This window comes from uncultured Endozoicomonas sp. (assembly GCF_947495845.1).
Classification (GTDB): domain Bacteria; phylum Pseudomonadota; class Gammaproteobacteria; order Pseudomonadales; family Endozoicomonadaceae; genus Endozoicomonas.
This window is the reverse complement of sequence record NZ_CANMAO010000015.1, coordinates 1-57,671: the sequence shown is the minus strand read 5'-3', so window position 1 is coordinate 57,671 and position 57,671 is coordinate 1. Positions and strand designations below refer to the sequence as shown.

Annotated in this window: 45 protein-coding genes; 29 read left to right on the top strand and 16 right to left on the bottom strand. The window is 48.0% G+C overall.

The annotated features are described in order from the left end of the window. The first annotated feature begins 89 nt into the window (after positions 1-89). The 4 genes from Q1B11_RS11520 to Q1B11_RS11505 all read left to right on the top strand — a co-directional run bounded on the left by Q1B11_RS11520 (position 90) and on the right by Q1B11_RS11505 (position 6,704). Positions 90-977 (top strand): homeobox domain-containing protein, encoded by an 888-nt coding sequence (locus Q1B11_RS11520; protein WP_299732514.1) that lies wholly within the window; start codon positions 90-92, stop codon positions 975-977. 43 nt (positions 978-1,020) lie between these two features. Beyond that, positions 1,021-3,384: a DNA polymerase II gene (locus tag Q1B11_RS11515; protein WP_299732511.1), complete on the top strand. Its 2,364-nt coding sequence runs from the start codon at positions 1,021-1,023 to the stop codon at positions 3,382-3,384. A 57-nt stretch (positions 3,385-3,441) separates the two neighbouring features. After that, complete coding sequence (locus Q1B11_RS11510; RefSeq protein WP_299732508.1) at positions 3,442-4,338, top strand: lysine exporter LysO family protein; 897 nt, start codon at positions 3,442-3,444, stop codon at positions 4,336-4,338. Positions 4,339-4,505: 167 nt separating this feature from the next. Beyond that, the gene (locus Q1B11_RS11505) at positions 4,506-6,704 is read left to right on the top strand and encodes a YgiQ family radical SAM protein (RefSeq protein ID WP_299732505.1); all 2,199 of its coding nucleotides are present in this window, start codon (positions 4,506-4,508) and stop codon (positions 6,702-6,704) included. Positions 6,705-6,807: 103 nt separating this feature from the next. Here Q1B11_RS11505 and Q1B11_RS11500 read toward each other — a convergent pair whose 3' ends face one another. Continuing rightward, positions 6,808-9,192 (bottom strand): ATP-dependent helicase, encoded by a 2,385-nt coding sequence (locus Q1B11_RS11500; protein ID WP_299732502.1) that lies wholly within the window; start codon positions 9,190-9,192, stop codon positions 6,808-6,810. 140 nt (positions 9,193-9,332) lie between these two features. Between Q1B11_RS11500 and Q1B11_RS11495 the strand changes: the two genes are divergently transcribed. Continuing rightward, complete coding sequence (locus Q1B11_RS11495) at positions 9,333-12,551, top strand: hypothetical protein (protein WP_299732499.1); 3,219 nt, start codon at positions 9,333-9,335, stop codon at positions 12,549-12,551. 27 nt (positions 12,552-12,578) lie between these two features. Further along, the gene (locus tag Q1B11_RS11490) at positions 12,579-13,220 is read left to right on the top strand and encodes a thymidine kinase (RefSeq protein WP_366139455.1); all 642 of its coding nucleotides are present in this window, start codon (positions 12,579-12,581) and stop codon (positions 13,218-13,220) included. Here the strand turns inward: Q1B11_RS11490 and Q1B11_RS11485 are convergent. After that, positions 13,217-13,822 (bottom strand): MarC family protein, encoded by a 606-nt coding sequence (locus Q1B11_RS11485; RefSeq protein ID WP_299732496.1) that lies wholly within the window; start codon positions 13,820-13,822, stop codon positions 13,217-13,219. The two genes, Q1B11_RS11490 and Q1B11_RS11485, sit on opposite strands and share 4 nt — an antisense overlap. A 178-nt stretch (positions 13,823-14,000) precedes the next feature. Here Q1B11_RS11485 and Q1B11_RS11480 point away from each other — a divergent pair, with 178 nt between their 5' ends. The 4 genes from Q1B11_RS11480 to Q1B11_RS11465 all read left to right on the top strand — a co-directional run bounded on the left by Q1B11_RS11480 (position 14,001) and on the right by Q1B11_RS11465 (position 17,768). Then, complete coding sequence (locus Q1B11_RS11480) at positions 14,001-14,720, top strand: sulfite exporter TauE/SafE family protein (RefSeq protein WP_157673704.1); 720 nt, start codon at positions 14,001-14,003, stop codon at positions 14,718-14,720. Between the two features lie 306 nt (positions 14,721-15,026). Continuing rightward, positions 15,027-16,058 carry a methionine ABC transporter ATP-binding protein gene (locus Q1B11_RS11475; RefSeq protein ID WP_299732489.1) on the top strand — a complete coding sequence of 344 codons (1,032 nt, stop codon included), beginning with the start codon at positions 15,027-15,029 and terminating at the stop codon, positions 16,056-16,058. Next, a complete protein-coding gene (locus Q1B11_RS11470; RefSeq protein WP_299732486.1) occupies positions 16,048-16,704 on the top strand; it encodes a methionine ABC transporter permease in 657 nt (218 codons plus the stop codon). Before Q1B11_RS11475 ends, Q1B11_RS11470 begins: the two co-directional genes overlap by 11 nt. 245 nt (positions 16,705-16,949) lie before the next feature. Further along, positions 16,950-17,768: a MetQ/NlpA family ABC transporter substrate-binding protein gene (locus Q1B11_RS11465; protein WP_299732483.1), complete on the top strand. Its 819-nt coding sequence runs from the start codon at positions 16,950-16,952 to the stop codon at positions 17,766-17,768. Positions 17,769-17,821: 53 nt separating this feature from the next. Here the strand turns inward: Q1B11_RS11465 and Q1B11_RS11460 are convergent, their stop codons facing one another. Together Q1B11_RS11460 and Q1B11_RS11455 are read right to left on the bottom strand one after the other, a co-directional pair. Next, entirely contained in the window at positions 17,822-19,222 is a 1,401-nt protein-coding gene (locus Q1B11_RS11460; protein ID WP_299732480.1) for a pyridoxal-dependent decarboxylase, read from the bottom strand. A 132-nt stretch (positions 19,223-19,354) separates the two neighbouring features. Further along, positions 19,355-20,062 carry a hypothetical protein gene (locus Q1B11_RS11455; RefSeq protein ID WP_299732477.1) on the bottom strand — a complete coding sequence of 236 codons (708 nt, stop codon included), beginning with the start codon at positions 20,060-20,062 and terminating at the stop codon, positions 19,355-19,357. A gap of 202 nt (positions 20,063-20,264) precedes the next feature. Here Q1B11_RS11455 and Q1B11_RS11450 point away from each other — a divergent pair, with 202 nt between their 5' ends. Both Q1B11_RS11450 and Q1B11_RS11445 read left to right on the top strand, forming a co-directional pair. Beyond that, entirely contained in the window at positions 20,265-21,014 is a 750-nt protein-coding gene (locus Q1B11_RS11450) for an SDR family NAD(P)-dependent oxidoreductase (protein ID WP_299732474.1), read from the top strand. A 48-nt stretch (positions 21,015-21,062) separates the two neighbouring features. Continuing rightward, positions 21,063-22,493: a deoxyribodipyrimidine photo-lyase gene (locus Q1B11_RS11445; protein ID WP_299732471.1), complete on the top strand. Its 1,431-nt coding sequence runs from the start codon at positions 21,063-21,065 to the stop codon at positions 22,491-22,493. A gap of 20 nt (positions 22,494-22,513) precedes the next feature. Here the strand turns inward: Q1B11_RS11445 and Q1B11_RS11440 are convergent, their stop codons facing one another. Continuing rightward, a complete protein-coding gene (locus Q1B11_RS11440) occupies positions 22,514-22,798 on the bottom strand; it encodes a hypothetical protein (RefSeq protein ID WP_299732468.1) in 285 nt (94 codons plus the stop codon). A 205-nt stretch (positions 22,799-23,003) separates the two neighbouring features. Here Q1B11_RS11440 and tnpA point away from each other — a divergent pair, with 205 nt between their 5' ends. Next, entirely contained in the window at positions 23,004-23,432 is a 429-nt protein-coding gene (tnpA, locus tag Q1B11_RS11435; protein WP_299732465.1) for an IS200/IS605 family transposase, read from the top strand. Here the strand turns inward: tnpA and Q1B11_RS11430 are convergent. After that, positions 23,416-23,724: a hypothetical protein gene (locus Q1B11_RS11430; RefSeq protein ID WP_299732462.1), complete on the bottom strand. Its 309-nt coding sequence runs from the start codon at positions 23,722-23,724 to the stop codon at positions 23,416-23,418. The genes tnpA and Q1B11_RS11430 overlap by 17 nt on opposite strands. 406 nt (positions 23,725-24,130) lie before the next feature. Further along, positions 24,131-25,477, bottom strand: coding sequence for a hypothetical protein (locus Q1B11_RS11425; protein WP_299732459.1), 1,347 nt, complete (start codon positions 25,475-25,477; stop codon positions 24,131-24,133). A gap of 272 nt (positions 25,478-25,749) precedes the next feature. Here Q1B11_RS11425 and Q1B11_RS11420 point away from each other — a divergent pair, with 272 nt between their 5' ends. Then, positions 25,750-26,466 (top strand): hypothetical protein, encoded by a 717-nt coding sequence (locus tag Q1B11_RS11420; protein ID WP_366139454.1) that lies wholly within the window; start codon positions 25,750-25,752, stop codon positions 26,464-26,466. Between the two features lie 133 nt (positions 26,467-26,599). Here the strand turns inward: Q1B11_RS11420 and Q1B11_RS11415 are convergent, their stop codons facing one another. Beyond that, complete coding sequence (locus Q1B11_RS11415; protein ID WP_299732456.1) at positions 26,600-26,770, bottom strand: hypothetical protein; 171 nt, start codon at positions 26,768-26,770, stop codon at positions 26,600-26,602. A gap of 44 nt (positions 26,771-26,814) precedes the next feature. After that, positions 26,815-27,879: a hypothetical protein gene (locus tag Q1B11_RS11410; protein ID WP_299732453.1), complete on the bottom strand. Its 1,065-nt coding sequence runs from the start codon at positions 27,877-27,879 to the stop codon at positions 26,815-26,817. A gap of 293 nt (positions 27,880-28,172) precedes the next feature. Between Q1B11_RS11410 and pdxB the strand changes: the two genes are divergently transcribed. After that, positions 28,173-29,339: a 4-phosphoerythronate dehydrogenase PdxB gene (pdxB, locus tag Q1B11_RS11405; protein ID WP_299732450.1), complete on the top strand. Its 1,167-nt coding sequence runs from the start codon at positions 28,173-28,175 to the stop codon at positions 29,337-29,339. On the opposite strand, the gene Q1B11_RS11400 is transcribed toward pdxB, so the two are convergent. Further along, a complete protein-coding gene (locus Q1B11_RS11400; RefSeq protein WP_299732447.1) occupies positions 29,336-29,758 on the bottom strand; it encodes a YacL family protein in 423 nt (140 codons plus the stop codon). The genes pdxB and Q1B11_RS11400 overlap by 4 nt on opposite strands. Before the next feature lie 173 nt (positions 29,759-29,931). Here Q1B11_RS11400 and nirB point away from each other — a divergent pair, with 173 nt between their 5' ends. From nirB to Q1B11_RS11380, 4 genes are read left to right on the top strand one after another with little or no spacing between them, the layout of a single operon-like run. After that, on the top strand, positions 29,932-32,469 hold the full coding sequence (gene nirB / locus Q1B11_RS11395; RefSeq protein WP_299732444.1) for a nitrite reductase large subunit NirB: 2,538 nt from the start codon (positions 29,932-29,934) through the stop codon (positions 32,467-32,469). Beyond that, positions 32,469-32,813 carry a nitrite reductase small subunit NirD gene (gene nirD / locus Q1B11_RS11390; protein ID WP_067586848.1) on the top strand — a complete coding sequence of 115 codons (345 nt, stop codon included), beginning with the start codon at positions 32,469-32,471 and terminating at the stop codon, positions 32,811-32,813. Before nirB ends, nirD begins: the two co-directional genes overlap by 1 nt. A gap of 2 nt (positions 32,814-32,815) precedes the next feature. Next, positions 32,816-34,045, top strand: a complete 1,230-nt coding sequence (locus Q1B11_RS11385) for an FAD-dependent oxidoreductase (RefSeq protein ID WP_299732434.1) — start codon at positions 32,816-32,818, stop codon at positions 34,043-34,045. 12 nt (positions 34,046-34,057) lie between these two features. Continuing rightward, complete coding sequence (locus Q1B11_RS11380; RefSeq protein WP_299732431.1) at positions 34,058-36,739, top strand: nitrate reductase; 2,682 nt, start codon at positions 34,058-34,060, stop codon at positions 36,737-36,739. Between the two features lie 198 nt (positions 36,740-36,937). Here the strand turns inward: Q1B11_RS11380 and Q1B11_RS11375 are convergent, their stop codons facing one another. The 4 genes from Q1B11_RS11375 to gltA form a co-directional block, all read right to left on the bottom strand. After that, complete coding sequence (locus Q1B11_RS11375) at positions 36,938-37,858, bottom strand: cation transporter (protein WP_299732428.1); 921 nt, start codon at positions 37,856-37,858, stop codon at positions 36,938-36,940. Positions 37,859-37,883: 25 nt separating this feature from the next. Further along, positions 37,884-38,456 carry a D-alanyl-D-alanine dipeptidase gene (gene ddpX / locus Q1B11_RS11370; RefSeq protein WP_299732425.1) on the bottom strand — a complete coding sequence of 191 codons (573 nt, stop codon included), beginning with the start codon at positions 38,454-38,456 and terminating at the stop codon, positions 37,884-37,886. Positions 38,457-38,608: 152 nt separating this feature from the next. Beyond that, positions 38,609-39,751, bottom strand: a complete 1,143-nt coding sequence (locus Q1B11_RS11365) for an efflux RND transporter permease subunit (RefSeq protein ID WP_299732422.1) — start codon at positions 39,749-39,751, stop codon at positions 38,609-38,611. A 309-nt stretch (positions 39,752-40,060) separates the two neighbouring features. Continuing rightward, positions 40,061-41,353 carry a citrate synthase gene (gene gltA, locus Q1B11_RS11360; protein ID WP_299732419.1) on the bottom strand — a complete coding sequence of 431 codons (1,293 nt, stop codon included), beginning with the start codon at positions 41,351-41,353 and terminating at the stop codon, positions 40,061-40,063. A gap of 485 nt (positions 41,354-41,838) precedes the next feature. Between gltA and sdhC the strand changes: the two genes are divergently transcribed. From sdhC to sucD, 9 genes are all read left to right on the top strand, one after another. Next, positions 41,839-42,213 (top strand): succinate dehydrogenase, cytochrome b556 subunit, encoded by a 375-nt coding sequence (sdhC, locus tag Q1B11_RS11355; RefSeq protein WP_299732661.1) that lies wholly within the window; start codon positions 41,839-41,841, stop codon positions 42,211-42,213. After that, a complete protein-coding gene (gene sdhD / locus Q1B11_RS11350) occupies positions 42,207-42,575 on the top strand; it encodes a succinate dehydrogenase, hydrophobic membrane anchor protein (RefSeq protein ID WP_299732416.1) in 369 nt (122 codons plus the stop codon). Before sdhC ends, sdhD begins: the two co-directional genes overlap by 7 nt. A gap of 3 nt (positions 42,576-42,578) precedes the next feature. Further along, positions 42,579-44,351 (top strand): succinate dehydrogenase flavoprotein subunit, encoded by a 1,773-nt coding sequence (gene sdhA / locus Q1B11_RS11345; protein ID WP_299732413.1) that lies wholly within the window; start codon positions 42,579-42,581, stop codon positions 44,349-44,351. 11 nt (positions 44,352-44,362) lie between these two features. Then, entirely contained in the window at positions 44,363-45,067 is a 705-nt protein-coding gene (locus Q1B11_RS11340; protein WP_299732410.1) for a succinate dehydrogenase iron-sulfur subunit, read from the top strand. A 428-nt stretch (positions 45,068-45,495) separates the two neighbouring features. Further along, entirely contained in the window at positions 45,496-48,336 is a 2,841-nt protein-coding gene (locus Q1B11_RS11335; RefSeq protein ID WP_299732407.1) for a 2-oxoglutarate dehydrogenase E1 component, read from the top strand. 150 nt (positions 48,337-48,486) lie between these two features. Next, positions 48,487-49,710: a 2-oxoglutarate dehydrogenase complex dihydrolipoyllysine-residue succinyltransferase gene (gene odhB / locus Q1B11_RS11330; protein WP_299732404.1), complete on the top strand. Its 1,224-nt coding sequence runs from the start codon at positions 48,487-48,489 to the stop codon at positions 49,708-49,710. A gap of 73 nt (positions 49,711-49,783) precedes the next feature. Continuing rightward, entirely contained in the window at positions 49,784-51,223 is a 1,440-nt protein-coding gene (lpdA, locus tag Q1B11_RS11325; RefSeq protein WP_299732401.1) for a dihydrolipoyl dehydrogenase, read from the top strand. Positions 51,224-51,361: 138 nt separating this feature from the next. Further along, a complete protein-coding gene (sucC, locus tag Q1B11_RS11320; protein ID WP_067521701.1) occupies positions 51,362-52,528 on the top strand; it encodes an ADP-forming succinate--CoA ligase subunit beta in 1,167 nt (388 codons plus the stop codon). Beyond that, positions 52,528-53,400, top strand: coding sequence for a succinate--CoA ligase subunit alpha (gene sucD / locus Q1B11_RS11315; protein ID WP_299732388.1), 873 nt, complete (start codon positions 52,528-52,530; stop codon positions 53,398-53,400). The genes sucC and sucD overlap by 1 nt, the downstream gene beginning before the upstream one ends. A 102-nt stretch (positions 53,401-53,502) precedes the next feature. On the opposite strand, the gene Q1B11_RS11310 is transcribed toward sucD, so the two are convergent. Continuing rightward, positions 53,503-54,663: an iron-containing alcohol dehydrogenase gene (locus Q1B11_RS11310; protein ID WP_299732385.1), complete on the bottom strand. Its 1,161-nt coding sequence runs from the start codon at positions 54,661-54,663 to the stop codon at positions 53,503-53,505. Between the two features lie 164 nt (positions 54,664-54,827). Here Q1B11_RS11310 and Q1B11_RS11305 point away from each other — a divergent pair, with 164 nt between their 5' ends. Then, positions 54,828-55,706 carry an AraC family transcriptional regulator gene (locus Q1B11_RS11305; RefSeq protein WP_299732382.1) on the top strand — a complete coding sequence of 293 codons (879 nt, stop codon included), beginning with the start codon at positions 54,828-54,830 and terminating at the stop codon, positions 55,704-55,706. 20 nt (positions 55,707-55,726) lie between these two features. Here Q1B11_RS11305 and Q1B11_RS11300 read toward each other — a convergent pair. Further along, positions 55,727-57,671 (bottom strand): hypothetical protein (locus tag Q1B11_RS11300; RefSeq protein ID WP_299732378.1); only part of this gene is annotated, 1,945 nt, incomplete at its 5' end.

Sequence of the window (57,671 nt, the reverse complement as noted above, 5' to 3'; positions counted from 1 at the left end):
TACTCTGGGTCAGGTGCATCACATTAATAGGTCTGTTTTTGAATAGTTGACTACGCTGAATAACATTATCAGAAATATAAGAGGTTTTTATGGATTCATATGCCCCCCTTAACTTGACTAGAGCTGCTGCCGAATCCTCTTACTCTCGGGGGAGTCATGCTCTTTCTGAGGAAAAGAAACGTCCAGAGCTCGAAAGTACTCGTGTTTTTGGCTCTCAAAGAGCTGTTTCACCCATTAGAGTGCAAAACACGTTAATGCCCTGGCTTCCTTTCTCAAATGAAGATGTTGCCACGTGGATGAAGATAACAAATTATATTAATCAAGTTAATTACTCGCTATCGAATCGCTCTTTGGCTGCAGTCTCAGCAGGTACCTTTTTCAATCCCCCCGAAGTTTCTATTGGCTCACAGCCTCTTTATAACTTATCTGGATTCTCGCCTGCTGTGAGGGATATCTGGCCAGCTAGCATACCTGATACCTTGGAAAAGAGACAACGGCAACCAAGAACCCAATTTACAAAAGATCAATTGAAGGGTCTGGAAGATAGCTTTAAAGAAAAAAAATACCCGTCTCTTGAAGATAAAGAGCTTTTGGCGAAAAGGTTGGGTTTGTCAGAACATCAGGTAAACAACTGGTTTGGGAATAAACGGGCGAAGTCTAAGCGTGCAGGCCATTCTTCAGAGCTTAAACTCAGGGGCAGCCCATCAGGAGAGTGCTCTAGGGTAAATCAATCATCAAATAGTCAGAGCAGTGACTTTAAAGCTGATTTTCATGGGGCGAAATTTTCGATTGATAAGAGGTCAAAAACAGTGTTTAGCCCTGTTAATCATTCAAGATGCTCAAGTATTTCGGAACCATCTAATTGTGCTGAGGAATCAGGCAAGGCTGATTATTCAGGTTTTCTTAGCGATAATGCCAGGTCTCAAACACCTAAACAGGCCATTGAAGAGTCTGACTCGTTATCTTCATCACCGTAAGAGGGTATAATTTTGTTACTTACCCAAATGATGACCATCGTGCATGGCAGAAGTGCAAAAAGGTTTCCTGTTAAGCAGGCAAAGTGGCGATCGACGAAATCGGCCTGAGGTTCAGATGTGGCTGGTAACGGATGATCAGCCAGTATGCCTTTATGTAGAAGATCAATCCCCGGTATTTTTTATTGAAACAGCCGCTTTATTTCAGGCTGAAAAATATCTTAATTCTGCTCAGATCTCTTTTACTTCACGTTCTGTCGCACTGGCTGCATTCAATCATAAGCCAGTCACTGCTATTTATTTCAAAACCATTGATAGCAGTGTCCGTGCCCAGAAAATTCTCAGTTCTGAAGCATTACCCATCTACGAAGCAGATATACGGCTGCACGACCGTTATCTGATGGAACGCTTTACCTATGGATCTCTGGCATTCATTGGTGAGCCGATTCAGAAACAGGGGTATATGGAGTACCGTAATGCCCGGGTAAGACCCGACGTTTTCAAGCCTGAATTTAAGGTGATGTCGTTGGATGTTGAATGCTCGGCCAAAGGTGAATTGTACTCTGTTGGCCTTCATGGTGATGAGCTGAATACTGTCATTATGGTGGGTGAGCAAGAGCAGGTGATCAGCGAAGGCATCAATATTGTCTGGGTTGACGATGAGCAGACATTGCTTGAGTCACTTATCCAGCAGGTGGCGGATTACGATCCGGATATTTTCATTGGCTGGAATGTGATCAACTTTGACTTCCGTCTTCTGGTAAAACGGGCAAGTCGCCACAAAATGCCATTGTCATTAGGGCGTGGTAGTCAATCATGCAGTTGGCGGGAACGTGCTAATGAGCCAGGGCAGGGTTTTGTGACTACCCCGGGTCGAGTCGTTATTGATGGTATTGATGCCTTGAAGTCCGCGACCTGGCACTTTGACAGTTTCAGTCTTGAATCCGTTGCAAGAGCGCTTCTGGGTAAAGGCAAAGCGGTTGATGATGTTGATAACCGAATGGACGCAATTACCCACGACTTCCTTCATGACAAGCAGAAGCTGGCAAGGTATAACCTGCAGGATTGTCGTCTGGTCAGTGAAATCTTTGAGAAAACCCGGCTGTTGGATTATTTGAGGCTGCGCAGTGAAATGACCGGTCTGGAACTGGATCGTATGGGAGGCTCAGTTAAGGCCTTCACTAACCTGTATCTGCCAAAGCTCCATCGTGCAGGCTATGTGTCGCCTAACTTGCCAGAAGGGGGTGGGCTTGCCTCTCCGGGAGGCTATGTAATGGATTCCATCCCCGGGCTATACAACAATGTACTGGTGCTGGATTTTAAAAGTCTATATCCATCCATTATTCGTACGTTCAAGGTTGACCCGCTGGGGCTGATTGAGGGGTTGAAAGCACCGGAGGCAGCCATTCCCGGTTTTAAAGGCGCGTTCTTTTCCCGAGACAATCATTTTTTGCCAGAAATCATTACCGGGCTCTGGCAGCAGCGCGATCAAGCCAAAGCAGAAAAAGACAGTGCTCGTTCACAAGCCATTAAGATTCTGATGAACTCTTTTTATGGTGTACTAGGTTCCGGAGGCTGTCGTTTTTACGACACTCGCCTTGCCAGCTCCATTACCATGCGCGGCCATGAAATTATGCAACAAACGGCTCTGTGGGTTGAGGCATTTGGGCATCAGGTGATTTATGGTGATACGGATTCCATCTTTGTGTTGTTGGATGAAAATATCTCTCACGATGATGCAGATCACATCGGCTTGCAGTTAGCGGCAACCATTACTCAGCGTTGGCAACAGAGATTGCAGGAAAACTTTGGGCTAACGTCGTATCTTGAGATGGAGTATGAAACCCATTACCGACGCTTTTTGATGCCAACCATCCGAGGTTCAGAAACCGGCAGTAAAAAACGCTATGCCGGGCTGAAAGTAACCGCGGAAGGTGAAGCGTTAATCTGTAAAGGGTTGGAAACCGTACGCTCTGACTGGACGCCCCTGGCTCGGGATTTTCAGGCAGCGCTACTCAATCAAGTATTTGCCGGTAATGACCCGACAGCTTACGTCAAGGAAACCGTGAACGCTGTTAAACAGGGCATAAACAGTGAGCAGTTAGTGTATCGAAAACGATTACGTCGTCGTTTAAGTGACTATGTGAAAAATGTGCCTCCACAGGTTCGGGCGGCGCGTCTGGCAGATGAACAAAATCGTCAGGCGGGTAAACCACTGCAATATCAAAACAAAGGGGCTGTGTATTATGTGATGACGATCAATGGCCCTGAGCCCATAGAGTATCTGAACAGTGCCATTGATTACGAACACTACATCACTAAACAGCTGAAACCCATCGCTGATGGCATTTTGCCTTTTATTAATCTGGATTTTGATAAGATGATTTCTTCGCAATCCAGTTTGTTTTGACCTTGTAGCCCCCATAGCAACTTGATAGCCTGCGCTGTCACTTTCATGGATGCTGTCATGGACACACTGGTTATCCTTTCGCCCTTGGTTCTGGGCTATCTGATTCGACTTCATCACCGACCAACGCTGAAGCTGATTGATCGATCATTGTCGTGGATTGTTTATTTAATTCTAGGGCTGATGGGTATCGGCCTGGGGGCTATGGATAACCTGCTGGCTGAAATTGGTGACATTCTTTCTCTTACCGCTACGTTGATCGGGTTAACCCTGGTAGCCAATATGGCGGCGCTGCCCCTGGTTGATAAGCTTAGATCGCTGTTTTTAGAGAATGCTAAGGCGAAAATTCCTACTTTTACCTTGTTTTTGGAATCTCTGCAGTTGGCGGGTGTGGTATTGGCCGGCGTTATCGTTGGTGTTGTTTTTCCAACGGCGGGGGTTCACGTTGATACATTGGTGAATGCCGTATTGATGCTTTTGTTATTGTTGATTGGTATGCAGTTACGATCGGCGGGTATGACGTTGCGGCAAATTTTACTCAATCCCCATGGCATCATGATCGCTGCGGTTGTTCTTGCGACGAGCCTGCTGGCTGGCGTGGCGACAGCGTGGATTTGGGAGTTACCGACTCATCAAGGATTGGCGCTGGCCGCAGGGACTGGCTGGTATTCGCTTTCCGGTGCATTGATCAGTGCAGAGCTTGGTCCGGCAATGGGGTCGGTTGCGTTTCTTGCCGACCTTAGTCGCGAAATTATCGCCATTATTTTAATACCCATGTTGATGCAGCGAACACCGGCGTCCGCCATCGGTTATGGTGGCGCAACGGCGTTGGATTTCACCCTGCCGGTGATCCAGAGAAGCGGTGGTCCACAGACTGTGCCCACAGCGATTGTCAGTGGGTTTGTGCTCAGCGTGGCAGGGCCAATTCTGATACCTTTTTTTCTTGCGATGGGATGAAAGTGGGTTGGTTTGATTCGCTTTTCTCAAAAAATATTAAAAGATATATCGGTTCTATGAGAAGAGCTTTCGATATGTATCACCCAGTCGTTTAAAAGCCGGGGTAGGACTGCGGGCGCTTTTCTGGGAGAATACGCTGTTTTGATTTTAACTGCGTCGAAGAATTCATGCCTGCACCGATATCTGCTCCCGATCTTTTTTCTTACCCAAAATACTGGGCTGAATGCTATGGCACTGCGCCCTGGCTACCAATGTCCCGTGAAGAAATGGATCAGCTGGGGTGGGACTCCTGCGATATTATTATCGTGACCGGTGACGCCTATGTCGATCACCCCAGTTTTGGCATGGCCGTTATTGGCCGTTTTCTGGAGTCTCAGGGATTCCGTGTTGGCATTATTGCTCAGCCAAATTGGAGCAATCCGGAAGATTTTAAACGACTGGGTAAACCCAATCTGTTCTTCGGTGTGACCGGCGGCAACATGGATTCCATGATCAACCGTTATACGGCGGATCTGAAAGTTCGCAACGACGATGCTTACACGCCCAATGCGGAACCGGGTAAACGTCCGGACCGTTCCACCATTGTTTATAGTCAACGTTGTAAAGAAGCCTACAGCGATGTGCCTATTGTTCTGGGTGGCATTGAGGCCAGTCTTCGTCGTATAGCTCAGTATGATTACTGGACTGATGAAGTTCGTCGTTCAATATTGATGGATGCGACCGCTGATATTTTGCTTTACGGTAATGCGGAAAGAGCGCTGGCCGAAGTGGCTGATCGCTTGGCGAAAGGTGTGCCTATTCGAGAAATTACCGATGTTCGCGGTACTGCCGTGATCAAGCCATCGGTTCCGGCGGGTTGGACTGAAATTGACTCTTCACGGATTGATTGGCCGCGGGATGTGCTTTCTCTGGAAGAAGCCTATGGCGTCAGCCCTTACATGGAAGTGAATGAGAGCGAATGTGAGCAAAAGAAAGAAGAGACTTCTGATGACGCTCAGCCGGTGAGAATTATCCCAATGCCACTGCATCGCAGTGAGCAGTTGAATCAGGAAATTACTTGCATTCGCTTACCGTCGTTTGAAAAAGTACGCAACGATCCATCGTTGTATGCTCATGCCTCCCGTATTCTTCATCAGGAAGCTAACCCGCATAATGCCCGGGTGCTGGTTCAGAAACATGGTAACCGTGAGTTGTGGGTAAATCCGCCGCCGATTCCATTGGACACTCCGGAAATAGACGGTGTGTTTGGATTGCACTACCAGCGTCGTCCGCATCCAAGCTACGGCAATGCAAACATTCCTGCCTATGAGATGATTAAAACCTCAGTCAATATTATGAGAGGTTGCTTCGGTGGTTGCAGTTTCTGCTCCATTACCGAACATGAAGGTCGGGTTATTCAGAGCCGCTCCCATGAGTCGGTTCTGGCAGAGCTGGAAGAGATTCGGGATAAAGTTCCGGGCTTTACCGGCCAGATTTCTGATTTGGGCGGGCCTACCGCCAATATGTATGACTTGAATTGTAAGAGTGATGAAATTCAGGCCAGTTGTCGTCGATTGTCCTGTGTGTTTCCGGGTATTTGTAAAAACCTGAAAACCTCCCATAAGCAAACCACCGAGCTATATCGTAAAGCCCGTGCGCTGCCGGGTATCAAGAAAATCTCTATCGCATCCGGTTTGCGATATGACCTGGCAGTAGAAGATCCGGAATATGTTGAAGAACTGGTGACGCACCATGTGGGCGGCTATCTGAAAATTGCGCCGGAACACACAGAGAAGGGTACACTGGATCTGATGATGAAACCGGGCATGGGCACTTACGATGCGTTCAAGACGATGTTTGAACACTTTTCGAAAAAAGCCGGTAAGAAACAATATCTGATTCCTTACTTCATCGCCGCTCATCCGGGTTGTGAAGATGAGGACATGCTCAACCTATCGCTGTGGTTGAAGAAAAATAAATTCCGGGTGGATCAGGTGCAAACTTTCTATCCATCGCCCATGTCGCTGGCAACGGCCATGTATCACGGTGAGAAGAATCCGTTGAAGCGGGTGAGTTATAAAAGTCCAAGGCTTTATACGCCAAGAACAATAGACCAGCGTCGTTTGCAGAAAGCCTTCCTCCGCTATCACGATGAGAAGAACTGGCCTTTCCTGCGTCAGGCGCTTCGGGATATGAACCGTTCTGATTTGATTGGTAACGGTTCACAACACTTGATCCCTGAAGAAGAAAATGGCCAGCGACGTTCTGGAAATCGAGCCCAGAAGAACTTTCAGCAAGCTCGAGGTGGACAGTGGGATAATAGACGACCTTATTCTGGCGCTAAGAAATCGGCACCGTCCGGTTCGACCAAGCGCCGCCGAAAATAGCAGGTTATTGATTGAAGAATATTTGCCAGTAGAACAAGCGATGGTTATCTCCGTGAAGGCGGAGAGCCATTGTTCAAGGTGTTCTCGCTTGAGCAATAGCGGTTTAGTCTGAACTAAACAAGTGTCGTATTTCTTCAATTCGTGCGAATTTTCGAACCCCATGCTGACGGCTATCAAAACGGACTGAGAAGTTACTGTCGTTTACTTCAATCACTTCCCCCCGGCCAAAAATAGCGTGATGAATGATCGCTCTCAGTTGCCAGGGGCCATTGGGTGATTGACCCGGTGTTCTTCCTTGAGGCACTTTGCTGCTCTGTTTTTTGGGTGCGATGGTTGCAACCTCTTTAATGCGCGCGTGCAAAGAAGGTCTTGCTGCAGAGACATAACGCTTTGATATAGGCGTTAGCCCGATTTTCTGAATAGCTTCCGAGAGTTCATCATCCGATTCGTCATGGAGCAAGTTGCCCAGTGATAAAACATGGGGCAGGTTCATTTCCTGAACAAAAGGACTGATGCTTTCTTTTTGTTTTGATGCACTATCAGCAACACTTAAACGGCCTGTGAAGGTTGGTGCCAGATCACCGGTGGTGGTGAATAGATGTAGCTGTTCTTTTGCCCGGGTCATGGCGACATAAAGTAAACGACGTTCGGATTCAATTGCGTTCCCCGCACCAATGGCCAGATCATCTTCTCTTAAAAAAGGCCAGTATTGGCGAATCAACCCCGGGAGCAAGACCACTGGCCATTCCAGCCCTTTAGAGCGATGACAAGAACTCAGTGTCACGCCATGAGCGGAAGATTGGCGCTGCTTTTTCTGCTGCTGCCGTTTTTCAATCAATGCTTCAATGTGCAGGCAGCATACTGTCGTGTTTTCATCAAGCTGGCGAAGAAAACGATGAAACCCTTTGATGGCCAGAATCTGCTCTTCGGTTCGCTGCTCGTTGAGGCTCATGGATTTCAAGCTGTCGAAGATATCCGATTTTTGCAGGTAGGCAGCGATCAGGCTATGGGCTTTTTGTTGTTGCCCTGTTCTTTCCAGCCAGCTGAACAGTTCGGCTCTGTTCATTAACTTGCCTGCCTGAAAATCACTGATGTCTTTGATCAAAGGCAGCATTTTACCCATGGCATTGCCGAACTGCTCGGTGTGATCCTTCAGTCGTTGGCAGATCATGTCAATGTGATGATGTTTCAACCCAATATGGGGCAGGGTCAGAAGTTTGAACAGTTTTCGGTAGCGTATGTCCGCATCCAGATTGGCAAAGCCACCGCTGGCCAGCGTCATGGCATCAATCAGGGTTTCTATCTCCGGGCGCTGGAAAAGAGAAGGGCCGTCGGATGTGTAAGGAATGCCTCTTTCCAACAGGTTCAGCTCAATAGGCACCGCCTGTGCCCAGGCTCGAACCAGAATGGCAATGTCTTCACCCGGTGTGCCGGACGACAGATACTCTTGCAGCGCGTCGACCACAAGCCGACTGTCGTCTGAATCGGATTGGTTGATACGAATCAGGGACGGCTTATTCTCGGTGTGGGCAATGCAGATGACATTTTTTCGAGCCCGGTTCTGGCTAATCAAGTGGCTGGCAGCCAGGGCAATGCTATGTCCATAGCGGAAGGTGTGAGGGAGCGTTAACTCATGGACTTCACCGGTATCGCCGTAATCTTCCTGAAAATTGTGCAGGATATTATCAATGTTGGCGCCGGCAAATTCGTAGATGGTTTGATCCGGATCACCCACGGCAACCATTCGTGCCCTGGAGCCAGCAATTAACCGGGTTAACCGGTGTTGAAGCGTTGAGGTGTCCTGGTACTCATCGACAATGATGAAGTTCATGCGGTTTTCAATGCCGGGAATGACTTCAGGGTTTGCCAGAATTAATGAAACCGGATCGTACAGCATGTCGGTAAACGTAATGCTTTTTTCGTGGTGTCGCCACAGCTCAAACTGTTTGAACAGCTTGATGAAAAAACGGTAATCGTCGGTATAACCGCTTTTCTCAAACCATTGCTCTGGTGTCAGCAGATGAGCCTTTACGGATTCGATAAAACTGATGGCTGCTTCAATAATGCGGGCGGCATCGGAACGAATGCGGTCTTTTATTGCGTCCGGTGCCAGTTTCAGTATCAGTGCTCTGACTTGCAGCTCAACCACTTTTTCCGACAGTGGTTGTTTATTGTAAGGCTCTCGGAGTCCCCAGCCCTCCAGTGTTCGCAGTAATTTTAAGCCGGTTGAATGATAGGTTCGGATTTCAGGCATCACCGGTATATCGGTCTGTTGTTGTGCAAGACGGCGGAGCTTTCGGGTGAAGTCCAGCTGCGCGGCCTTGTTAAACATCATCACCATGACCCGCCTTGGGTCTTCCCCTTTATTCAGAAGATTAATGATCAGTTGCGCCAGCGTGGAGGTTTTACCTGAGCCAGCCACCGCAATGCACAGCGCGTGATTCTGATCATGTTGGGCGACAGCTTGCTGGTTGGGGGTTAGATCCATTAAAAATAGGCTTGGTTGGTTTCGAAAGGATGGTTGACGATTATAGGCTTCAGAGCCACTTGGTACACCATTAACTCATTAAAGGGAGTAGGGATAGGTCGATAAAGGCATAAACTAACACTTATCAAGAGGTGTTAATAATGTCTGGAGTTAAAGGCTCCACTTTCTCGACCGGGCTCATAAATAATAAGCCGACGAATACAGAAGTAAAGCCGTCAGAGGGAGCTTTTAAGAACCGCTCGACTAAAGCAGTTAATGGGCAGAAAACGTCTGACTTAGCAGATAAGAAAGGAGGGGGTGGCAGAAAATCAATCGATCAGTATGAGGCTTCAGTCATTACTGGGAGCACCCAACTTGGTTCAATAAATGAAGCCTATGATGCGAAAAGTGAGAGGGTAGAATCTGACCTGAAATTTACCCTTGATCTGTGCAAACGTGGCAGCGCTATCTTACCTCCTATAGCAAAACCGCAGGTCAATACGGCCTATTGGCTGGATAGTTTTGAGCAGAAACTGGAGAAAATGCCTGGAGATCAAGGGTATCCGGTCACTATGGGTGATTATGACCAGCTTGTGGAAGAGACCGATATTACCGAATTAACCTTTGCTTCCCGGATGGTTCATCGTGATGAGATCAAGGAGAAGATACGGTCGGTCAATACCAGGCTGATTGCAGCTGGCGATGACCAAAAAACAACACTGATTCCCACTAAGCTGAAATGGCAACCCGACCTGATTAAACGTCTTTTTGCAGAAAATAAGGCGGCAGGGAATACGAAGGTTACTATTGAGGAGTATTTGACCGCACTGCAAAGTGAGCCAGCCATTCTCGATGGCAGTGAACTTTCAGACAAGATCCTTCATAAAGATCAGTTGGTCAAAATTCTGGATCGTTTGAGCACGCTTAATGAGAATTCATCGAATAAAGTAACAGAAAGTGAGCTTGCAGTCGGTCTCAAAAGTACCCGAGCAGCTCAAGCCTTTCAGCAGGGGAATAGCGATCGTAAGTTAGAATCAGCGCTTATTGCGGGTGCCACACGAGGTGCGCTCGCAGCCGGGTTGGGGGTTGCCGGTGCCAGCATCGCACAGCCGGAGCTGAACCCGACAACCGCACCGGACCTTTTTGATCATATTCTTGATAAAGACACGCCTGTTGATGAATTAGTGATTTTTGCCCTGCACAATGCCGGCGCCGTTCCCGGTCAGGGATCTCTGCCTTTTGTGGCGACTAACCAGACAATGAGCATTGAAGACGTGCTGGACAGTACGCCTATTCGGGGTTTTGATCTCGACCTTCATGAGCACAATGGCGAATTGGTACTTAACCATGGCGGGTATTTTGACCCGACTGTTAGCAGTGACAATATCCCGAAGGTGGAAGACGTTCTGGATTCCATGAACGATTGGCTCCATGCACCTGGTAATTTGGATGAAGTGCTGTTTCTGAATTTTGAAAACGCCAACCTTATGAGTCGAGACATACTGGATGCCGCTTTTGGTGATGGCGCGGTTATGGGTGGGCCGGAGCTTGTTGGCTTAATAAACCAGTTAGGAAGAGTTCCTACCATCAACGAAATTCGCGCTGCCGGATACACCGTCGTTGTGTTTGATCAAGGCAGTTATGGTGGGGCTGGCCATGGCACGATTGGGATTGGTGGGCTTGAGTGGGACTCTCTCTGGGAGGATCGCACGGTACTGGGGCCTCTTGAAACGACGACAGATGATGTTATCGCTCCTCCTATTACAACGGAACAGGTGGATGGTATTTTAGGTTCCGGAGAGGGAGGATGGGTCTCTCTGGATCACGTGACTCCCGATGATCCACGTTTTTTTAAGCCGGAAGATCGAAACGAGCTACTGCTCAGGCCGGATCTTTCGCTGATGGGGCTGTTCTATGAAAGTGATCAAGCTTTTCAAACAGCATTGTTCGGCTTCGGTACTGGCGCTGCAAGTGCCACAGCTGCTTTTGCCTTGGGTGGGGCTGGTTTTCAAGGTTACTTAAATGAAAAGAAAATTCGCAACCAGGATCAATTGATGCCTGCTCAATTGAAGTCCATGGAGCTGTCCGAGATCTTGAAAAAAAGGAAAAAGAACACTAAAGACAAATATAAGCCTCTGGATCGTGAGATCACCGTTGAAGAGGTGATGTCACTTTACAAGAAGAAAAATTTACGGACGATGTCTAAAGACACGGCCATGGCTGGGGCTGGGGCAACCGTGAGTTTGACCGGTTCGGCGCTGGCACTGGGGATGTTGTTTCCTCCTTTGTTTCCGGCCTTTGGTGGTGCGGCGATTGGGGTCGCTGGAGCCGGGACGGCGGCTACCATTATGGGTGCATTGGGCAATAATAAGCGACTAAGTAAAGCTATTAAAAAAGCGTTTGAATTGCCAGCGGTAGAAAAAGCCCTGAAAGAACGAGTCGCTGCAATGAATAAGGAGATGAAGGAATGTGCTTCTAAGGGCGGTACAGCAGATGAATTACTGTCCAGTATGGTAGAACAGCGAGAACAGGGTGCGCGGTTGATGAAGGCCAGTTCCGTTATGTTGGGCACCAGCCTTGTCGCCAGAGCCAGCGGTATGGCTAAATATGGCATGCCTGCCATCGGTACTGCAGCTATGGGTGTTGGAGCGGGCATCACTGGCATCTTGACGGCACTATCCGCCAGAATGAATTATCGTGAACGCCGGCAAAAGCTGAACAATCTTGCCCAGACGACATCGGAAGTCTTACGCCCGGATTATGGTCGGAAGCAAAAACGCAAGCTTGGTCTATTTGGGAATACCGATTTTCAGCGCTATCTGAAAAGTAACCGAGCAGAAGTTGCTAAACTCCTCAACCTGGATGAGAAATTCTCAAATAAGGATTTGTCGGTGGCCTTTGCGTTGCCTGGTAATGAAATGCATCTGGAGTATTTTCTTCGGGGCTTCGCCGCAAGACAGTGGCGTAAGGGACTGGTCAAATTTGCTGGTAAACAAAAGCCGGCTGTTGATTTCGCCGAAGTTCAAAAAGATAAAGTGGCGTTAAAAGAGTTATTAACGAAATATGCGATCAAGCAGGTTGGCAAATTCGCCCATAACGACACGTGGAAAGAAGGGCGTGGAGACACTGCGCAACTCGCCCTCGTCATGGCATTCAGTGGAATCTTCTTCCTGCCCATGCTTGGGGTAGCTGGTGCCACCCTGTTAGCGGGGTTGCCCATCACTAAAGCCGTCGCTAAACATGAAGAAAAGCTATTTACACGGAAGTTAACAGAGCTAATCGAGAATCCACCTAAAGACTCACCTGAAAAGATAGCTGCCCATAACAGCTTGCATAAGCTAATCAATAGTTGGACAGAGTTGTTAGTAAAACCGGATTGATACGCTTTGCCTGTTTCGGAAATCGCTATGGAGTTCGATGCAGGAACAGGGAATAATCACTGCATCAATGATCAGAAATACAATGCTATGGCCTCCTTCTATTTTTATTTCTCTTCCATGGACTCGGGAAAAAGCACTTACCTGTTACAGTCCGCCCATAACTATCGCAGTGCCGGCAAGCGGGTGTTGCTGCTGGCTCCGGTGATTGATGATCGTTTTGGTAAAGCTCGGATCACTTCAAGAATTGGGTTGCAGAGTGAAGCTGTGGCGATTTCCAGTAATGATCATCTGAAAGAGCAGATTGCCCGGGAACACAGTGAAGAGTACATCGCCTGTGTCATGGTGGATGAATCCCAATTTCTGACGCCGGAGCAGGTGTGGCAGTTGTCTGACGTTGTTGATGAACTGGGGATTCCTGTTCTCTGTTTTGGCTTAAGAACCGATGCGTTTGGTAAGGTTTTCCCCGGCAGTGAAGTACTACTTAGCATCGCAGATGAACTGACGGAGCTGAAAAGTATCTGCAAACGCTGCGAGAAAAAAGCCAATATGCAATTGCGATTAGACGGTGAAGGCAATCCCGTCAAAACCGGCAGCCAGGTGCAGATTGGTGGCAACGATACTTACCTTTCTGTGTGTCGGAAACACTATAAAGAGTTAATGGATATTTAATGTATCCATCGTTGTATACCAAGAGCATTCATCACTAACTCTACTGACAGAGCTGCCAGAATCATTCCCATCACCCGAATGATGATGGCAGAACCGTTGTGACCAATCACCCGGAAAATCCGATTCGCCAGTAACATCAAAATACAGGTGATTGCCAGAACACAGGTCATTGATAGGGCGGTGGATGCCTGTTGAACCAGAGTCTTTGATTTGTTGTCCGTTAACAGTATGACCGCCATGATCGCCCCGGGGCTGGCAATGGAGGGGACAGCCAGCGGAAACACAGCCAGATGATGACCCAATTCCCGTTCACCGGTACCTTCTTCAGGGTTGCTGAAAATCATCTGTAACCCAAATAGAAACAGAATGATTCCCCCTGCCAGCTGCAATGAAATCAACTGAATGTTCATGGCTTTCAAGATGATCTGTCCCAGCACCAGGGCAGAGAGCAGAATAACAAAAGCGTACATTGTTGCTTTAAGCGCCACGGCGCGTTTTTGTGATTTGCTCAGGCGGCTGGTGAGCCCTGTGAACAGCGCCAGAGTGCCGACTGGGTCAATAGTTGACCAGAGCATTATAAAATCTTTGAAAAAGTGATCCATCACTGTATTAAAGAAGACAATTGTCTGTTGTCCAGAAGGAGCTGGTTTTTTAGTAAAAGATTGAGAGTACGTATGTTCTGATTGTGAGAGAGTCTTTATAATTCGATGTAATTTACTTATTTATAAAAAATATAAACGACTGAGTAAATGTTTTTCACTTCGATATCGGATGTTCTTAATGGAGATTTCTCTCTGGCAAATCCTCGCGGCGATGAGCATCGTTGGGTTTGGCGCATTGGTTCAAGGCACTATTGGCTTCGGTATGGCGGTGGTGGCAGCACCCTTTCTTTATCAGATCGATCCGGGATTAGTTCCAGGGCCATTGATTTTTTCCGGCATGATGATTGGAACCCTTTCTGCCCGTCGTTATGCGAAAGATATTGATTGGAAAACCTTAGGGTATGCCTTATTGGGACGTGTGCCAGGCTCCATGATTGGCGTAGCGGTACTGACAGTGATCAGTGGGCAGAATCTAAGCCTGATGCTGGGAGCCACTGTCCTGCTGGCGGTCGCCGGCAGTTTATTGCCTTATAAGTTGAAGATGTCTCCTGGTACGTTGATGGGCGCAGGGTTTTGTTCTGGCATTATGGGCACTGCGGCGTCTATCGGCGGACCGCCCATGGCGCTGCTAATGCAGAATGAAAGTGGTAATCGAATTCGGGCAAACCTGGGCGTGTTTTTTATTATTGGCAGTGCCATTTCTCTGGTGCTGCTGAGCGTAAACGGCTTGTTTTCCAAGCAGCAGCTGGGCTATGGCGTGCTGTTGTTTCCCTCGGTATTGGCGGGGCATTGGCTGGCAGGGAGAGTTGCCGAACGGGTCGAGAAAGAAAAGATTCGTCAGGCTATGCTGGTGTTGTGCAGTATTTCTGGCATAACGGCCATCGTATCCGTTCTATAGGATTGGTTGACACACATCCGTAAATTCTATAATTTTCGACCCATGCGCTGATTTGACCTCGGATTGCGGGCGCACTATAAATTCCGCTAAAAGATGCGTTTCCATAAAGAATTTCTTTGAAACCATTCTGTTAGCGCAGGGTGGTTATGGCCACGGATGGCCGGTATCCTGAAACTGCAGGAGCAATTTTCAGGGTCACCTCCTGTTCTGGAACTATTTGACTAAAAAATAATCTGTTCTAACAAAGGTTTAGAATACAGAACATTGCCGGCATTCTCCTGACTGGCAGCTGTAGCAGGAGCAGTAATGATAGAGTTAAAACAACTGACGAAGGTGTTCACCGCCGGTGGCGCCGATGTCAAAGCCATTGATGATGTCAGCCTTTCTGTCCCTGAAGGTTCGATCTATGGGGTTATTGGCTCCAGTGGTGCTGGCAAAAGTACCCTGATTCGCTGTGTGAATCTGCTGGAAAAACCCACCTTCGGGCAGGTGCTGGTGGATGGTCAGGACATCACCCGGCTATCCGATAAAGCCTTGCGTCAGGCCAGACACAATATTGGCATGATCTTTCAGCACTTTAATCTGCTGTCTAGCCGTACGGTGTATGACAACGTAGCGTTGCCTCTGGAGTTGGCCGGTGCCAGTAAGCAGGAAATTGCCGATGCCGTTTTACCGCTGCTGGAATTGACTGGGCTGGGGGATAAACGTGAGAGTTATCCATCTCAGCTCTCTGGTGGGCAGAAGCAACGGGTAGCCATTGCCCGGGCGCTGGCTAGTAAACCTCGGGTGTTGCTCTGTGATGAGGCAACTTCCGCTCTGGATCCGCAAACTACTCGCTCGATTCTGGCGTTGCTGAAAGATATTAACAAACAGCTGAAAATTACCATTCTCATCATTACCCATGAGATGGATGTGGTGAAAACCATCTGTGATCGGGTGGCCATCATGAGTTATGGCAAAATCATCGAAGAGAATGAAGTTGAACAGTTTTTCCTGAGCCCGAAAACAGAGTTGGCCCGGGAGTTTGTTCGCAGTGCAATTCATGAAAAACCCATCACGGATATTGAATCCCGATTCAGCCCGGAGCCCAGTGAAGGGGCTCGTCCGGTGGTGCGAATCACCTTTGTGGGTAAAGGGATCGTTCAGCCTTTGATTACCAAAGTCGCCCGTCAATTTAATACGGACTTCAATATTCTTCAGGCCGATATCGAAACCGTTAATGAAAAAGCCATGGGCTTTATGATGGTGGAAATTGTTGGTGAGCCGGAACAGATTGAACAGTCTCTGGCGTTTCTGAAAGAACGTGTCCAGCTGGAGGTGATTGGTTATGTCGGCTAATGCATGGGAACTGTTGTTTAAAGCGTTGTGGGAAACGCTGTATATGGTAGGACTGTCCGGTGCCATCAGCTTTCTTTTGGGCATTCCTCTGGGTGTGTTACTTCATATCACCCGTGAAGGACGAATCCTTGAAAACCGGTTAGCCAATCTGATTCTGGGAAGTATCGTAAATGCCGGGCGATCCGTACCGTTTATTATTTTAATGGTCGCTATCATTCCATTAACACGACTGTTGACGGGTACTTCCATTGGTACGACCGCAGCGATTGTGCCGCTGACCATCGCCGCGATTCCTTTTGTGGCGAGAATCGCAGAAGGTGCGCTGAATGAAGTGCCCCTTGGTTTGGTGGAAGCCGCACAAGCCATGGGCGCCAGTCCTTTGCAGATTGTGACTCGGGTATTGCTGCCAGAAGCTCGCTCAGGCTTGATCAATGGTGCAACGATTACTCTGGTGACATTGGTAAGTTATTCCGCCATGGCGGGCGCTATTGGTGGCGGTGGTCTGGGGGACTTGGGCATTCGTTACGGTTATCAGCGTTTCGATGGGGTCATTATGTTAGTTACGGTGCTGGTGCTGATTGCGCTGGTGCAACTGTTGCAGATGGTGGGTGATCGTCTGCAGCAATATTACGATCACAGTAAGTAATAAGGAACTGTCCCTGAATAACGTCACTGCTAAGAGAAGCGTTTTCCGTTTTCCGTTTTCCGTAAAAGCGTAAGCAGCAAGACTTTTACGGACAACGGCAAACGGTAAACGAGCAACGCTTCTGGTTAAATGTGGACGTTATTTTGTGACAGTTCCTAAGTGATTGAAGCCTTCGGGCATACAATCTATTTGAGAAGCTGAGCCTTTTTATAGGGACGAAGCAATGACAAGTCAGAGGAGTTCATATGACTTTTACAATTCTAAAAACAGCAAAGCGTCTGGCAGTAACGGCGGCTCTGTCCGCATCGGTATTGTTGGTTGGTTGTGGTGCCGGTGATGACGAGGTATTAAAAGTGGGTGTTATCGCCGGTCCGGAAGCGGATGTGATGCGTGTGGCGGTAGAGCTGGCTGAAAAGCAGCACGGCATCGATGTGGAGCTGGTTGAGTTCTCAGACTACATCTCGCCAAACGTTGCTCTGGCAGATGGCAGCATTGATGTGAATGCCTTCCAGCATCGCCCTTATCTGGAGAGCATGGTGCGTGATCGTGGCTTTGAACTGGTTGCTGTGGGTAACACTTTTGTTTACCCGATTGCCGCTTACTCTAAGAAGCTGACTGACATCAGCGAGCTTCAGGACGGCGCTAAAATTGCCATCCCTAACGACCCAAGCAACGAAGGCCGGGCTTTGATTCTTCTGGATCAACGTGGCTTTATCAAACTGAAGGACATCAACAATCTGGAAGCGACGCCAGTGGATATTGTTGAGAATCCACGCAACTTTGAGTTTATTGAACTGGACGCAGCCCAGCTGCCTCGTTCGTTGGACGATGTTGATCTGGCCATCATTAACAATACTTATGCGATTCCTGCGGGCTTTACGCCAACAGAGCATGGTTTGCTGGTGGAAGATGAAGATTCCCCTTATGTGAACATCATTGTTGCCCGTGACGACAACGACGATGATCCAAGAGTGGTGGCGCTGGTCAGCTCTTATCAGAGCGATGTTGTAGAAGCGAAGGCTGATGAGCTATTCAAAGGCAGCTCTGTGGCTGGTTGGAATTAAGTGGTGAAATATGAAAAGAGCATCCTCTTCTGAGGATGCTTCATAGGACACCATCAGAAGGCGGGCGCTGCTGCTAAATCCAGTGCCTGTTTTTCTGTCTCGCTTGCTGCAAGAAATGCCTCCATGGTTCTGAAAAAATCCAGAAGATCCTGTTCTGAATTTTGAGAGTTTATGGTCACCAGCCGGACATACTCTTTACCGTCAGTGCATCCATACCCAACCATCAGTTTATTTTCTGTATATAACGCTGTGCAGATATCCCGGGCTGAGTAGTCTTTATAGTTGAAGCAAACGGAAACAGAATCATCGAAGCTGCATAATGTGTAGTCAGGGTGATTTCGAATATAGTTTCTGGCGATATCTGCCAGATAAAACTGATAATTCACCATGTGCTCAAGCCCTTGCGTGCCGATGCTTTTCCACAATGCCCAGAACTTTAATGCATCGTTTCGTCTGCCGCACTGCAGGGAGATTTTTCCCGGGTTAAATTCATCGTCGTCTGTTTGATACAAATAGTTGGCGTCATTGGAAAAAGAGTCGTACAAACACTGTTTGTCTCTCACCATAAACAGTGAGCAGGGCAGTGGGACTCGCAACATTTTGTGGGCGTTGAAAGAAAAGGAATCCGCTGTCTCAATACCGCTAATCAGGTGTTTGTAGGCTTTGCTGAACATCACGGCAGCACCATAAGCGCCATCAACATGAAGCCAGAGCTGGTATTGATCGCAAATGGCTCTTAAGGCGTGGATATCATCATAAGCCCCTAGCTCAGTGGTGCCCGCTGTGGCATTCACGAAGAACGGCGTGTAACCCGTGTCGACATCCCTTTGAATTTGAGCACTTAGCTCGGAAGGGATGATTTTGCCAACGCCATCTGCTTTGATTTTTCGAATCTGATCTCTACCGATGCCCGCAAAAGCGGCATTTTTATCAATGCTGTAATGGGAGTGTTCGGAGGTGTAAGCCGTATAGGTTTTATCAATACCGCTGTACCGTATGTCTCTGTTGATATTGTCTCTGGCGGCAATCATGCCCATGAAGTTAGCCATGGAACCACCCGGGGCAAACGTACCACCGGAGTGTTGATCCCAGCCGATAATGTCTCGCACTTTGGACAATATATTGGCTTCAATTCCAATCTGTGGTCCCGCCGCTTTGTAGGTGTACATCGAGTTGTTCAATAGAGCTGAAAAGCACTCGCCAATGACGGCTTTCTCATGCCTGCCGGCAAACAATTGATTAAAAAAAGCCTTGCTGGCGGTTTTAGGCGTTTTCAGAATAACCTCCCGGAGGGTTGAGAAAAACGCATCATCGTCCATGGGTTTGTCGGATAAAGACAAATCCAGAGCAGACGCTAATTCAGAGGTCGGGATATAAGAGGCCATGGGATGCTTGGACTCTTCCGCAATCATCTCGTTAGCCAGATCGACAAATCGATTTAACAGGTGTTCCATAAGGCTGGGTACTTAGTCTGTTGATTGAAACTTGTGCAGAATAGATTCACTTCCTCCTATCAACAAATGGGAAGTGCTATTTTATTCATCAAACGAACGTCAGTTTATGATAGATGGAGTCGTTGAAGATGATCAGCCTTCAACCAAATGGGTGAACGCTGCCAAGGCTTCCGGGTCGCCACTTTTGATTTTATTGGCGATCAAATAGTGGAAGAAGTAATGGAAATCTTTGTGCTCCTGAGCGGCAAACAGACATTCATCCCCGGGCAATACGGGGGTGTTTTCCACTTTTTTATCATCAGCCACCATAGCGAGCATCTCACCAGTGCTGTACAGACGCCAGCTGGTGACATGGACCAGAATGATGCTTTTGAATTTGTCTTCTGTCAGGATAGCGTGGGTGCCAATGGTGTCGGGGATTTCCTGAAGCACGATTTTGTCTTCCGTCTCGTTCAGGTGGTAATAGGTTTCAGCCTGTTCCAGCTCCATCACTTTGTGTTCTGGTATGTCAAAAAAAGCCTGATCGTGGCATTTGTCAAAGTAGCCTTCCCAGCGACCGTTTAATGGATCGTTCAACTCTCTGGCAGGAACCACTTTATTGAGCCACGGAACCATGGCGTCGATGGTGCCGTCTTTCATCAGTGCCCAGCAGAGTATTTTCATACTGAACATTTTTCCGGGATTGGCGTCGTTGCTGTAGAGCATCTCCATGCCATCCAGCTCCGGGGCAATACGAATGATCTGATGCATGTTCACCTCGTCCAGAGGCTTGCGGGTGAACATATCAATGACATTGTCGTTTTCAGATGGAGTTTGATTATCTTCTGATTTTCTGGTCATGAACAATCCAATGCAGTGGCATAAAAAAATCTATCAGCTCCAAGCCCATATCGGCATTGGCATGCTTTCCTGCACTGGTTCTTGATGGGGTGGGTGTGTTGAAATCAAGGTAATAAATATCGATTCTAACGATCTGAAATCAGGAAGGTTTCGTACACTTGTTGTTAAGCGCTTTATTACCCGAAATGGGATGGGGTAAATCATGTCTAAATTAACGCTCAGCACATTCAACTCAGGTAGTAGGGTGGCTGTTATTGGCGCCAGCGGTGGTATTGGCCAGGCATTTGTGACAGCGCTTCAAGGGTGTGAACAGGTGGAGACAATCTATTGTTTTTCACGAGGCGGTGACTGGCGTGGGAAACCCCATAAGATCGTCGCTTCTTCCATTGATCTACTTGATCAAGGGAGTATAGTGGCCGCGGCAGAAACGGTGCCGGTTACTCTGGATATGGTGATTGTTGCCACTGGTATTCTCCATGAGGGGAAGGGATTGCGGCCAGAGAAATCACTGAGAGACTTTCACTCCGACCAATTTGCTCAGGTATTTGCAGTCAATACGACGGGCCCCGCCATGGTAGCCCAGGCGTTTTTACCGCTTATGGCAAAAAAAAGCAAAAGTGTGTTTGCTGTTTTGTCTGCCCGAGTGGGCAGTATTTCGGATAACCAGCTGGGCGGCTGGTATGCTTACCGTGCTTCAAAAGCGGCGCTGAACATGATCATCAAAAATCTGTCTATTGAAATGGGGCGCAAAAACAAGTCGGCAATTATGGTCTCGCTGCATCCGGGAACAGTAGACAGCCATCTATCGTCGCCTTTTCAAGCCGCAGTGCCGGAAGGTAAGCTGTTTGCACCAGACTATGCAGCGGGGCAATTATTGTCGGTGATTGATGGGCTGACGCAAAAAGACAGTGGCAGTCTTGTGGCCTGGGACGGAGAAACTATCTCTTTTTAAGCATCCCTTTTTAAAGGCCCATTTTCCTTTCCATCCTGCGGAGACATTATGCTGACAATTCACTGGTTCAGGCAGGATCTGCGCCTGTCCGATAATCCATCGCTTTATGAAGCGGCTCGGTCTGGTCAAGTGTTGCCGGTGTATATTCTGGATGATATCTCCCCCGGGAAATGGAAAATGGGCGCTGCCAGTCGCTGGTGGCTCCATCACTCCCTTGAGAAGCTCAATAAGTCCTTAAAAGGGCGTTTGTTGATTCTGGTCGGTGATGCAAAGGAGGTCTTGCCCAAGATCGTCAGTGAATACAATGCAGATGCCGTTTACTGGAATCGATGCTATGAACCCTGGCGAATCCAGCGGGATCAGAAGATAAAAGAACGCCTTCGGGCATCAGGCATTGATGTAAAAAGTTTCAATGGTTCGCTACTTTGGGAGCCGTGGAATATTCTGAAAAAAGACAGTACTCCCTATAAAGTCTTCACACCTTATTATCGAAGAGGCTGCCTGAACGCCCCTGCGCCCAGAGAACCGCTGTCCACGCCAAAACCGCTGAGGTTATTCTCAGATGCTTCAGGGCTACCGCTTGATCAGTTGAATCTTCTACCGACCACATCCTGGGATCAACCCATGGGGCAGCACTGGCTCCAGGAAGGTTGTGGTATTGGTGAATTAGCGGCTCGGGATAAGCTTCAGGTGTTTCTTGAGACAGGGCTTAACGGGTACCAGGAGGGGCGCAATTATCCTTCACTGAAAAAGGTCTCCAACCTGTCGGCGCATCTGCATTTTGGTGAGACATCGCCTAATCAGGTTTGGTTTGCATCGGCAGCGGGTGCGTCAGGCGGCAATGTAGAAGCGGATCTGGATTGCTTTCATTCAGAGTTGGGATGGCGTGAGTTTTCTTACTATTTGCTGTTTCACTTCCCTACGCTGCCAGAGAAAAACTTCCAGAGTAAGTTTGATCATTTTCCCTGGCGCAAAGCGGCTAAATCCATCGCTCAATGGCAAAAGGGGCAGACGGGTTTTCCTATCGTCGATGCCGGCATGAGGGAGTTATGGCAAACTGGCGTAATGCATAATCGGGTCAGAATGGTTGTCGGCTCTTTTCTTGTGAAGAATTTACTTCAGCACTGGCATCACGGTGAGCAGTGGTTCTGGGACTGTCTGGTGGATGCGGATCTTGCCAGCAATTCAGCCAGTTGGCAGTGGGTGGCCGGGTCTGGCGCTGATGCAGCTCCTTACTTTCGAATCTTTAATCCGGTTTCCCAGGGGCAGAAATTTGATGCCAGTGGTGAATACATCAGAAAGTATGTGCCCGAAATCGCCGGATTACCGGATAAGTACCTTTTCGCACCGTGGGAAGCACCAGAGATGGTGTTGGCTGAAGCGGGGGTTCAGTTGGGAAAACATTACCCTGAACCCATAGTTGATATCAAGCAATCACGTTTAACGGCATTGGATGCCTGGGGTGGCATCCGTTCATGATGGCCAATTGGTAACGCCCCCTAGATGAGTCTCAAGGCGGCCTCTTCGTATGATTCACCTCTGAGAAGCAAGCGTAGTGCATGTTCGAAGTTATTCATCATTTTGTGGGAATCAGGAAAGACGTCTTCGCCATTGTGTTTGGAGGTTGAGTCAATAGCACTTAGAAAGTCATTGAAAATTATGCTGAGATCTTCGGTGTCTGTAACGCCATCATTCATCGATTCAGTCACGAGATCTCGAACCTTTTGCAGTTGCTCATCGGTGAAGTTGGGATTTTCCACGGACTCTGTATCGCAGAAATCCATATTCGTGCTTATTGAGTCAATACTGGCTGCTGAATGTAAAGTAATGGTATCCGCTGCAGAATCAGGAGTTAAAGGTGTGACTGGCGACGTATCAGGATAACTGAAGTTATTTATTAGTCTTTCGTAAGGTTAAAACCACCGGCTTTAGCCGGTCAGCTTTAGCTATGATATTTTGTCGCAGTTATCTGGATGTAGAGGTTCTGCGATGGACTACAGATATGGTAGTCACACAGTATTTAATATTCAGTACCACTTTGTGTTTGTCACGAATTACCGGTATCAGGTGCTCAAGGGAGATGTTGGCTTAAGGGCCAGGGAGCTGATAAGAGAAACGTGTCAGGCATTTGAGATAGAGATTCTTAAGGGAGTGGTTAGCAAGGATCATATACATCTGTTTGTGTCAGCGCCGTCGAATATGGCTCCGAGTGAAATAATGAGGAGGGTCAAAGGAAGATCGTCCACAAAGCTGTTTGAAAGTTTCCCTGATTTGAAGAAGCGATACTGGGGAAGGAATTTTTGGGCAAGAGGCTATTTTTGTGTCACCTCGGGTAAGGTGACTGAAGAGATGATTAAGGAGTATCTGGATCATCATTTTGAGCCCAAAGTTGATGATAGCTTCAGGACTGAATACTAACGCGTCTTGGACGCGTATCCGGACTTTCAGTCCGTAAATCTAACCCACCGGCTTTAGCCGGTGTTTGTTGAGTTATTGTTTCTTCTTTAACGACAATGTTCGCCTTTTGTAATAATTCTTTGGCCATATTCAGGCTTTGCTTAGCAATGGTGGATCGTTGTTTGTAAGAAAAGCGATCCTGGGTTCTGACTGGTTCTAACTTTTGTGAATTGAAAGTATTTATATCGTCTTTGAGCGTGTTGAAATCAGGTATCTGAGAAGCTTGCAGCTTAGGTTGCTTCAGTTTTACCACTCTCTGCTGAATGCTTTTTCCAATGGGGCTGAAGACCCTTCCCAGCTTGTTAAAAAAACTCTTGGCTTCACTACCTTAACGGACTCGTGGTTCATCCGTTCAGGATATTTGGCCGGGTTTACAGTCTCTTGGGAGGGTAGCTGTTGAGTATTGGGTAACTGAGAGGTGCTTAATAGTTGCATCGGGAACTCCATATCCTGAATCAAGCAAGTAAATAACCGGCGTAATATTCAATTCAGTTGATAAAACTGCACATTTTTTGAGTAATGTTAGACATTAGTCTTTCCTTGGGACTAATACATGAAGTAAGACTAACTCCACCTTCTAAATTTGGAACTGCATAGAAGATGCATTTGGAATTTTTATTGGCACGGGTATCTGGGAGAAGAGTGATAACCTGACATCACTAGGTAATTGATTGTCTATTCAGGTGCATATCAAAGCACACATGAGCTTCAGCAGCGCTTCCTTCATATTGTAACACATCGAGAGCGCGGCTGAATGCTGACACGAGCGTATTACTTTTATAGTAAGCAGGGTTGTTATTTTCATCCAGAGAAGGTGAATCAATGGTATTCAAAAAGGTATTGAACAGCTCTACTAATGCGGTTTTATCTGTGGTGTTGTCATATAATGCTTGAATAACCCATTCAGAGACTGTGTTCAACTGTTTTTCTGTGAAGTTGGGGTTGTTGATGGATTCTGTATTGCAATCATCCAGGCTGAGCAAAACGCTTTTTTCTTCCTGAGATATCTGTCGTGTGATGACTGTTGCTGGTATAGGTTCTTCAGTTTGTGCAGGTGACTCGCTAACCACTTCTGCAGTATTCAGGTTAGGGAGATTTTCTGCGACCTTGGATTTGCCTAATTTGTTGAGAACTTTTACATTTTTTATTTGCTCCTTCGTCTGTTCTATCTCTTTGCGTAATTGTTCTGACTTCTGCTTAAGAATCAGAAGTTCTTTTTTTAGGTCTAAGTTCAGGTTTCCAACTGAAAAATGATACTTAAACCGACCATCACGTATTTTATTCATCAGGTGCTTTCCTTTTGCCATTGCTGATTGAGCCTGATTTCTCAGTGATTGAAGGTTCGCAAGATGCACTTTAAGCTCTTTTGAAGAGTGGTTGGCTGGTGATAATGTAGTGCTAAGTAGTTTTTTAGTAAGTTGGAAAAAGCTACCGGCCTTCGTAAAAGCAGCCTCTTGCGAGTTATCAGACCGTTGCTGACTGATATATGCTTTTTTTGCTGTTTTGGCCTCGACTTTTCTTTGTAGAAGCAGGTCATAGGCATCTGCTTTTAGCTCAACCAGGCCAATGGTTCCTTGTGAGTTCATGGTGTCTAAATTTTTCATCTCCTCACGAGTGAGTGCGCTGACCTGATCGTAAAGCTCTTGAGCTACATTGAGAGTTATCAAGACATTACCGTAGTGCTTTTTCAGTGTGTCAGTATCATTGTCCTTTGGAGGCGATAGTTTAAATGACATAGCGCGGTTAATTAAACTCTTCAGGTGACTAAAACTTCGCAGCGATTTTGTGCTGACCTTTGTGTCTGCTTGTTTAACAGTGCGCTGTTTTATATTTTTGCCTGCTGAACTCAATAAACCACCGAGTTTCTTGAGTTTGGATCTACCCTTGGAGTTTTTAATCGAAGTACGGTTTAGCTTTTCTGGATTGCTTGCGGGTTTCTGCTCGAGCTCTTGATTCTCTGGCGCCCGAGCTTTATTAGTATTTGATGGACCAATAGGGGGGATCATGGGAATCTCCATATTCCAGCATTATATGGTTTTGTGACCGGGTATAGATTTAATCTAGCTGATGACAGGGGAGATATTGCGGCTGTGCTTTGACTTCAAGCCCTGTTGCGTCATAAAAGTATCATGGTTTTAGATCGTTCTATTGATTATAGAGGGTATAGCCTGATTTTGGTCGTCTGGGTGTTCTACTATTTCTGTCGGATGTCCATTGGTATACCATGCCTCCAAACACAGCGTGACGGCTCTTTTTGGCACTTACTTCAATTAAATTCATGAAAATTATTGCTGACGAAAATATTCCTTTATTAATGGAATGCTTTGGGGGAATGGGGGAGGTGGTACCGCTTCCTGGCCGCACTATCTCCAACCAGAATGTTCAAGATGCTGATGTGCTGTTAGTACGCTCGGTGACGAAGGTAGATCAGGCTCTGGTTGAGGGGAGTTCCTTAAAGTTTGTAGCCACTGCTACTGCAGGCTTTGACCATGTTGACCGGGATTATCTGGCCAGCCAGGGGATCGCCTTCAGTCATGCACCGGGTTGTAATGCGACGGCTGTGACCGAATATGTCGTGGCTGTCCTGGATCTTATTTCTGTGCAATCCGGCTTTGAGTTGGAACAGAGAACGGTGGGTATTGTCGGGAAAGGGCAGGTTGGAGGCCGCGCCAGGTGGAAAATTGAGAACGAAACGTTTAACACACTGAAAACACAGGGCTATCATCTCGAACACAATTACGGGCACGGAAAGCAGCACCTGGCGACCAATCTGGCCAGCCTGACGTTCACCGCTTTCCTCATCAACCAGATAGAGCAGTTGGCTTGCAAGTTTTTCCGGCAGGCTCTTGAGGCAAAGAAGTCCAAAAAGGCGCTATGGCATGCGATTCGTGGCTTGTTTGACTGGTTCATCATCGATAACTGGGAGGATTTATTCACAGCAATTATTGAAGGCCGCAGTGTTAGTTTGAAATATTTGGTTGTTGATACCACATAGTGGCACTCAAGATAGCCCTGTTTAACCTGTGTTCAGAACTTGCGGATATTGTTGCTCATTAGTCAGCGTGGCTTCGTTCGTCCTGAATAAATGGCGGTTTGAATTACCAATTAATTTGAGTATTAATAAGCTGTCAGCGTGAATTGCTGCTGAAAATCCCACCTGCCTTTTTGATGATGGCTTTTATTTTGATTGCTTTGATAGAAGTAAAATTCAGCTTTTTTGGATTGGTGGCTGTGCCTTCTGTTGACTGCTGATTAATGTACTGAGCTTTAAAAGCTTGTACGTGGTTCACTCCTTTCATGTGAATCTCCATTTTCATTGTTGGGTTGAGGTATGCAAAAGCTTCTAATCGATGATGACATCAGACTTATTACTCTCAGCCTGGGTAACAGGGCGGAACAATTCCCTTGCAGCTTCTTCATAGGGCCTCTGATTATCCAATTTTTTCAGAGCTGCCTCGAAGCCATTCCAAAGTTCATCTGAATCCAGGGGCGCCTTATTAACATCAGTATCTTGAAGTGCTGCATCAACGGTCTTGATTGCATCTATGAGTAGCATATTGATGTGTTTCTTACTTGCTTTATTACGTCTTGCAACGCATGAAATATGGCTAAAAGCTGCGCGCCCCATTTTCAATAGGGGTTCACCTGATTTAGCTGTGGCGATCTTTACAAGTGAGTTTAGATTTTTGTGTATTTTGTCTTCAATGGTACTTGCAACCATGCTCGGATTAGTAGTAAGCAACCGTTTATACCCGTAATGGGTTTGGTGTTTTTTGATTTCAATTTTATCATTGATTTTTTGCTTATAGCAGGTAGATTCTAAATCTACCTGTGACATTTTTTCTTTTAGAGAGATAACTGAAAGGTTTAGCTTATGATGAATTTTTATCATAGACTCATCATCTTTGAAATGACTGTTGTTTATTTTCTGCAGTAGCTTGTTTCCATCGTTATAAGAAGATTTTAATTTGGCTTTCAGAACAGCAAGCTTCTTAAGATGGCGGCTAAGGCTTTTAATAGAACTGCTCTCTGGTAGAGGTTCTTTTTGAATCAATGCCTTGCTTTTGTTCATAATGGTGAATGCCGCTTTGGTTATGGCATCTTGCTGCTTTTCTCTTTTTAATGCCATAAAGTCAATAGTGTTTTGACTATTGGGATGATTAATGGTGGTGATTTTTTGTTTGAGAGGATCGGGCTGTGACAGCTTAAGCACACGCTCTCTTATGACTTTGCCAAAAGGCTTAAAAATGTTGCCTATTGTGGTGAGAATAGAATTGGGCTTAACCGCAATAATGGATGCGCGATTCAACTTCTTCGGATACGGTGCTTCATCAACAGATGCAGCGGTGTTGCCTGTCTCATGCTCAGCGAGCAATGGTAATACTGGATTGTGATTTATTGTAATCATGTAAATATCCATATTCCGAATTAGTGCCATTAAATGGCAGATATACTATTCACTGTAGCTCCTCATAATGTGATTTTTCCGCCCTTAACTTAGACATTAGTCAATTTTTTATTGATATATTAAGACGTTAGTCGTATCAGGTGGGAGGTGGTCTTCACAGGTGTCCAGCTTTAATAAGTCACTCCAACTGCCTGTTCATTCCTTAATAGAGTTCCTGTTTGTCTTCATGTTGTTATAACATGCCTGAACAACTAACTTGCTTGTCCTAAATGGTCTATGTGCGCACTAAATCCATGAAAATTATTGCTGACGAAAATATTCCTTTATTAATGGAATGCTTTGGGGGGATGGGAGAGGTTATCGCGCTCCCAGGACGAACTATTTCAAATGAAGACGTCAAGGATGCGGATGTATTACTGGTACGCTCAGTCACCAAAGTGAACCGTGAATTGGTGGAAGGCAGTTCTCTGAAGTTTGTTGCTACTGCCACCGCTGGGTTTGATCATGTGGATAAAGACTATCTGACCAGCCAGGGCATCGCTTTCAGCCATGCCCCTGGCTGTAATGCAACGGCGGTGACCGAGTATGTGCTCGCTGCTCTGGATATTCTGTCGGAGCAAGCCGGGTTTGAACTCAAGCAAAGAACCGTCGGCATTGTCGGTAAAGGGCAGGTGGGCGGCCTCTTATATCGGGTTATGGAGAAACTGGGTATTCCGGTTTATGCCAGCGATCCTTTTATTGAGGCACAAAATCATCCTGACGATCACGACAGATATTTGCCCCTGCCAGACTTGATTCAACAGTGCGATGTTATCTGTCTCCACACGCCACTCACCAAAGATGGGCAACATCCGTCGTTTCATTTGATGGGTGCAGAGCAACTTCAGGCCATGAAGCCCGGAACCATTCTGATCAATGGTGGCCGTGGGCCAGTGATTGATAATGAGGCGCTCAAACACACGCTTAAGCATCGTAATGACCTAACGGTGGTGTTGGATGTTTGGGAACATGAACCCGATGCTGATCCGGAGTTGATGAGCTTGGTGGCTATTGCCACGCCCCATATTGCGGGCTACAGCCTTGATGGCAAGATTCGCGGTACGGAAATGATCTATAAAGCGTTTTGCAAACAGTTTGGTTTGCCTGCCCGGGTAAGGTTGCCCGCGATCACACCGCTCCCTGTCCTAAAAGAGATGAGGTTCAACGAAGGTTCTTATTTTTCAGAAACTTGTTCAAAGGCCATTCGTGCAGTTTACGATATTCGTCGTGATGATGCATTTATGCGCAGCGCCTTGATGGGCAAGCAGGAAGCCGATCGAAAAGTAGCGTTTGATCAGCTACGAAAAGAGTACCCGCAACGCAGAGAGTTCAACACCCTGCGGGTGCATTTGAAAGATTGTGATTCATCCGTGGAGGCGGTGTTTCAGGCGCTGAATTTTCGGATGGTGGATGAGCATTAAGTTGATATGAAGCGCTGCCAGTCGAGCAGCAGGCTTTTAAAATCATCCAGCCCGCAATGACTGATGGACTCACTGTCGTAGTAGTCCATCTCTTCCATTTCATCAGATGCCATATCGGTATCCAACAGAGCGGCTCTCACTTCGGCAACTTCACGGGTCAGATGCAGGCGGAAATCCCGACCATCATCAAAATACTCCCACCGTTGTCCTTTCTCCAGACTATCGATCACCTGCACCAGATGCTCGAACTGTTTGGTGTTATCCCCCAACTCTTCCGTCAACCAGATGCCCATGGCTTCATGGTCCATGGAAAACTGCGCCTCAGGGCGGCCGGTAAAGTTACGCTGGAAGTGGTAATCCATAGTGTGAAAGATCTGGTCAACCAATAAGTAAACGGGCATGACATTGTATTGATTCACAGCCCGTTGCCAATACGTAATTCGAACACAATGCACCATTTTCTTGCGCACTTGTATGGCTGGATTTTAGTTTTGGTGCACTTATCACAATGAACTTCACAGACACCCTATGATTTTGCAGCTGGCACAGCACTTGCAGATGCCATGGTTGAATTTGATGGGGATGGGTACGAATGAGTGCTAAACAAAGCCTGATTGTTGTTGGGAATGGAATGGTTGGCCACAGCTTTCTTGAAAAGCTAGTGGCTGCTGGTGGTCTCGATCATTATCAGGTTACTGTTTTTGGTGAAGAACCACGGCCTGCGTACGATCGTGTGCATCTGTCTGAATATTTCAGCGGGCGTTCTGCTGAAGCGCTTTCCATGGTTAAAGAAGGCTTCTACCAACAGGACGGCCTTCATCTGAAATTAAATGAAACCGTGCAACAGATTGATCGTGATGTAAAACAGGTGGTAACCAGCAAAGGACAAACCATTCAATACGATCAACTGGTGTTGGCAACGGGCTCGTATCCTTTTGTACCTCCGGTGCCAGGCCATGATCGTGAGAACTGTTTTGTTTATCGCACCATCGAAGATCTTGAAGCCATTACGGAAGGTGCTCGAAGCAGCAAAACCGGCGTTGTGGTGGGTGGCGGGCTGCTGGGGCTGGAAGCGGCGAAAGCATTAAAAGACCTTGGTCTGGAAACCCATGTCGTTGAGTTTGCTCCGAGATTGATGGCTGTTCAGGTGGACGATGGCGGTGGTGCCATGCTGCGTCAGAAAATCGAAGCATTGGGCGTCTCTATCCATACCGGCAAAAACACAAAATTGATTACCGACGGTGATGGTGCCGTGCATCAGATGCAGTTTGCGGATGGAGAGGTACTGAATACGGATCTGATTCTATTCTCAGCGGGCATTCGCCCTCGAGATGAATTGGCGAAACAGTCAGCACTTGTCATGGGAGAGCGAGGCGGGATTGTTATAAACGACCAGTGTCAAACGTCTGATCCTGCTATTTTTGCGATTGGTGAATGTGCGCTCTGGGAAGGTAAGATTTACGGTTTGGTTGCGCCGGGCTATCAAATGGCACAGATAGCGGTTGATCAACTGACCGGGAAAACAGATAGCCAGTTCCGTGGCGCAGATATGAGTACCAAGCTAAAACTCATGGGCGTGGATGTGGCCAGTATTGGTGATGCTCATGGACAGACTAAAGGTTCGCTGAGCTACCAGTTTATTGATGATGAGAAAAAAGTGTATAAAAAACTGGTGGTGTCCAAAACCAAAAAGCGGGTGTTGGGTGCGGTGCTGGTGGGCGATGCAGATGAGTATGGCAACCTGTTGCAAATGATGTTGAACGACATGGTACCGCCAAAGAATCCGGCTGAATTAATCTTACCGCAAAGTGATGGCGCTGCTCCTCAGGGGCTGGGTATTGCTGCATTACCAGACACTGCGCAGATATGTTCTTGCTTCAATGTCAGTAAAGGGGATTTGGTGGGTGCGGTTGCCGGGGGATGTCAGGATATTGGTGCCCTGAAAGCAGAAACCGGAGCGGGTACAGGTTGCGGAGGCTGTGCTCAGCTGGTGAAGCAGGTGTTAGACAGTGAACTCACACAGCTTGGCGTGGAAGTGAAAAAGGACATCTGTGAGCATTTTCCTTATTCGCGTCAGGAGCTTTACCACCTGGTTCGGGTTGGCGAACTGGCGTCGTTTAATGAGGTGATTGTCAGTCATGGTAAAGGCAAAGGGTGCGATATCTGTAAACCCACCATTGGTTCTATTCTGGCGTCCTGCTGGAATGATTACATCCTGAAAAATGAACATGCGCCGCTGCAGGATACTAACGATTATTTTCTGGGCAACATCCAGAAAGACGGCACTTATTCCATCGTGCCTCGAGTGCCGGGCGGTGAAATCACACCAGAGAAGCTGATTGTTATTGGTGAAGTGGCTAAGGATTTCAAACTCTATACCAAAATTACCGGCGGCCAGCGGATTGATCTCTTCGGTGCCCATGTGAATGAATTGCCGGCCATCTGGAAACGGTTAGTGGATGCCGGTTTTGAAACCGGACACGCCTATGGCAAATCATTGCGTACGGTTAAATCCTGCGTCGGCAGTACCTGGTGTCGTTATGGCGTGTTGGACAGTACCAGTATGGCCATTGCCATCGAACATCGTTATCGCGGTGTTCGCTCTCCTCATAAAGTAAAAATGGCCGTTTCCGGCTGTACCCGGGAATGCGCGGAAGCTCAAAGTAAAGACGTGGGCATCATTGCCACCGAAAAAGGCTGGAATCTTTATGTCGCCGGTAACGGCGGTATGAAACCCCGCCATGCAGACCTGTTTGCGACGGAACTGGATGATGAAACGTTGGTGAAATACATCGATCGCTTCATGATGTTTTACATCCGTACAGCAGAGAGGCTGCAGCGTACTTCCGTCTGGATGGATAATCTGGAAGGTGGTTTGGACTATCTTAAGTCGGTGATTATCGACGACAGCTTGGGTATTAACCAGGAGCTGGAAAATGAAATGACCCATCTGGTGGGCACTTATCAGTGCGAATGGAAAACGACACTGGAGAGCCCTGAGAAGCTGCAACGATTCAGTCACTTTGTGAACAGCGACGAGTTGGACAGCAATGTGGTGTTTGTCAGTGAGCGGGACCAACGTCGCCCTGCATCAAAAGAAGAAAAAATCACGCTTCAGGAGGTGTCGTAATGAGCCAGTGGATACCGGTTTGTCAGTACTCACAATTGACTAATGGCTTAGGCGTGTGCGCTTTGGTCAATGGTCAGCAAGTGGCGATTTTTTGTGTCGAAGGTGAGTTGTTTGCCCTGGATAACTTTGATCCTTTCAGTGAAATTAATGTGATTTCCAGAGGCATTACGGGCGATCTGAAAGGCCGGCTGGTGGTTGCTTCGCCAATTTACAAACAGCATTTTGACCTGAGAACGGGCCAGTGTCTCGAAGACGACAGTATTAGTTTGAATGTTTATCCAATAGAAACAGTAGATGGCGTTGTTCAGGTAATGACGGCGCCATTGGTTAAGCAGGTAGCCTGACGATGGGTGAAAAACCAAAATTGGTGGTTATTGGCAATGGCATGGGTGGTGTTCGTCTGCTGGAGCAGTTGTTTGCTAAGGGTAGCTGTCCGTTCGAGGTAACCGTTCTCTCAGCAGAGGACAGTACTGGATACAACCGCATTCAGTTATCCAAATTACTGGCCGGCGCTATTGATCTTGATGGCATACAGCTCAAGCCATTGCAATGGTATCAAGAGCAGGGAATTAAGCTGTTTACCGGAGAAGATGGGCAGGTTGTCAATATCGATCGTGATCTTAAACAGGTGTCTACTCAATCAGGGAAGACATTCAGTTATGATCGTCTGGTTCTGGCAACGGGATCACAGCCTAATCGGATACCAGTACCGGGAGCAGACCTTAAAGGGGTGATGTCATTTCGTACTCTTCAAGATGTCAATCGAATGCTGGAAGGTAACCATCAGTATGTGGTGGTCATTGGTGGTGGACTCTTGGGGCTCGAATGTGCCAGCGGTTTGGTGCAGCGGGGCATGTCCGTGACCATTGTCGATAATATGCCGACCCCCATGGCCAGACAATTGGATTCTGACGCCGGTTTGCTTCTGCGACAAACCCTGGAAAGCCGGGGGATTCAGTTTCGCAGCCAGGCTCGCTTGAAATCCTATGATGGGGTTGATGGTCATGTGTGTGGTGTTCAATTGGAAGGGGATTATCTACCCGCTTCTCTGGTGATTGTGACGGCGGGTGTACGACCCGATATCGACCTTATGAAAGCCTGTGGCTTGAAGTCTCAGCGCGGTGTCTTGGTAAACGACCAGTTGCAGACATCAGACCCGGCCATTATGGCCATGGGTGAGTGTGTTGAAATGCAGTACAGCGATCAGTCTTTGCTGTTTGGTCTGGTTGCGCCTGTCTACAGGCATGCGGAGATTGTCGCTTCACACCTTCTGGGGGGGAGTCGTGAAGCGTTTGTACCGGTGCCTATTCCCACTAACCTGAAAGTGGATGGCGTGGATGTGTTTTCCAGTGGTGAGTTTAATCCTGCTGAATCCGACGAAGTTAGTACGCTGCATGCCCCTGACTCACAGCTCTATCGCAAATTGGTGATCAACAATAATCGCATCAAGGGGGTGCTCCTTTATGGCGATGTGACCGACGGCCTCTGGTATCAGGAGCTGATGGCGTCTTCCACTGATATCTCACCTTTCCGGCAACAGCTTCTGTTCGGACAGCGTTTCCTTCCCGCCGCATAATAAGGAAATACCATGGCAGTATGTGCGTCTGTAAAACCTGATTTTTCAAAAACTATAAATACGACATGTGCCTACTGTGGTGTGGGTTGTGGCATTACTGCCAACGTCATTGATCCTGATCTGCACGTAGTAGAGATAAAAGGGCGGGAAGATCACCCGGCAAATTATGGACGGCTATGTTCTAAAGGCAGTGCACTGGGTGAAACCGTATCGCTGGAAGGGCGGCTACTGCATCCAAAAATCCATGGTAAAACCGTTGTGTGGTCGGAGGCGCTGGATGAAGTCACCCGGCGCCTACAGGAAACCATTGAGCAGTATGGGCCGGATGCGGTGGCATTGTATGGCTCAGGTCAGTTACTCACCGAAGATTATTATGTGGCCAATAAGCTAATGAAGGGGTTTATTGGCAGCGCCAACATGGATACCAATTCCCGTTTGTGTATGGCGTCAACTGTCGCAGGCCAGAAAAGGGCGTTTGGGTCTGATACTGTGCCCAATACTTATCAAGATCTGGAAATGGCCAGTCTGCTGATTCTGGTGGGTTCGAACACGGCGTGGTGTCATCCGGTTCTCTTTCAACGGATTCGAGCCATGAAAGAGCAACGGCCGGAGATGAAGGTTGTCGTTATCGACCCGAGAAAAACCGACACTTGTGATATTGCCGATCTTCATCTGCCCATCCGACCGGGAACTGATGCATTACTCTTTAATGGATTACTGTCCTGGTTGGCAGAGCAAGGTACTATCGATCTGCCGTATATTGAAAAACACACCAATGATTTTGGGCAGTCCCTTGAAGTGGCTCGAGCCAGTTTTCGGGATTATTCCCAACTCTCTGAATTGTGCGGCCTTGATCAAGACACAGTGTTTCAATTTTTTCACTGGTTTTCGACCACAGAAAAAACGGTAACCGCCTGGTCTCAGGGTGTGAATCAATCATCCTCTGGTACCGATAAGGTGAATGCCATTATTAATTGTCACTTGGCGACCGGAAGAATTGGTTTGCCGGGCAGTGGACCATTGTCGTTAACTGGGCAGCCCAACGCCATGGGTGGCCGAGAAGTGGGCGGCTTGGCAAATCAGCTGGCCGCTCATATGGATTTTTCACCAGAAGATATTGATCGGGTAGGGCGATTTTGGGGCACAACTAACATGGCTCGCTCGCTTGGAAAAACGGCGGTGGATTTATTCAGAGCCATTGATCGAGGCGCCATTCGTTTTCTCTGGGTGATGGGCACAAACCCTGTGGTCAGTATGCCCGACGGCAAAAGTATTATAAAAGCGCTGAAAAAATGCCCAACAGTGGTGGTGTCTGACTGCATTGAAAAAACCGACACTACAGCACTTGCAGGCATTGTTTTGCCCGCAGCCCCCTGGAGTGAGAAAGACGGAACCGTTACGAATTCAGAACGTCGTATTTCAAGGCAGCGAGCCCTTTTTCAACTGGCAGGAGAAAGCAAACCCGATTGGTGGATACTGACTCAGGTCGCTAAGCGGCTTGGGCATTCTGACGCATTCGATTTCGCAAACAGTGCCGATATTTTTCGAGAGCATGCAGCGCTGTCAGGATTTGAAAACAATGCAGCCGGAAAAATCCGTGATTTTAATATCGGAACCAAGGCGTCTATTTCTGATCATGAATACGAATCAATGGACCCGTTCCAGTGGCCAGTGATTGAAGACAAAAGCCAGCAGCGACTGTTCAGTACTGGTGGTTTTTATACCGAGGATAGAAGGGCGAAGTTTGTTCCCACTCACTGGCAGAAAGCCGCTAACTCGATCAATGCTGAATACCCGCTGCTCTTAAACACCGGGCGTGTAAGGGATCACTGGCATACGATGACTCGGACTGGGTTATCGCCAAGATTGAATCAGCATACAGACGAACCATTCCTTGCCATTCATCCGGAAGATGCAGGCTCGTGGCAACTACAGGATCAAATGTTGTGTAAGGTGTCGTCTGAGTTTGGTGATGCCATCGTTAGAGTGAAGCACTCAGAGGCTCAACGAGTGGGTGAGGTGTTTATGCCCATGCACTGGACCCGACAAAACAGCCAATCGGGGTTTTGTGGTGTATTAGTGAATCCCGTGGTGGACCCGGTATCAAAACAACCGGATTTAAAGCATACCCCGGTAAAATTGGAACCATTTTATCATACGGGAAATGGTGTACTGTTTTCCCGGGAGCAACTCTCGTTCACTGGTGTTGAGTATGTAACCGAAGTGCGAAGTGAACAGGGTTTTCGATATGAGTTAGCCGGATCTGGGCTTGATAATCTGTCTGCTCTATCTGATTTCAATAAGCGCTTTGAAAAAATTGAGTATGTTGATGCTAAATCTGGCTCTCAATATGATGGTTGTCGTGTGTTATGGCTGGATCAACATCAGGTGCAGGCGATCTGGATGTTCGGTGAAGGCCGCTCAGCTTGTGACAGGCAATGGCTGCAGTCCTGTTTTGGTAAATCGGTCACGGCATTAGAAGCGTGGTACTTTCTTTCTGGCACCCCTCCCAAAGGTGAAGACGCTGGAAGACAAGTGTGTGCTTGTTTTGGTGTGGGTGAGAAGACGATTTGTCGGACTGTGCGGGACAACAATTTACGTGAAGCTGCTGAAGTCGGGGAATATTTAAAAGCGGGTACTAACTGCGGTTCATGTGTGCCTGAAATACGACAGTTGATTGCCAGTATAGAATGATCTAAAAAATGTTTGTTCACTTAGGATTTATCCTGAAATAACTTTTCATTTCAATTAAAGTTATCCGTTATCCGTTATCCGTTATCCGTTATCCGTTATCCGGAAAAAGCTGGGGCCATCCTCGCTTTTGCGGACCACGAGTCACGGACTACGGATAGCCGTCTCAACGATGCTGCAATGCCTCAGTAAATGTGGATCTTATTTCGGGACGGCTCCATAGTCTGATAGAGACAGTTGGAGATTAACCTTAATGTACTGATGTTTTTCCAACATGCTGTTTTCTACAGCTGATTTTATTTTTCCCAGCTCATGGTAAGTGGGGCAAGGTGTATCACTCTGGATGTTTATGGTGATATTTGCCAAGTGCCACCGACCAATTCTGATGATATGAATGTTCATCATTTCTTTTGTTAATGGATTCTCTAAATTCCAAAGACTGTTGTTAATGTGCTCAATCAACTGAGCTTCAGGTTTCGCTGTAAACAACAGCTGCCTGAAGTTTTTGCTAAATGTTTTGATAGGGAGGCGAATAAGCAGGCCAACCAATAGCAACGTCAGAATGGAGTCAATATAGGGGGTTATCGGATGGGTTGTGCCCAGCCAATGGGCGATGGTGAATGCGACTGTCGCTGAAGTGCTTAGTACTGCATCCAACAACCATTCCTGAAATTCAAAATAGATCAATGGGGAATGGGTGGTTCGATGGACAAACAGAAAGAGCACGGCGACCGAACCGCCAACGATCATTGAAAACACTTCGTAGGCAAGGGCCAAACTGAACTCAGGTAGATAGCCGCCGGTTGATATCTCATAGATGGCCATGGTCAACAACGAGATGCACATTAACAGCAAAAGACTACTTTCCAATAGAAGCATCAATGGCTCAAGGGGTGCTCGGCCAAATGGTTTTTCAGGTGTCGGATGTTTAGTAACGAGCCTGGCTATTCGCACATTGGCCATCATGGTTAATGTGCATATCAATGAATAACCGCCATCCAGAAATACCGCCTGAGAGCCGCTGTGCCAGGCAACCATCAGGCCGGTAATACCAAAGAACAGCTCCAGATAAACAGAGCAGCGCAAAATGGTGCATTCATTCAGCCACAGCGGATGATTCATACAATACAACGAAGGTCATCGTTTGTTAGGCAAGGCCTGCGGGCGTGTCTTCTATTGAAATGATTGGGTAGTTTTCAAGATCGGGCAGCTGATAGTGCCACCACTCAGTATCAAAGGTATCAAAGCCGGCAACGTTCATGACGCCAGCCAACAGAAACCGGTTTTTCTGGGCTTCCAGCGAAACCTGTTCATTGCCGTGATGGGCGACGGTTCGGAAGTCGTCGAACATGGTACCCATTTCCAGTTCTTTACCGTATTGATCAATAATGGTGAGATCAATGGCAACGCCTCTGCAATGAGTACGGGGACCAGTTTTTGGATGTGAGATGTATGCTGGATTGGGAAAGTGTTGAAATAATGCAGCTTGTGCTGCCAATGGGCGGAAGGCATCCCAGATTTTCAGTTTCAGGTTAAGTGGAGCTAACAACGCGATGGCTCTTTTCAGTCGGTTAGCAGCTTCAGGGTGGATGTAGCAGAGGGGGGCTTTGTAGACGGGCTCGCCAGTAAAGTTGTTACTGGTGGCGTAGGCGATTTCCAGTTCAACATCGTATTCTTCTTTGGTGATCTGAACCAGTTGCCCTGTCGCACTCAACGCCATGCGTTCTACCCTCATCAGTCATTATATTGATTTTATGATGTTACTCGCCAACATAAGAAGGTGTCTCAAAAGCCTTGGTTTCCATGCTTTGGGGTTTTGCGACAACCCCATAAGCGCGAAATATGCACTTATGCTGACGTTAATTCATTACATCAATCTAGCTGATCTGAGAGGTTGTGCTGAGTTTTAGCCGTTTTTCTACCGACCTTGCCATAGTATTCACCAAGGAGCAGGTAAAGGGTCGGCAAAACAAACAGCGTAAAGAACTTGCCCATCAACATGCCGGCAACCAGAATGATGCCGATGCTGTTTCGGGCTTCCGCACCGGCACCGCTGACCAGAATCAGAGGGAAGTGACCCAGTACCGTCGCCGCGGTCGTCATCAATATGGGTCTCAAACGTACTTTTGCGCCTTCAATGATGGGGGTCAGTTTTGATTGGCCATTATGCTGCAGCTCATTGGCAAACTCCGTCATCAAGATGCCGTTGTTAGCAATCAGTCCCACCAGAGTGATAAAACCGATCTGGGCATAGATATTCATGATGGTTAGGTTCAGGAAGGCCAGTGCCATCGCGCTGGACAGCGTCAGTGGAACGGAGCCGAGTAAGACCACCAGTGGTGCGCGGAAGCTATTAAACTGTACGGTCAGCACAAGATAAACAATAAAAATGGCTACGCTCAGCACAGGCAAAATGCTGCTGCCTTCTTGCCGAAGCTGACGGCTATTTCCGGCGTAATCAATGGTGTAACTTTCAGGCAGAATCTCCCGGGCTTTTGCTTCCAGTGCCGACAGTGCCTGATCACTGGTGACACCGGGAACGATGCCACCGAAAATCCGGAAAGCGTTCTGTTGGTTAAATTTCCCCATCACTCTTGGGCCAACGGTTTTTTCTATGTTGGCGATGGAGCGCAGAGGAATCATTGTGCCGGCAGCGGATCGAATCTGAAGATCTAAAATGGCGTCCAGATGCATTCTGTCTTGATGTTCTACCATGGGAATGACTTTATATGCTCTGCCACTGGCATCGTAGCGATTCACTTCCTGCTCGGATAGAAGGGACGACACCTGACTGGCAACCGAGGATACCGTCATGCCCATATCGGCAATATGATCGCGATTAAAATTCAAGCGAGCCAGAAGTTTGTCTATCTTCAGATCGGTGTCCACAAACATAAACATGCTGGTGTCATAGGCTCCACCCGGCAGCAGGCGTAAGCCACTGGTCTGGATGAGTTGGTCATAGATAGACGACAATAGTTCATGGACTGATTGATCCCGGTGTTGGTAATCCACCAGGAGGCTGACCGAGAATAGCGGCCTACCGCGATGGTAGAAAATTGAGGATAAAAAATCCGTTTTGTGAAGTGAATAGTGGTGCTATTTGCTGAACAAAGTAGGGCTTTTAGACCAATTTACTATCATCGCGGTGGGGCAAGCAGGCCCCTAGGTGCGTTATGTCTGAGAGGTATGAGCCGCATCGGTGAATGTTCATTAACCAGGATTGGTTGAAAAGTTCAATGTTTATCAGTGAGGGGGAAGTGTAGGGGGGCTGGGATAGAAAAAGGGATCATCAATGATCCCTTTTTTGGTGAATAAGAAAAATTATTTTCTCTTATTTACAGCTACATAATCACGTTTCGTTTCACCAGTGTACAACTGACGCGGGCGACCAATGCGGTATTCACCGCTGATCATCTCGTGCCAGTGAGCAATCCAGCCTGGTGTACGGCCAGTGGCAAAGATAACGGTAAACATCTCGGCCGGGATGCCCAGTGCTTTCAGGATGATACCGGAATAGAAGTCAACGTTCGGGTAAAGCTTCTTCTTAATGAAGTATTCATCTTCCAAAGCAATCTTTTCAAGACGCTTGGCAATTTTGAACATTGGATCATCTTCAAGACCTAGCTCTTTCAGAACTTCATCACAGGTCTGCTTCATCACTTTGGCGCGCGGGTCAAAGTTTTTGTAGACGCGATGACCGAAGCCCATCAAGCGGAACGGATCTTCTTTATCTTTCGCGCGGGCGATGAATTCTTCGATGTTGGATTCATCACCGATTTCGTCCAGCATGACCAGCACTGCTTCGTTGGCACCGCCGTGGGCAGGACCCCAGAGTGCTGCAATACCGGCAGCAATACAGGCAAATGGGTTCGCACCAGAAGAACCAGCCAGACGAACAGTGGAAGTAGAGGCGTTCTGCTCGTGATCTGCGTGTAGCAGGAAGATGCGATCCATGGCTTTAGCCAGAACCGGTTTTACTTCGTACTCTTCGCAAGGCGTTGCAAACATCATGTGCAGGAAGTTGCCGCCATAGCTCAGATCATTACGTGGGTAAACGAAAGGCTGGCCAACAGAATATTTGTACGCCATGGCTGCCAGTGTTGGCATTTTGGAAATCAGACGATAGGCGCAGATTTCACGGTGTACTTCGTTGGTGATGTCCAGAGAGTCGTGATAGAAGGCAGACAATGCGCCGACAACACCACACATAATAGCCATCGGGTGCGCATCACGACGGAATCCGGAGAACAGATCGCTCATTTGTTCGTGGATCATGGTGTGACGCATGATGGTGTTTTCGAAATTTTCCTTTTCCTGCCGGCTTGGAAGATCCCCGTACAGAAGCAGGTAGCAGGTTTCGAGATAGTCAGACTCTTCTGCCAGTTGCTCGATAGGGTAGCCGCGGTGCAGCAGTACGCCTTTCTCACCATCAATAAAGGTGATCTTTGATTCACAGGATGCAGTGGAAACAAAGCCTGGGTCGTAAGTGAACAAACCACCAGAAGTGAGGCCCCTTACATCAACAACATCAGGACCTAAGGTGCCTGAGTAAATCGGTAACTCCAATGGCTGTTCCATGCCGTCAATGGAGAGTAGAGCTTTCTTGTCAGCCATTTATGGCCTCCTGTCTTGCCGTTTGGTCTCGTTATAGTTGCATTCCAGGTCAGGGTGACCGTAGGTGCATTATTCTTAAAAAACACAAATTCTCAGAGAAAACCGAAGGCCTGTTTAATAAATATTCTATTAGGTATAAATGGCTCGGTGTTACGGTTCGACCACTATAGAGCGATATATTTTTTTGTCAAACGAACTGTTTGTTTATGTAACCCGTAATAATGATGACAAATTACTCGGAATGTTTTAGGGGTATTTGCTTAACAAAGTGAGCAATTGTAATTACTTGGTAGAGTGTATATACTCCGACCCGAAGCCGCAGAGGCAGTGATTTTCATGGCGATTGTTACTGTTTTTTCGGGTGTTTTTAGGAAGATCGTTTTATGAGGATTTAACGATTTATTCCTGCGTTCTGTAGGGTCCAGAGAACCTGGATGTTCTTGCTGATTCTGCTGTGCACGCCATCGGGCGTTGGGGCAAAAAGAGTGAATAGCAAAAGACCTGTCAATCTAGATATTACAACAATCAAACTACCCTTGCCTGCATACACTTCGATACTGCATCGCATATCGGGAATAATTCTATTTGTAGGGCTGGGGTTTCTCTTATACGGACTAGAGCTGTCGCTTACTTCTGAGGAAGCGTTTGGGTCTTTGAAGTCTCTTTTACTGTCACCATTGGTCAAGTTTATAGTCTGGGGGATTTTGTCTGTCCTGATTTATCACTTCGTTGCCGGTGTGAAGCATCTTCTTATGGATGTGGATATAGGTGATGGAAAAGAGTCTGGCAAATTTGGCGCAATCGTGACTCTGGTGCTTTCCGTTGTATTGATTATCCTTGCGGGGGTGTGGGTATGGTAACCAATATCACCAATTTGTCCCGCAGTGGGCTTTACGACTGGATGCTGCAAAGGCTGACGGCCATTATTCTTGGTGCATATTCTGTCTTCCTGCTTGGGTACCTTGTGGCGAACCCGGATTTGCAATTCACCCAGTGGGCGGAATTGTTTGATCAGACCTGGGTAAAGATTTTTAGTCTGCTGACCCTTATTTCTATTCTGGCGCATGCTTGGGTAGGGATGTGGACTATAACAACAGATTATCTTAACGATCGCACGTTCGGCAGTAAGTCGGTGCTGGTTCGTTTTCCTGTACAGGTTGTATGCTTTATTGCGCTCTTCAGCTATGTAGTCTGGGGCGTGCAGATTCTTTGGGGGCTTTAATCGATGTCAGCACTTCGTACCCTTACCTATGATGCCATTGTTATAGGTGGCGGGGGCGCCGGCATGCGTGCTGCGCTTCAGCTGACCCAGGCGGGGATTAAGACTGCCTGTGTTACCAAGGTATTTCCTACCCGTTCGCATACGGTTTCTGCCCAGGGCGGTATTACCTGTGCAATTGCCAGTGATGATCCCAATGATGATTGGCGCTGGCACATGTTCGACACCGTAAAAGGGTCGGACTATATCGGCGATCAGGACGCTATCGAGTATATGTGTTCTGTTGGCCCACAAGCGGTGTTTGAGCTTGAGCACATGGGGTTGCCGTTCTCCCGTACTGAAGAAGGTCGTATTTATCAGCGTCCCTTCGGTGGTCAGTCCAAAGATTTCGGTAAAGGCGGTCAGGCTGCGAGAACGTGTGCGGCGGCAGACCGTACTGGTCACGCACTGCTGCACACGCTATATCAGGCGAACTTAAAAGGCGGCACGACATTCCTGAATGAATGGTACGCCGTCGATCTGGTGAAAAACCAGAAAGGCCAGATTGCTGGTGTTATTGCGATTGATATTGAAAGCGGCGAGACCGTTTACATCAAAGCAAAAGCCACCGTTATGGCTACTGGCGGAGCTGGACGAATCTATTCTTCCACAACCAATGCCCTGATCAATACCGGTGATGGTATTGGTATGGCGCTGCGTGCGGGTTACCCCATGCAGGATATGGAAATGTGGCAGTTCCACCCAACCGGTATTCACGGTGCCGGCGTGCTGGTGACGGAAGGTTGTCGTGGTGAAGGTGGTTACCTCATTAATAGTGAAGGTGAGCGCTTTATGGAACGTTATGCACCCAACGCGAAAGACCTTGCCGGTCGTGATGTGGTTGCCCGTTCCATGGTTATCGAGATTCTGGAAGGTCGCGGCTGTGGTCCCAATAAAGATCACGTTCTGTTGAAGCTGGATCATCTGGGTGAAGAAACCCTGAACCTGCGTCTGCCGGGTATTTGTGAGCTTTCAAAAACCTTCGCTCATGCGGATCCGGTAAAAGTACCTGTTCCTGTCGTACCTACTTGCCATTACATGATGGGTGGTATTCCCACCAATGTTGGTGGTCAGGCTCTGCGTCAGGATGCAGCAGGTAATGATGAAATCATTGAAGGGTTGTATGCCTGCGGTGAAGCGGCTTGCGTATCCGTACACGGCGCTAACCGTCTGGGTGGTAACTCTCTGCTGGATTTGGTGGTGTTTGGTCGCGCAGCCGGTATTCAGATCGAAAAGAATCTGAAAGAAGGCTTTGATGCGGTCGATGCTTCTGCCAGTGACCTTGATGCTGCACTTTCCCGTCTGGATCGTTTGAACGGTTCTTCCAAGGGTGAAAGTGTTGCCAAAGTGCGCGCCGATTTGCAAAGCACTATGCAGCTGTACTTTGGTGTATTCCGCGAAGGCGAGAGTATGCAGAAAGGTCTTAAACTGCTGGATGAGCTGGGCGAACGCATGGGCAACCTGCATCTGGAAGACAAGAGTAACGCGTTCAATACGGCTCGTATCGAAGCACTTGAACTGGGGAATCTTTATGAGGTCGCCTACGCTACAGCCGTATCCGCTGAAGTGCGTAAAGAGTCTCGCGGTGCTCATGCCCGTAATGATTTTCAGGAGCGTGACGACGAGAATTGGCTGGCTCACTCTCTGTACTCACCGCTGGATAAATCAGTGAGTAAGCGGGCGGTGAACTTTGCTCCGACGACCATGGAGGCCTTCCCTCCCAAAGCCAGAACCTATTAAGGGAGAGGATTATGAAGGTAAGTGTCTATCGTTATAATCCGGAAACCGATAAGAAGCCCTATATGCAGGACTTCGATATTGAGATTCCGGAGGGCAAGGACCTGATGGTGCTTGATGTCCTGAACCTGATTAAGGAACAGGATTCAACACTGGTCTATCGTCGCTCATGCCGCGAAGGTGTTTGTGGTTCCGATGGCCTGAGTATTGGTGGTACCAACGGCCTGGCCTGTGTGACCCCATTGTCAGAAGCGGCCAAAGGCAATAAGCTGGTTGTCCGCCCATTGCCTGGTTTACCGGTGATTCGGGATCTGGTGGTTGATATGAGTCTGTTTTATAAACAGTACGAAAAGATCAAGCCTTACCTGATCAATGAAACACCTGCACCGGCGATTGAACGGCTGCAGACACCGGAAGACCGTGAAAAGCTGGATGGCCTGTACGAATGTATTCTTTGTGCATGTTGCTCAACAGCTTGCCCGTCATTCTGGTGGAATCCGGACAAATTTGTTGGTCCTTCTGGCTTGCTTCAGGCGTATCGCTTTCTGGCAGACAGTCGCGATACAGCGACCGAAGAGCGCCTGGCAGACCTTGATGACCCGTTCAGTGTATTCCGCTGCCGGGGCATTATGAACTGTGTCAATGTTTGCCCGAAAGGTCTGAATCCAACGCGTGCTATTGGTCATATAAGACAAATGTTGTTTAAGAGTGCAACGTAGTCTTTGGCTTAACAGCTGAAATTGGATGAGTTGCCCTGTTCTCTTTTACGGGGCTCTTAAGAAGCACTCTTTAAGGTCGTTACCTTCAGAGTGCTTTTTAGGTCAAAAGATTTCCAGAACGTGCAATCGAGTCAGAAAACGGCAGGCGATTTCTGACTTACACGCTTTGCAATACAATAGCCTGCAACTAAGTATGTATCGAATTCAGTGGCTACCTGATAACAAAAGGGAGCCGCAACGCTTGAACCAGCAGGGGCGGTCGGAAAACATCCGATTCTATCTGCGGGGACAACACTGATTAGCATTACAGAATCAGTGATACCTGTTAACGGATATATTGTTGATTAACGAATATAGAGTTGATTAACGAACATATGGTTGAGCAGGTGCTTCCCGGGATATAGCCCCAGACTCACGGGGTAAGGACCATGCAAGAAGGTGTCATGCAGCGGATGTGGAATTCATCCCACATTGCAGGGGGCAATGCTGCATACGTCGAGGAACTGTACGAACGCTATCTGCGCGACCCCAATAGCGTAGAGCAACAGTGGCGCGACTATTTTGAGAAGCTGCCTGCTGTTAACGGTTCTTCGGTTGACGTACCCCATTCAACCATTCAGGAAAACTTTGTGCTGATGGCGCGCCAGCGCCAAACGTCACGACCCATTCAAACCTCGACGGTGTCCAGTGACCACGAGCGCAAGCAGGTGCAGGTTCTGCGTCTGATCAGTGCGTTTCGTATTCGTGGTCATCAACAGGCGACCATCGACCCACTGGGGGTCATGATGCGGGAACAGTTTCCCGATCTATCGCTTGCCTATCATGGTCTAAGTGAAGCGGATCTGGATACGGATTTTCAGGCTGCCACACTGTTTATTGGTAAAGAACACGCCTCTCTTCGCGAAATTTACGATGCTCTTCAGGCAACATACTGTGGCTCTATCGGTGTGGAATACATGCATATTCCTCAGACCGAAGAGCGCCGCTGGTTCCAGAGCCGTATGGAAAGTGTGCGCAGTCGCCCGGCAGTAGGAACTGAAGCCAAACTTCACTTACTGGAGCGATTAACTGCTGCCGAAGGCCTTGAGAAATACCTCGGCACCAAATTCCCGGGCACCAAGCGTTTTGGCCTGGAAGGTGGCGAATCGCTGATTCCTATGTTGGATGAGATTATTCAACGTTCCGGTTCTTACGGCTCAAAGGAACTGGTTATCGGGATGGCACACCGTGGTCGTTTAAATGTTCTGGTTAATATTTTTGGTAAAAAACCGGGCGACCTCTTTGATGAATTTGAAGGCAAGAAGCTGGTTGAGCGCGGCTCCGGCGATGTGAAATACCATCAGGGTTTCTCATCTAACGTCATGACGCCGGGCGGTGAAGTTCACCTGGCGCTGATGTTTAACCCGTCGCATTTGGAAATCGTCACACCGGTGGTAGAAGGTTCTGTGCGCGCCCGACAAGATCGTCGTAAAGATCCGGTGGGTGAAAAGGTTGTTCCTATTGCCATTCACGGTGATGCGGCATTTGCTGGTCAGGGTGTGGTGATGGAAACCCTGCAGATGTCACAGACCCGGGCGTACAAAACCGGCGGTACGATTCACATCATCATCAACAACCAGGTCGGTTTTACCACCAGTTTCCGTGAAGACGCTCGCTCAACAGAATATTGTACTGATGTTGCTAAAATGGTGGGTGCTCCGATTCTCCATGTCAACAGTGATGATCCGGAAGCGGTTCAGTTTGCCACCAAGCTGGCACTGGATTACCGCATGGAGTTCCGTAAGGACATTGTTGTGGATCTTGTGTGCTACCGTCGCCGTGGTCACAACGAAGCGGATGAGCCTGCGGCAACGCAGCCAATGATGTACAGCAAGATCAAGGCTCATACCACCACCCGTGACCTTTATGCGAAGTCACTGTTGAGTCAGGGCGTGCTGACCGAGGCAGATGATAAAGCGCTGATGGACGATTTCCGCTCTGTGCTGGATAACGGTGAGCATGTTGTAAAAGCGCTGGTTAAAGAACCTAACAAAGAGTTGTTTGTGGATTGGACGCCTTATCTTGGTCACGAATGGACAGCCAAACACGATACTCGTGTAGCGCTTGGTTCACTTCAGGCCATCGGTCAGAAGCTGTTTGAAATCCCCGAAGGATTTGTACTGCAACGTCAGGTCAGCAAAATAATTGAAGATCGTCGTAAAATGGTGGCCGGTGCATTACCCATTAACTGGGGTTGCGCAGAATTGCTGGCTTACGGTTCTTTGTTGATGGAAGGCACTGAAGTTCGAATCACGGGTCAGGATGTTGGTCGGGGTACGTTCTCTCATCGTCATGCGGTATTCCATAACCAGAAAGACGGTTCAACCCTGGTGAACCTGGCCAAGCTGTCTGAAGATCAGCCACGGTTCCAGCTCTGGGATTCCTTCCTGTCTGAAGAAGCGGTGCTGGCATTTGAATACGGCTACTCTGCGACGAATCCCAATTCGCTGGTGATCTGGGAAGCTCAGTTCGGTGATTTTGCCAACGGCGCTCAAGTGGTTATTGACCAGTTTATCTCCAGTGGTGAGCACAAGTGGGGACGCCTTTCAGGCCTGACCATGCTTTTACCACACGGTTATGAAGGTCAGGGGCCTGAGCACTCATCGGCGCGACTTGAACGTTTCTTGCAGTTGTCTGCAGAACATAATATTCAAGTGTGTGTGCCGACGACGCCGGCTCAGGTGTTCCATATGCTGCGCCGTCAGATGCTGCGTCCTCTGCGCAAGCCGCTGGTAGCGTTTACGCCGAAGAGTCTGTTGCGTCACAAAATGGCGGTTTCGACACTGGAAGAGTTGGCAGACGGTGGTTTCCAAACCATCATTCCTGAGATTGATAGCCATGAAAATGCGGATGTGACTCATCTGGTCATGTGTTCTGGTAAGGTCTATTACGATCTTCTGGAGAAGCGCCGTGCCGAGGAAATGAAAGACACTGCCATTATCCGAATTGAGCAGCTGTATCCATTCCCTCAAGACGATCTGAATGAACTGATTAGCCGTTATCCAAATTTAACGGATGTGGTCTGGTGTCAGGAAGAGCCAATGAATCAGGGCGCCTGGTATTGCAGTCAGCATCACATGCGTCGCTCCGTTGGTGAGCATGGAAACAAAACGTTAAACCTGAGGTATGCTGGGCGAAATGCTTCCGCGGCTCCGGCCTGTGGCTACATGTCCATCCATGCTCAGGAGCAGGCGCAGTTGGTAAATGATGCATTGGCAATAAAAGCATAAACAAATCACTGCCACCAATGACGGTGGCAATTATAATTGAGCGGCCAGCCGGTGCTGTTTTCCGGTATGGCCAGAGCGATTGACGCGATGGTTATTTCGCGATCATTGCTCACTAAGGGGCAAAGACGCAAAAGTCGCAAAGGATCAATAATGGCCACTGAAATTAAAGCACCTGTATTTCCTGAGTCCGTCGCCGACGGCACCGTCGCCACTTGGCACAAACAGCCTGGCGAGGCTTGCCAGCGTGATGAACTGCTGGTTGATATCGAAACCGATAAAGTCGTGTTGGAAGTGCTGGCATCAGCAGATGGCGTGCTGAGTGAAATTCTGAAGCCAGAAGGTGAAGTGGTACTCAGCGGTGAAGTAGTGGGGTTGTTCGCTGAGGGCGCTGCAGCAGGTTCAGCACCAGCATCCGCTCCGGCAGAAATGGCTCCAGCCAGTTCAGCCGCAACTGCAGAAGACCCAATTCTCAGCCCGGCTGCGCGTCGAATGGCCGATGAAAAAGGCTTTGATCCTGCTTCTATCGCAGGTACGGGTAAAGGTGGTCGTGTCACTAAAGAAGATGTGGTGCGTCATGCAGAAAGCGGTACTCAGTCAGCAACAGCTTCAGTTGCCCCTGCAGCAGTTTCAGCGCCAGCACCGGTAGAAAACACCGCACCGATTTTTGCCGGTGAACGTACTGAAAAGCGCGTACCAATGACTCGCCTGCGCGCCAAGGTTGCCGAGCGCCTGGTAGAAGCTCAACAAACTGCGGCCATGTTGACGACGTTCAACGAAATCAATATGAAGCCGGTGATGGAACTGCGCTCACAGTACAAAGATGTATTCGAGAAACGTCACGGTGTTCGTCTGGGCTTTATGTCTTTCTTCGTCAAAGCCTGTATCGAAGCCCTGAGACGTCATCCAGTAGTGAATGCTTCTATCGATGGTAATGACATCGTTTACCATGGTTACCAGGATGTGGGTGTGGCCGTCTCCAGTGATCGTGGCCTGGTGGTGCCGGTACTGCGTAACGCTGAAGAAATGAGCCTGGCGGATATTGAAGCAAAAATCCGTGAGTATGGTAAAAAGGCAATGGATGGTAAACTGGGCATCGACGACATGACCGGTGGCACCTTTACCATTTCTAATGGTGGTGTGTTTGGTTCACTGTTGTCCACTCCAATACTGAACCCACCTCAGTCTGCAATTCTGGGGATGCACAAGATTCAGGAACGCCCAATGGCCGTGAATGGCAAGGTAGAAATTCTGCCAATGATGTACCTTGCTCTGTCTTACGATCACCGTCTGTTGGATGGCAAGGAAGCGGTTACCTTCCTGGTAACCATTAAGGACCTGCTGGAGGATCCGGCAAGAATGCTGTTAGACGTTTAATCGTCACGGGCAGGCTTGTGTTGCCAGTCTGCCCAAGTCTAACTTCTTTATAATACGAATCTGGAAATAACTTATGGCAAATCAGTTTGACGTGGTAGTCATCGGCGCAGGACCAGCGGGCTACGTCTGTGCGATTCGTGCAGCCCAGCTGGGTTTGAAAACCGCCTGTATCGAAAAGTGGGCTGACGATAAGGGCAAGGCCAAGCTTGGTGGTACTTGCCTTAATGTGGGCTGCATTCCTTCAAAAGCGCTGTTGGACAGCTCCCACAAATTTGTCGAAGCCAGAGATGATTTTGGCGTTCATGGTATTCAGCACAGCGGTGTTGAAATGGATGTTCCAGCCATGATTGCCCGTAAGGATAAGATCGTTAATCAGCTGACCACTGGCGTGGCCGGTCTGTTCAAAGCGAATGGCGTTACCCTGCTGGAAGGCACCGGTAAAGTATTGGCGGGTAAGCAGGTTGAGCTGACCAAGGCTGATGGCTCTACTGAAATGGTCGATGCCAGCAACGTAGTCATTGCGACTGGCTCTCGTCCAGTTGAAATCCCACCGACGCCGTTGACCGAAGGTCTGATCGTTGATTCCACCGGCGCTCTGGAATTCCGGGAAGTACCCAAACGTCTTGGCGTTATTGGTGCTGGCGTTATCGGTCTGGAACTGGGCAGCGTTTGGGGTCGTTTGGGCTCCGAAGTTATCGTGCTGGAAGCGCAGGATAAATTCCTGGCACTGGCTGATCAGCAAATTGCCAAAGAATCCCAGAAAATCTTTAAGAAACAAGGCTTGGATATCCGCCTTGGTGCCCGTGTGACTGGCTCCGAAGTGAAAGGCAGTGAAGTGGAAGTGGCGTATCAGGACGCCAACGGTGATGAGCAGAAGGTCACTTTTGACAAGCTGATCGTTGCGGTAGGTCGTCGTCCATACACTGAAAACCTGCTGTCTACGGATTGCGGTGTGAACATGGATGAGCGTGGCTTTATCTTTGTTAATGATCATTGTGCAACCGACGTTCCAGGCGTATACGCTATTGGAGACGTGGTGCGTGGCCCAATGTTGGCCCATAAAGGCAGTGAAGAAGGCATTATGGTTGCCGAAATTATCGCCGGCCAAAAAGCACAAATGAACTATGACCTGATTCCTTCAGTCATATACACTCACCCGGAAGTGGCGTGGGTGGGTAAAACCGAAGAAGAAGTGAAGGCCAGTGGTGACGAATACAAAATGGGTACATTCCCATTTGCTGCCAGTGGTCGTGCTCTGGCTGCCAATGAAAGTCACGGTATGGTAAAAGTTATTTCCGACAAGGTAACTGACCGTATCCTGGGTGTTCATGTTGTTGGACCAAGTGCCGCAGAACTGGTTCAGCAGGGTGTGATTGCCATGGAATTTGCCGCCAGTACTGAAGATCTGGCACTGACCATTTTCTCTCACCCAACACTGAGTGAAGCGTTGCACGAAGCGGTGCTGGCTGTTGATGGTCATGCCATCCATATTGCTAACCGTAAGCGTCGCTGAGTACTGTTCATCGTTAAGTTTTAGCTAGTCCTTAAGTTGAGTGGTCAGGGACGACTGCTCTCACAGTTTCAAATCCATGGATTTGGGTTTTTCAAGAAATAAAACAACGCTCAAATAAGAAAAGAGGGCCGCGTCAGAATGAACCTTCATGAATATCAGGGCAAACAGCTGTTTGCCAAGTACGGTCTGCCTGTGTCTCAAGGTATTGCCTGTGATACACCGGAGCAAGCCGCTGCTGCTGCCGACGAAATTGGTGGTGATCGCTGGGTCGTTAAGGCTCAGGTACACGCCGGTGGTCGTGGTAAGGCCGGTGGTGTAAAACTGGTCACCAGCAAAGACGAAATCAAAGCCTTTGCTGAGCAGTGGCTTGGCAAAAATCTGGTGACTTACCAAACAGACGAAAACGGCCAGCCAGTCAGCAAGATTCTGGTAGAAAGCTGTACTGACATTGATCAGGAGCTGTATCTTGGTGCGGTTGTGGATCGTTCCACCCGTCGCATTGTCTTTATGGCATCTACCGAAGGCGGTGTTGAAATTGAGAAAGTGGCGGAAGAAACGCCAGAGAAAATTCTCAAAGCCACGGTTGATCCTCTGACGGGTGCACAGCCTTATCAGGGTCGTGATCTGGCTTTCCAGCTGGGTCTTGAAGGTAAGCAGGTTAAGCAGTTTACTCAGATTTTCCTGGGCCTGGCCAAGTTGTTCCAGGAGTGCGATCTGGCGCTGATGGAAATTAACCCGCTGGTTATCACCAAAGAAGGTGATCTGCACTGTCTGGATGCCAAAATTACCATCGACAGCAACGCGATGTACCGTCAGCCACAGCTGAAGGCTATGCACGACCCATCTCAGGAAGATGCTCGTGAAGCCCATGCTGCGGCCTGGGAACTGAACTACGTAGCGTTGGATGGCAACATCGGCTGCATGGTAAACGGCGCTGGTCTGGCCATGGGTACTATGGACATAGTGAAGCTTCACGGTGGCGCTCCAGCCAACTTCCTGGACGTAGGCGGTGGTGCGACTAAAGAGCGTGTCACCGAAGCGTTCAAAATCATTCTTTCTGACGACAGTGTTCAGGCAGTTCTGGTGAATATCTTCGGCGGTATCGTTCGTTGTGACCTGATCGCAGAAGGTATTATTGGCGCCGTTAAAGAAGTCGGTGTAGAAGTGCCGGTGGTGGTTCGCCTCGAAGGCAACAATGCTGATCTGGGTGCCGAGACACTGGCCAATAGCGGACTGGATATTATTGCGGCTAACAGTTTGACCGAAGCTGCTCAACAGGTGGTTAAAGCAGCGGGGAACAAGTAATGAGCGTTTTAATCAATAAGAACACAAAAGTTATCTGCCAGGGATTCACCGGCGCCCAGGGCACTTTCCACTCTGAGCAAGCCATTGCCTACGGTACTCAGATGGTGGGTGGTGTGACTCCGGGTAAAGGTGGTCAGACGCATCTGGGTCTGCCAGTGTTTAACACTGTGGCTGAAGCAGTGGATAAAACCGGTGCGGAAGCATCGGTTATTTACGTACCTGCGCCTTTCTGTAAAGACTCGATTCTTGAAGCCGCTCACGGTGGCATCAAGCTGATCGTCTGCATCACCGAAGGTATCCCGACACTGGATATGCTGGAATGCAAAGTGAAGTGTGATGAGCTGGGTGTGCGTCTGATCGGACCTAACTGCCCGGGCGTTATCACTCCGGGTGAAAGCAAGATCGGCATCATGCCTGGTCATATCCATTTACCAGGCAAGGTCGGCATCGTATCCCGTTCCGGTACGTTGACTTATGAAGCCGTTAAGCAGACCACCGATTACGGTTTTGGTCAGTCTACTTGTGTTGGTATTGGTGGCGATCCAATTCCTGGCTCCAACTTCATCGACATTCTGGAACTGTTCCAGAACGATGAACAAACCGAAGCCATCGTAATGATCGGTGAAATCGGTGGTTCCGCTGAAGAAGAGGCAGCTGCTTATATCAAGGATCACGTCACCAAGCCTGTTGTTTCTTACATTGCTGGTGTCACTGCACCTGCGGGTAAGCGTATGGGGCATGCCGGTGCGATTATTGCTGGCGGTAAAGGTACTGCGGATGAGAAATTTGCAGCACTTGAGGCAGCTGGTGTAAAGACTGTTCGCAGTCTGGCTGACATCGGTGAAGCGTTGAAAGAGATTACTGGCTGGTAACTGTCAGTTTTCTTTAAGACTTAAGAAGCCGGATTTTTTATCCGGCTTTTTTGTGGGCTTAATTTTCTTGTTGGTCAGTGGTAAGTCTGACAGCTTCCTCGATTATGCAAAAGCATCTTCCAGAATTTCCCGGGAAGTATTGAGGTCATGGTCTTGTGTTTCTGACAAAGCCGTCATACCGTGAGCTTCAAGTGCTTTAATCACTCGACCGATCTGCTCATGCTCAACACCATACTGTGACAGTTTGGTTTTCACGCCTAGAGACTCAAAGAATGCCCGGGTTTTCTCGATAGCCAGATCAATTTTTTCGTCTTCGCTGCCTTCTTGGATATCCCAAACACGTTCAGCATACTGCGCCAGTTTTGCACGCTTCTTATCTTTGCGGAGTTTCCATAAAGAAGGAAGAACAACCGCCAGACTCTGGGCATGATCCAGACCAAAGAGATCAGTGAGTTCATGGCCGATCATATGAGTGCTCCAGTCCTGTGGAACACCGACACCGATGTAACCATTCAGAGCGGACGTTGCGCACCACATCAGGTTAGCGCGTGCATCATAATTTTCTGGTTCAGCCAGAGTCACCGGACCTACTTCAATTAACGACTTCAACAGGCCTTCTGCCATTCGGTCTTGAACCTGCGCATCAACAGGGTAAGTAGCGTACTGTTCCAGAACGTGAACAAACGCATCGACCACGCCATTAGCGACTTGCACAGGTGGCAGCGTGAAGGTCAGAGATGGATCGAGAAAAGAAAACTGTGGGTAGAGCAGTGGGCTCATGACCGGTAGTTTGCCAATGTCGTGAGAAATAACCGCGCCCATATTCATTTCGGAACCGGTAGCTGGCAATGTGGCAACCGTAGCCAGAGGAATTGCCGTAGTAATCGGTGCACCAGCGAATCCAGCCTTCAGCAGGTCAAGTTCGTCACCTTCATAAGGTGCAGCTGCAGCGACAAACTTGGTGCCATCCATTACCGAGCCACCACCCACTGCCAGCAGGAAGTCAATTTTCTCAGCACGGACAATTTCAACTGCTTTCATCAGTGTTGTGAATTTCGGGTTAGGTTCGATACCACTGAATTCAATAATTTCACGATCACCCAATCCGGCAAGCACTTTATCCAGAGTGCCGAATTTCTTTACACTTCCGCCGCCGTATAAAACCAGTACCTTGGCATTGGCCGGTACGAGCTGATCCAGTTCTTGCAGGCGATCCTTTCCGAACACGATGTGGGTTGGGTTCTGATAATTAAAATTCATCATTGTTATTCATCCTCATGAATGGTTGTGTGTAGATTATCGGATTTATGGGGGAAAAGAATGGCCATTACTGGCAATGTCATGCCTAAAACGATCATGGGTGGTTTTTTTATGCATCTTTGAGCGGTATTCTTCCTGCTATCGAATTAGCCATCAGATGATATGTTGTGAATTCATTCGTTGAGAGTCTTACCTTCCTTGCCAAAAAGGAAGGCTACAATACCACCCATATCCCGGGTGTCGGGGTGTTTAAAGCCAGTGAGTCCAGAGCCCGTGAACCGCTTTGTTACAGTCAGGGAGTTTTTATTGTCGCTCAGGGCGCAAAGCGTATTCACCTGGAACAGAAAACTTACGAATATAACGCCGATAATTATTTAGTGCTTACTTTGCCTATTCCTGCAGAGTGTGAAACCCTTGTTGTACTTGGGGAGCCTTTACTGTCGCTGCTGATAGACATCGATGTGAGTGTATTGCATCCACTGGTTCGATTGTTTGATCATTATCAACAGACGTCGGATTCGCCAGGTGAATTGTTAGAGGCACGAAATAGCCTTTATGTCAGTCCGGTTACTGACTCATTTTCAGCAACGGTTTTCAGGTTGGCAAGATGTCTCCATTCACCGTTGGAAAGTGAAGCTCTGGGTAAAGGTTTGGTTCAGGAGTTGTTATTTCACATTTTGAACGGTGAGCAGGCCGCGCCGTTGTTTGCACTGGCACGACACAATACGCATCTCGCCCGCCTGGAGCGAGCGATGAAATACATGCATGAACACTATGATCAGTCTCTTGATGTGGAGCGGCTTGCTTCAATGGCGAATATGAGTCCATCGACGTTTCATCGGAATTTTAGAAATATGACATCTTCGTCGCCTATGCAATATTTGAAAAAGCTCCGTCTCAGTAAAGCTAGAGAATTATTGCAGGATCAGGGTATAAGGGTGAAGCAGGCGGCTGCCGATGTCGGTTACGAAAGCCCGACTCAGTTCAGTCGGGAGTTCAAACGATATTTTGGACTGACGCCTCAGGCTGTATCGTACAGCCTGTAACGTATAAGTTAACCTGAATATCAGGAATATTCAGATTTCACTTGAATAGCCTCCTTGCCGCTTGTTGAAGGATCGTCATCATACTTCATGCTATTATAAAGGGACATTGTGCTTCCCCCCAGGATCGTTTTGCGAATTGTTGGGTCGAGTTTTGCGACGCCTTTCTTAACATGCTCCTCAAACAGATTTACCAATCGCGGAACCCTGCCAAGTCTTTCTCTGAAAGCAATCAGCTCTTCGGGAACTTCCAATGGTTGGCTTTCCGGGGATATCTCTTGTCGCAGTAGCTCAGCACGTTGTACCAGTGCTTCGATTCTTGCTGTCATGCTTTCAATTGTGTCGAGCACCTTTGTATCTGCCTGAAGTGCAGACTCACTTGCTGTCTGTTCATTTTGCAAGTGGTTGGTTTCAAGGTTAGTGATCTTCTGGCTGGCTTCGCTGACGAATTTCATTATCTCACCAGAACTCAGCTCTGGGTTATTTTCAATGTCTATCAATTGGGTTGCTATTGGTATCAAATCTGCAATGTAAGATTGGATATGTTGTCCTTTCTCACCCCCTTGGCTTGCGTATTTCACTTGTTGGCTGGATAGATCCGTTTCGAGCTCTAGGTTGGCTTGATTTGATAAATTGTCCATCAGAGCTCTCACTTTATTAAGTACATCGTTAATCGCTGAAATCATTGTTGTCTGGGGATTTTGAGTATTAAACGACTCCAGTGAATCAAGTAGGTTATCCAGAGTGGTCAGTATCGGCTTCTCTGGCTGGGTACTTTTCAACTCTTCTGCAATGGTGTCAAGGTGCTCGGGAGCAGGCAGGTCTTGCTCTTGTTGCTCCTGAAGATCTTTTATTGCCTGACATAATAGTATTTTATTAGTCTCTCTTTTTTGATGTGCAGATTCGTTGCCTGGGGTTAATGCAAGGCTGCCATCTGACCGAAGGGACTCTAATCGCTTTCGAAGATTGTCTATGTCATTTTGCATTTGAGTTGGTTCTTGTCTATCGTCCAGCAACGGTGAGGAGCTTTGTGAGTTGCCGGTTGAGATCCTATATGAAGAAATTGAAGTAAGGCTTGTGGTACTTGAGCTTGATATTGACTCTCCTTGAGATAAACAACTGAGGTTAAGCAGTGATAAAGATTCGTCTTCAAGGACAGGACTATTTTGATTCTGATCGATATCATTAATAAATTGCTCAGCTATCTCTGATAATTTCGCCCGAGTCATTGCCAGTTGTTGATGACTGTATTTTCCATCCCCATGACCGGTAAACTCCAGACATTTCTCAATCAGGTTAGTCATTTCCTTGATAAAAGTGCCCTGCTGTAGAGACGGACTCTCTAAACGAGTCAATATGGAATCGACTGATTCCCTCCATTTGGGGGCTGGATGAAGGGGGGCTAATTCGAGATGTGCTTTCTTTGCAAAATCGAGAATGTTTTGTTGAAGTTTGTCATCAAGGGGACTGTTTTGTGCAGTGAGTTTATCTGCCTTTTCCAGTTGTTCCTTTAACGTGATAAACTCGTTTTTCAGTGTTTGAATCTGTTCTTCAGTAGCCCCTACCTGCACAGGCTCAAGAAGTGGGACATTGGCAGAGAGGGGTGAGCTTTTTGATGAATCGACTTCCTTACCAGCTTGATAAGCCTGGACAGGCCCAAAAGATGATGCTCTTGAACGCGGCGCTTCCATTTCTATTGAAAGGCTTGTTGTGCAGGGTTGGTAGCTCTTTGATTCTATGGGCGCTTCCTCTTTCGCTCTTGACCGGGATCTGCATATATACACACAGGATGCCGCAATGCTGGTAATTACGACACCGGTCCCTATCCCAACGGGAAGCAGCCACCAGGGACAGGGGAGTGGAACAGCTGGAACAATTTCGGACTGGGTGGAGTTTGCATCGGGCGTTACCGCTGGAGGTAGGGTATAGTTTGCATCGGGCGTTACCGCTGGAGGTAGGGTATAGTTT

Bases quoted from the DNA above. Each gene is read 5' to 3' on its own strand.
- Q1B11_RS11520 (WP_299732514.1), top strand. From the start codon at position 90: ATGGATTCATATGCCCCCCTTAACTTGACTAGAGCTGCTGCCGAATCC.
- Q1B11_RS11515 (WP_299732511.1), top strand. From the start codon at position 1,021: ATGGCAGAAGTGCAAAAAGGTTTCCTGTTAAGCAGGCAAAGTGGCGAT.
- Q1B11_RS11510 (WP_299732508.1), top strand. From the start codon at position 3,442: ATGGACACACTGGTTATCCTTTCGCCCTTGGTTCTGGGCTATCTGATT.
- Q1B11_RS11505 (WP_299732505.1), top strand. From the start codon at position 4,506: ATGCCTGCACCGATATCTGCTCCCGATCTTTTTTCTTACCCAAAATAC.
- Q1B11_RS11500 (WP_299732502.1), bottom strand. From the start codon at position 9,192: ATGGATCTAACCCCCAACCAGCAAGCTGTCGCCCAACATGATCAGAAT.
- Q1B11_RS11495 (WP_299732499.1), top strand. From the start codon at position 9,333: ATGTCTGGAGTTAAAGGCTCCACTTTCTCGACCGGGCTCATAAATAAT.
- Q1B11_RS11490 (WP_366139455.1), top strand. From the start codon at position 12,579: ATGGAGTTCGATGCAGGAACAGGGAATAATCACTGCATCAATGATCAG.
- Q1B11_RS11485 (WP_299732496.1), bottom strand. From the start codon at position 13,822: ATGGATCACTTTTTCAAAGATTTTATAATGCTCTGGTCAACTATTGAC.
- Q1B11_RS11480 (WP_157673704.1), top strand. From the start codon at position 14,001: ATGGAGATTTCTCTCTGGCAAATCCTCGCGGCGATGAGCATCGTTGGG.
- Q1B11_RS11475 (WP_299732489.1), top strand. From the start codon at position 15,027: ATGATAGAGTTAAAACAACTGACGAAGGTGTTCACCGCCGGTGGCGCC.
- Q1B11_RS11470 (WP_299732486.1), top strand. From the start codon at position 16,048: ATGTCGGCTAATGCATGGGAACTGTTGTTTAAAGCGTTGTGGGAAACG.
- Q1B11_RS11465 (WP_299732483.1), top strand. From the start codon at position 16,950: ATGACTTTTACAATTCTAAAAACAGCAAAGCGTCTGGCAGTAACGGCG.
- Q1B11_RS11460 (WP_299732480.1), bottom strand. From the start codon at position 19,222: ATGGAACACCTGTTAAATCGATTTGTCGATCTGGCTAACGAGATGATT.
- Q1B11_RS11455 (WP_299732477.1), bottom strand. From the start codon at position 20,062: ATGACCAGAAAATCAGAAGATAATCAAACTCCATCTGAAAACGACAAT.
- Q1B11_RS11450 (WP_299732474.1), top strand. From the start codon at position 20,265: ATGTCTAAATTAACGCTCAGCACATTCAACTCAGGTAGTAGGGTGGCT.
- Q1B11_RS11445 (WP_299732471.1), top strand. From the start codon at position 21,063: ATGCTGACAATTCACTGGTTCAGGCAGGATCTGCGCCTGTCCGATAAT.
- Q1B11_RS11440 (WP_299732468.1), bottom strand. From the start codon at position 22,798: ATGGATTTCTGCGATACAGAGTCCGTGGAAAATCCCAACTTCACCGAT.
- tnpA (WP_299732465.1), top strand. From the start codon at position 23,004: ATGGACTACAGATATGGTAGTCACACAGTATTTAATATTCAGTACCAC.
- Q1B11_RS11425 (WP_299732459.1), bottom strand. From the start codon at position 25,477: ATGATCCCCCCTATTGGTCCATCAAATACTAATAAAGCTCGGGCGCCA.
- Q1B11_RS11420 (WP_366139454.1), top strand. From the start codon at position 25,750: ATGAAAATTATTGCTGACGAAAATATTCCTTTATTAATGGAATGCTTT.
- Q1B11_RS11415 (WP_299732456.1), bottom strand. From the start codon at position 26,770: ATGAAAGGAGTGAACCACGTACAAGCTTTTAAAGCTCAGTACATTAAT.
- Q1B11_RS11410 (WP_299732453.1), bottom strand. From the start codon at position 27,879: ATGATTACAATAAATCACAATCCAGTATTACCATTGCTCGCTGAGCAT.
- pdxB (WP_299732450.1), top strand. From the start codon at position 28,173: ATGAAAATTATTGCTGACGAAAATATTCCTTTATTAATGGAATGCTTT.
- nirB (WP_299732444.1), top strand. From the start codon at position 29,932: ATGAGTGCTAAACAAAGCCTGATTGTTGTTGGGAATGGAATGGTTGGC.
- nirD (WP_067586848.1), top strand. From the start codon at position 32,469: ATGAGCCAGTGGATACCGGTTTGTCAGTACTCACAATTGACTAATGGC.
- Q1B11_RS11385 (WP_299732434.1), top strand. From the start codon at position 32,816: ATGGGTGAAAAACCAAAATTGGTGGTTATTGGCAATGGCATGGGTGGT.
- Q1B11_RS11380 (WP_299732431.1), top strand. From the start codon at position 34,058: ATGGCAGTATGTGCGTCTGTAAAACCTGATTTTTCAAAAACTATAAAT.
- Q1B11_RS11375 (WP_299732428.1), bottom strand. From the start codon at position 37,858: ATGAATCATCCGCTGTGGCTGAATGAATGCACCATTTTGCGCTGCTCT.
- ddpX (WP_299732425.1), bottom strand. From the start codon at position 38,456: ATGGCGTTGAGTGCGACAGGGCAACTGGTTCAGATCACCAAAGAAGAA.
- gltA (WP_299732419.1), bottom strand. From the start codon at position 41,353: ATGGCTGACAAGAAAGCTCTACTCTCCATTGACGGCATGGAACAGCCA.
- sdhD (WP_299732416.1), top strand. From the start codon at position 42,207: ATGGTAACCAATATCACCAATTTGTCCCGCAGTGGGCTTTACGACTGG.
- sdhA (WP_299732413.1), top strand. From the start codon at position 42,579: ATGTCAGCACTTCGTACCCTTACCTATGATGCCATTGTTATAGGTGGC.
- Q1B11_RS11340 (WP_299732410.1), top strand. From the start codon at position 44,363: ATGAAGGTAAGTGTCTATCGTTATAATCCGGAAACCGATAAGAAGCCC.
- Q1B11_RS11335 (WP_299732407.1), top strand. From the start codon at position 45,496: ATGCAAGAAGGTGTCATGCAGCGGATGTGGAATTCATCCCACATTGCA.
- odhB (WP_299732404.1), top strand. From the start codon at position 48,487: ATGGCCACTGAAATTAAAGCACCTGTATTTCCTGAGTCCGTCGCCGAC.
- lpdA (WP_299732401.1), top strand. From the start codon at position 49,784: ATGGCAAATCAGTTTGACGTGGTAGTCATCGGCGCAGGACCAGCGGGC.
- sucC (WP_067521701.1), top strand. From the start codon at position 51,362: ATGAACCTTCATGAATATCAGGGCAAACAGCTGTTTGCCAAGTACGGT.
- sucD (WP_299732388.1), top strand. From the start codon at position 52,528: ATGAGCGTTTTAATCAATAAGAACACAAAAGTTATCTGCCAGGGATTC.
- Q1B11_RS11310 (WP_299732385.1), bottom strand. From the start codon at position 54,663: ATGATGAATTTTAATTATCAGAACCCAACCCACATCGTGTTCGGAAAG.